Genomic DNA, 55,354 nt, shown 5'->3' on the forward strand with positions numbered 1-55,354 from the left:
GGGCATGGCCGCTCCTGTCCGCGTTCACTCGGGTGGCGGGAGAGGTGTTGGGGCGGGGTGCCGTGCGTGTACGCGGGGAGCCCTGCCCACTCTCACCCCGCTCAATCAGGTCCCCCGGTTAACTACTCGTACGTAGTCGCGCGGCCCGGACCAAGGTCTTGGCCGACATCTGCCGAGGCTCAGTCAAGTCGGTTGGGACTAACGGATGTACGTCCTGACACGCCCGTCGCAGTGGCACCACGAGTCCCGTTGGTGACCGGGGATTTGGGGCGGTGAGGGCGGAATATCCGGAGTGACAGGGCTGCCCGGACGGGGGATCATGAGGCCCGTCTCAGTGGGTTCCGCGGGTGTTTCCGGCTGCCGGAATGTCCTGAATTCACTTCACCTTTTTCGAAGGAACGTTTCTGTTGCGTCCCACTCGTACGGTGGTCCTGCTCACCGCGGGGCTCGTCACCCTTCTCGGTGTACCGGCCGCCGCGGCCGCCGATGCGCCGGCCCCGCTCTACGTCGACAACGGCCACGCCCACTGCTCCGACAGCGGCGCCGGTGCGCAGGCGGCCCCGTTCTGCACGATCTCGGCGGCTGCCAGGATCGTGAAGCCGGGCCAGACGGTGCGGATCGAACCGGGCGATGCGTACGACGAGGCCGTCACCGTCGACCGCTCCGGCGAGCCGGGCAAGCCGATCGCCTTCGTGTCCGGTGCGGCCGACGGCTACGGCCGGGTGACGCTCGGCAAGGGCCTGAGCATCACGGGCGCGGGCCACGTGGTGGTGCGCGGGATGTACATAGGCGACGGCGTCCGCGTCGCCCGGTCCACCGACGTCGAGCTGGACCGGATCCAGAGCGGCGGGGGTGAGGCCGACGGCCTCGTCGTCGGGGAGGGAAGCGCGGACGTGCGCTTCACCCGCGGCTCGGTGTGGGGGGTCCGGATCGAGGGCGGCGCACGCGGCACCGTCCTCGGCCGCAACGAGCTCAACGGAACCCTGGGGTCGAGCAACGTGGCGGTGGTGGACGCGCCCGGCACGGTCATCACCAACAACGACTTCTCCGCAGTCTGCGGGACGACCGTGTCGTTCAGCGGCGCCTCGACCGGCTCCGCACTGTTCAACAACGTGATCTTCAGCGAGCCCACGCACCGCAGTTGCCGGCCGTCGGATCCGCGGGGCGGCGTCGACGTGTCGCAGAGCGCGGCCGAGGGCACGCGCGTCGACTACAACGTGGTCAGCGGTCACGGAACGCCGGCGGTGAACCCGTACACCTGGGCCGGCAAGGCCTACCCGAGCCCGGCCGCCTTCCAGGCCGCCACCGGCCAGGGCGCCCACGATCTGCTGGCCCCCGACGGCTACAAGGTCGGCGCGATGGACGGCTCGCCCACCGTCGACTCGGCCGACGCGACCGCTCCGGGCGTCCTGCCCACCGACCTGTACGGCAAGCCCGCCGCCGACGACCCCCGCGTCCCGAACACCGGCAAGGACGGCGGGTACCTGGACCGCGGGGCCCGCGAGACCCAGGACCAGCTGAAGGGCGTCCGGCTCGACCTCGACCCCTCCTGGGCGCCGGCGGGCACCACGGTGAAGGCGACGGCCGTCGCGGACAACCGGTGGCCGGGCGCGCTGACCTTCCACTACGACTTCGGCGACGGCACGGCCCCCACCGTGACCAGGGCGACCACGGCCGAGCACGTCTATGGCGCGCCCTGCGCGTGGTGCGCGGTCAAGGTGACGGCCGTCTCCGACGCCGGGGAGACGGTGTCCGACACGAAGTCGACGAACGTGACCGCGGCCGCTCCGCTCACCGCCGCCCTGGCCGTGGATCCGGTCCTGCCGACCTCGGACAACCCGATCGGCCGCACCCCTCCGCTGAGCGTGGACGTCAAGACCGGGGCCTCCACCACGCCCTGGCCGGTGGAGAGCGTGGACTTCGACTTCGGTGACGGCGCCACCGCGCACCAGACCGTTCTGTCCGGCACGGGTCACACCTACGCCCGGCCCGGCGAGTACAAGGTCACGCTCACGGTCCGCGACACGAAGGGGGCCGTGTCCACGGCCACGCGGAACGTGAAGGTGGACTACGCGCGCTCCGGTTACGTCGCCACGGAGCCGTTCCGCCTGCTGGACACCCGTACCGCCGGCACCACCCTCCAGGGTGGAAGCCCCATGGGCGTGACCCTGCCGGTCGGGATCAGCGTGCCGGACCACGTCCTGTCCGGCAGCATGGCCGCGGCCGTCCTCAACGTGACCGTCACCGGCGCGACCGAGGACACCCACCTGAGCGTGTGGCCCTCCGGCCAGCCACGCCCGGCCACCTCGAACGTCAACGTCAAGGCGGGCGGCACCTCCTCCAACACCGTCACCGTGCCCGTGGGCGCCGACGGCAAGGTCTCGGCCCAGCTCAACTCCGGCAAGGCCGCGCTCGTCGTCGATTTCGTCGGCTACTACCAGCCCGGCATCGGCCAGAGGTTCAGCCCCATCGCTCCGACCCGCCTCGCCGACACCCGTACGAGCGGCGGCGCGCTCGGCGGCGGGCAGACCCGGACCGTCAAGGTCGCGGGCGTGAACGGCATCCCCGCCGACGCCACCGCCGTCGCCTTCAACCTGACCGGCACCGGCTCCACCGAGAACGCCCACGTCATCGCCTACCCCGACCCGGCGAAGCGGCCCGCGACCTCGAACCTCAACCTGGAGCCCGGCAAGGACAAGTCCAACCAGGCCATCGTCCCCGTCGGACCGAACGGCACCATCACCCTCTACACCAACACCGGCTCCACCCACCTCGTCCTCGACGCGGTGGGCTGGTACGGCAAGGACGCCAAGGCCCTTTTCACCCCGACCGTCCCGCGCCGCCTCGCCGACACCCGCACCACCGGCAAGCTCGCCCCCGGCGCCACCACCACCGTGGCCGGCCTGCCCGAAGGCGCCGTCGGCGCCGCGCTGAACGTGACCGCGACCGACTCCACCGGCCCCGGCTTCCTCACCGCGTACGGCTACGGCACCACCCGCCCCGACGCCAGCAGCCTCAACACCCGCCCCGGCGACACCGTCCCCAACCACGTCACCACCCCGGTCGCCGACGGCCGCGTCTCCGTCTGGAACAGCCACGGCGGCAGCACCCACGTGATCACCGACCTGCTCGGCTGGTTCACGCAGGGCTGACGCCCGCCGACCGATCCGCAACACCCGCCGCCCCGGCCGCCCGTGCACCGCACGTGGTGTCCGGGGCGGCGGCGTTCGAGGAGGGCGTCCGGCGCCCGAGGCACCGTGGCAGGCGGGGCCCCGGTGAGGCTAGCCTTCCCGGGGTGATGCGCGGACGCACAGCGTGGTGCGGCCGCTTCGATCCGCAATCGCCTGCGAAGGTAGAACGTGTGAAGGCTATCCGTCGATTCACCGTGCGCCCCGTCCTCCCGGAACCATTGCTTCCGCTTGCCGATCTTGCGCGCAATCTGCGCTGGTCGTGGCATACAGAGACCCGTGAACTCTTCCAATCCGTCGACCCCGAGGGCTGGCAGGCCGCCGGCGGCGATCCCGTCCGGCTGCTCGGCGCGGTCTCCGCACCCCGGCTCGAGGAACTGGCCGGCGACCGCCGGTTCCTGCGCCGGCTCGCCGTCGTCGCCGCCGACCTCGACGACTACGTCCACGGCGGGAGGTGGTACCAGAGCCACGAGGACCATGCCGAGCTGCCCGCCGGGATCGCCTACTTCTCGCCCGAGTTCGGGATCACCGCCGCCCTGCCGCAGTACTCCGGCGGGCTCGGCATCCTCGCCGGGGACCACCTCAAGGCCGCCAGCGACCTCGGCGTCCCGCTCATCGGAGTGGGACTGCTCTACCGGCACGGCTACTTCCGCCAGTCGCTCTCCCGCGACGGCTGGCAGCAGGAGCACTATCCCGTCCTCGACCCCAACGAGCTCCCCGTCTCCCTCCTGCGCGACGGCGAGGGGACACCGGCCCGGGTGACCCTGAGCCTGCCGGGCGGCCGCGCCCTGCACGCGCACATCTGGCAGGCCCGCGTCGGCCGCGTCCCGCTGCTGCTCCTCGACTCCGACGTCGAGGACAACGACTCCGGCGCCCGCGAGGTGACCGACCGGCTCTACGGAGGCGGCAGCGACCACCGCCTCCTCCAGGAGATGCTGCTCGGCATCGGAGGCGTGCGCGCGGTGCGCGCGTACTGCGCGATCACCGGGCACCCCGACCCCGAGGTGTTCCACACGAACGAGGGACACGCCGGCTTCCTCGGGCTCGAACGCATAAGGGAACTGGAAGGGGAGCAGGGGCTCGGCTTCGAGGCCGCCGTCGAGGCGGTGCGCGCCGGGACCGTGTTCACGACGCACACGCCGGTGCCCGCCGGCATCGACCGCTTCGAGCGGGCCCTCGTCGCCCGGCACTTCGGGCCCGGAGCGGAGCTGGCCGCCCTGCCGGTCGACCGGATCCTGGAACTGGGTGCCGAGTCCTATCCCGGCGGCGACCCCGGGGTCTTCAACATGGCGGTGATGGGGCTGCGGCTGGCCCAGCGGGCCAACGGGGTCTCCACCCTGCACGGGGCGGTCAGCCGCGGCATGTTCGCCGGGCTGTGGCCGGGCTTCGACCCGGCGGACGTGCCGATCACCTCCGTGACCAACGGCGTGCACGCCCCGACCTGGGTGGCCCCCGAGGTGGTCCGCCTCGGCGTCCGCCAGATCGGCGCCGGGCGCACCGAGGACGCGCTCTCGGTGGGCGGCTCCCAGCGCTGGGACGCGGTCGCCGACATCGGTGACCAGGACATCTGGGACCTGCGGCGCGTACTGCGCGAGCAGCTGGTGCAGGAGGTGCGCGACAGGCTGCGGGCCTCGTGGCTCCAGCGCGGGGCCGCGGAGGCCGAACTCGGCTGGGTGGACTCCGTGCTCGACCCGGACGTGCTCACCATCGGGTTCGCCCGGCGCGTGCCCTCGTACAAGCGGCTGACGCTGATGCTGCGGGACCCCGAGCGGCTGCGCGCGCTGCTGCTCGACCCGGACCGGCCCGTGCAGATCGTCGTGGCGGGCAAGGCGCACCCCGCCGACGACGGGGGAAAGCGGCTCGTCCAGGAGCTGGTGCGGTTCTCCGACGATCCGCGGGTGCGGCACCGGATCGTCTTCCTGCCCGACTACGGCATGGCCATGGCGCAGAAGCTCTACCCGGGCTGCGACGTCTGGCTGAACAACCCGCTGCGGCCGCTGGAGGCCTGCGGGACCAGCGGGATGAAAGCGGCGCTCAACGGCTGTCTCAACCTGTCCGTGCTGGACGGCTGGTGGGACGAATGGTTCGAACCGGACTTCGGCTGGGCCATCCCGACGGCCGACGGGCTCGGGACGGACGAGGACCGGCGCGACGACCTGGAGGCGGGTGCCCTCTACGAGTTGATCGAGGACCGGGTCGCACCGCGGTTCTACGACCGGGCCGGCCGCAGCGGACTGCCGGTGCGGTGGATCGAGATGGTCCGGCGCACCCTCGTCTCGCTGGGGCCCAAGGTGCTCGCGGGCCGCATGGTGCGGGAGTACGTGGAGCGGCTGTACGCGCCGGCCGCGCGCTCCCACCGGGCCCTGGACGCGGACGCGGCACGGGACCTGGCCTGGTGGAAGGGACGGGTCCGGGCCGCCTGGCCGCGGGTCGTCGTCGAGCACGTGGAGGCGCTGGCCGCGGCCCCGGTGAACGGCACCGCCGAACTCGGGGCCACCCTCACGCTGCGGGTGCGGGTGGCGCTGGACGCGCTCACCCCCGAGGACGTCGAGGTGCAGGCCGTCGCCGGGCGGGTGGATCCGCAGGACGTGATCCGCGACGGGCGGTCCTTCCCGCTCAAGCCCACCGCCGGGCCGGACCTGGAGGGGCGCTGGATGTACGAGGGCCCGCTCGCCCTCGACCGTACGGGGCCCTACGGGTACACCGTACGGATCCTGCCCGCGCACCCGATGCTGGCGACGCCGGCCGAACTGGGGCTGGTCGCGGCCCCGGTGGAGACCGAAGCGGGCGGTGACGCGGGCACGGGGGGCGGCGTGCTCCTGCGCTAGGGCTCCGGAGCCCGGGGGGCGGGCGGCGGATCGACCAGCCGCCCGCCCTCCACCAGCATCCCGGCCCGCTTGATGTTGCGCAGGGTCGGGATCACCTCGACGTGCTGGATGCCGGGCACCGCGCCGATCCGCTCGGTCATGTAGGTGTACAGCTCGTCGGTGTCCCGGCACACCACCGCGGCCATCAGGTTGGCCGTGCCCGTCACCGCGGCCGCGAACGGCACCTCCGGATGGCCGGCCAGCGCGGCGCCCGCCTCCGCCAGCCGCGCCGGCGCCGCGGTCAGCAACAGCGTGGCCTCCGCGTCGAAGCCCAGGGTCGAGGGGACGAGCTCCAGGTCGAAGTAGAGCGCCCGCAGTTCCCGCAGCCGGTCCAGCCGCCGGCGCGCGGTGGACTCCGACAGGCCGGAGGCCCGGGCCAGCTCCGGATAGCCGGCCCGGCCGTCGTGGGCCAGCACCGCGAGCAGCGCGTGCTCGGCCTCGTCCAGGGCGTAGCGCTCCTGCTCCCGCCCGTGCACCACGGGCGGCCTGGCCGGGGCCCGCCCCAGCGCCGCGATCTGCTCGGGCCGCAGCACGTCCAGGCCGCACCATCCCGACGGGCCGCCGATGTACACCCGCAGGATGGTGTGGGCGCTGACCCCGGTCACCCGGCGGGTGCGCGGGAGCTTGTCCAGGAGCAGGCCGTCGCGGTCCTGGCGGGTGCGGGCCTTGGTCAGGCAGTTGATCTCGGTGCCGCCGGAGCCGAGCTTCACCCAGGAGATGTCCGGACGCCGGGCCAGCGCCTCGGCCACCGCGAGCGCGGCGTCCGGCGCGCACTGCACCCGCAGCCAGGATTCGAAGAGCCCGACGCGGTTGCCCAGCGGCAGACCGATCACCCGGAGCAGGCCCGAGGTCCGCAGCCGGCGGTAGCGGCGCACCACCGTCTGGTCGGAGACCTCCAGGACCTCGGCGATCCTGCTGAACGCGGCCCGCCCGTCGATCATCAGGGCCTGCATCAGACCCCGGTCGAGGTCATCGAGCTGTACGGGCGTCGTCATGGTTTCCATCATGACAGGGGCCGGGACGGGTGAAATCCGGCAACCGGAAGGGTCCGGGTGGGGGATCGGCCGCCCGGGTGGGAGTTTGGAGCCACCGCCAACCCGAACCGATCACCTGCCGGGCCTCCGGGTCCCGAGGAGTTTTCCCATGCGTAAATGGCTCCCGCTCACCGCGGTGTGCCTCGGGGCGTTCATGCTCCTGGTCGACGTCACGATCGTGATGGTCGCCCTGCCCGACATGGCCGCCGACATGCACACGTCCTTCTCCGGCCTCCAGTGGGTCGTCGACGGCTACGCCCTCGCCCTCGCCGCCCTGCTGCTCGGCGCCGGCTCCCTCGCCGACCGGATCGGCCGCCGCCGCGTCTACCTCGGCGGGCTCGGCCTCTTCGCCGCCGCCTCCCTCGCCTGCGGGCTGGCCGGCGGCCCCGCCGCGCTGATCGCCTTCCGCGCCGTCCAGGGCATCGGCGGCGCCGCGATGTTCGCCACCACCATGGCCCTGCTCAGCAGCGCCTACCAGGGACGCGACCGCGGGGTCGCCTTCGGGGTCTGGGGCGCGGTCAACGGGGCCGCCGCCGCGGCCGGCCCGATCATCGGCGGGCTGCTCACCCAGCACTTCGGCTGGCGCTGGATCTTCTTCGTCAACCTCCCCGTCTGCGCCCTGGCCGTGTACGTGACGCTGAAGTCGGTCGCCGAGTCCCGCGACCCCCGAGCCAAGGGCCTCGACCTGCCCGGCATGGCCGCTTTCACCACCGGGGCCGCGGCCGTCACGTACGCGCTGATCCGGGTCGGCGAGGACGGCTGGACCGGCGCCGCCACCCTCGGCCTCTTCGGTCTCGGCGCGGCCGCCTTCGCCGCGTTCGTCCTCGTCGAGCTGCGCAGCCCCCATCCGATGCTGGACCTCTCGCTGTTCCGCAGCCGCACCTTCGTCGGCGTCATGGCCGGGGCGCTGCTGCTGTCGGGCGCGGCGTTCTCGTACCTGATGTACGTCTCCCTGTGGCTGCAGTCCGCGGAGGGGATGGGCCCGGTCTCCGCCGGCCTGGTGCTGGTCCCGCTGAGCATCTCCGCGTTCGCCGTCTCCGCGGTGGCCGGGCGGCTGCTGCACGGGGCTCCGGCGCGGCTGACCATCGGCGGCGGGATGCTGCTGATCGGGGCGGGCGCGCTGCTCCAGGCCTGGATGACGGACGCGGGCGACGGCTGGCCGGTCCTGGTGCCGGGGCTGGTGGTGACCGGGCTCGGAGTGGGCATGGCGACCCCGGCCCTGGCCGCCGCCGCGATGGGGGCCGTGGCCCCGGCCCGGGCGGGCATGGCCGGCGGGGCCCTGAACACCGCGCGGCAGCTGGGCATGGCCCTCGGCGTCGCGGTGCTCGGCGCGGTCTTCCAGGCCGGGCTGCGGGACGGGCTCGCCGGCTCCGGCCAGGGCCACGGCACGGCCGAGGCGCTGGCCTCCGGGCGGGCCGGGCAGCTGCTGGCGACGGGTCCGGCCGCACGGGTCTGGGTCGAGGAGGCCTTCGCGAGCGGGCTGCGCGGGACGTTCCTGACCTCGGGGCTGATGGGGCTGGCGGGAGCGCTGCTGGTGCTGGTGCTGGTCCGTACGACGGCCGGAGCCCAGACCCGCGGCCAGGTCCAGGCCCCGGCCGCGGCCGCCGTTCCGGCTCCGGCCGCCGGGGGCTCCCCGGAATCCGAACGCGCATCCGTGTAGCGGGCGGCGGGTGGGGCCGTACGGGTGGAGATGGCCGGGCCGGGAGGGTGAACCTTCGAACGCATTGCGCATGGCGCAGTGCTTCGGCGTGGAATACCGCTCTCGCCCCTGCTCGCCGGGTGCCACCGGAGCGGCACCCCGTGCCCACAGAAACGGACTGCCCCCCATGCGTCTTCGCCAGACCGCCGCAGCCCTGCTCGGCGCCCTCGCCCTGGTCCTGCCGACCGCCGGCCCCTCGCTGGCCGGTGGCCACGACGACCTCGGCCGGCTGCAGTACATCATCGACAACGACGAGCGGGCGCAGATCCGCCCGGCGGACAACGACACCTGCTACGAGCTGACGGACACCTCGCGGGGCCGCCCCGCTACGGCGGTGCACAACGGCACCGAGTCGCGGGCCCTGCTCTACCCGAACCGCGCGTGCGGCGGCCGGGTGGAGCGCGAGCTGCAGCCCGGGGACACGGTGTACAACGTCGAGGTCCTCTCGGTGAGTTTCGTGCCGGTCCGCGTCCACCATGACGACTGCCGCGACGACTTCCGCCGGGGCGGCTGCGGCGATTCGCGCTGGGACGACGACGACGACTTCCGCTCCGCCTTCCGGAACAACGGCTGACCTCCCGGTCCGCCGGACACGGGCGCGAGGGTCCGGCCCCCGAGGGGGCACGGACCCTCGCGCCCGTCAGCGCACCCCCGCCGCCAGCCAGCGCACCACGTCCGCCGCCGTGTAGGGGGACGCGTCCGGGGAGAGCCGCGGCAGGAACGAAAGGTCCTTGCCGATCGTCACCAGCGGGGGTTCCGACCGGCCGTCCGGACGCCGCTGCGCCAGGCCGATCGTGGCCAGCAGGCCGTTGCACAGGCACCGCCGCCCCCGCGTGTCCGCCGGGTCGCCGCCCTTGCGGACGTACGCCGCCACCGGCTCCGCCGCACACCGGTAGACCAGACCGCGCGGGCCCCGTACGGGGGAGCGCAGGAAGCCCAGGTCGCAGACCCGCTGCCGGGCCGCCGCGGTCTCCGGCTCGGAGAGCGTGCCGGGCAGCTCCGCCACCTTGAAGGGGAACGCGGTCGGAGAGGCCACGGGGTCGTTGCGCACCCTCAAGGTGCCGGCACGCGCCCGCTCCAGCAGCTCCTCGCGCAGCCGGCGGGCCATCCCCGACTCCTCGCACAGCGCGAAGGCGCTGCCGATCTGGACGCCGGCGGCCCCCGCGGCCCGGGCGGCGGACACCGCCTCCGGGCTCGCCTGGCCGCCGGCGAGCCAGAACGGCACTCCCAGCGCCGCCATTTCGGCGAGGTCCGGATCGTCGCGCGGCCCGTACACCGGCTCCCCGGACCCGTCGAGCCGCACCGGCCCGCGGGGCGGGGCGCTGTGCCCGCCCGCCCCGCCGGTCTCGATGACGAACCCGTCGGGCCGGGTGGCCTCGTCCCGGGCCAGGTAGGCGGCCAGCACCGGGAGGGAGACGATCGCGATCACCTCCGGGCGGCGCAGCGGCCCCGGAACGTGCCCGGCCAGCAGCGCGACGGGGTCGAAGACGTGGTCCAGGGGCTCGTCCCCGTACGGTCCCGCCTCCACCGCGACCCGCGTCACGCAGGGTTCGCAGCGCGCCAGCCGGTCGGCGAGGGCAGGGATCCGACCGGGGACTCCCGCGCCCACGAGCACGTGGTCGACGCCTGCCAGGATCGCGCCGAACATGGCAGGGGCGGTGGCGAGCTGGACCTTCTCCAGGTAGTTGACTCCGATGACACCGTCGTGTCCCTCCTTGGCGAGCCAGACCTCGACGAAGTTGCCGAGGACGGTGAGGAGTTCCGCCGGGGACCCGCCGGCGGCGCGCAGCCGCGGGGTGGTCCGCATCCGGGCGGCGGCGTCCTGGCCGAGGCCGTCCGGGCGGAAGTAGCAGTCGAGCGCGGTCCGCGCGAGCTCGGGGAGCGGGAAGGCGGCCAGTGCGCGGCGCGCGTGCCCGCCGGGGTCGCCGCTCTGCAGGACCCGGGCCAGTACGACGTCCAGCGCGGTCCCCGAGACCACGCCCAGCTGGCCCTCCCGGGACACGGCCCGGGCCAGCCGCCAGCCGGAGACGCCGACGCCCATGCCGCCCTGGATCAGCCAGGGCCGCCGCACGGTGGCGGGGAGGGCCGCGGCGCTCTGCGCGGCAGGGACGGTCGTGGGGGTCTGCGGCATGGGGCACGTCCTCGGGTCGCCCGGACCTACGGTCGCGTAGGTTCGCTTCCGTTTCAGTGTCGGGCGCGCGGCGGCCGCGGACGGCCGGCGAAGGTCCCGGCTCGGCGGGGCGCAGGTCCCGTACGGCGGGGGCACATGGAACAGGGCCGCCCGGGAGGGTCTCTCCCGGACGGCCCCGCGTTTTCAGTGGGTCAGCCGTGTGGCTTCACCTGCCCCGGAGGGTCAGAAGGTGAGCTTCCAGCTGTCGATCTTGCCGGTGTCCAGGCTCGCGTTGTCGCTGACCCGGAGCTTCCAGACGCCCTGGGCCACCTCGGACGAGGCGTTGACCGTGTAGCTCTTGACGATGTTGTCCGCGCTGCCGCCGGAGCGGTTGTGCAGGTTGTAGACGCTGCCGTCAGGGGCGACCAGGTCGACCTTCAGGTCGCCGATGTAGGTGTGGAGGATGTTGACGTCCACCTTGAGGGTGCTCGGCGCGTTGCCGGTGCGGGTCACCGTGATCGGGGACTCGACCGTCGCGTTGTCGGCGATCGCGTAGTCGTTCGTGTTCTCGAACACGTTCTGCTGGGACGTGCCGACGGTCCAGGTGAAGGACGTCGTGCCCGTCTTGCTCGCCGAGTCGGTCACCGTCACGGTCACGTTGGACGTGCCCGCGGTGGTGGCCGTGCCCGAGATCAGACCGGTCGAGGAGTTGATCGACAGGCCGGCCGGGAGGCCGGTGGCCGCGTAGCTGAGCGCACCCGGGTTGGTGCTGGTCGCCTGGACCTGAAGGCTCACAGCGGTGTTGATCTGGGTGGTCTGGTTCGGGATCGCGGTGACCGAGACGCCGGACTGCGGCGGCCGGGCGCCGACGGCGATGCCGGCCCAGGCGTTGGCCACGTTGTTGTACGTGACCGAGTTCGCCCCGTACAGGTCGGCGGCGGCCTGGAGGGTCGCCGTACGGGCGGCCGCGTAGTTGGTGTTCGACTTGAAGTAGCCCACCGTCAGCGCGCGGAACCAGATCTTCGCGGCGGCGTCACGGCCGATCGCGGTGACCGGGAGGCCGTCGGAGGTCGGCGAGTTGTAGCTCACGCCGTTGATGACCTTGGCGCCGGAGCCCTCGGACATCAGGTAGAAGACGTGGTTGGCCGGGCCCGAGGAGTAGTGGACGTCGATGCCGCCGATGCCCGAGTACCACGAGTCCTTGGAGCCGCCGTCCTTGCTCGGCTTGTCCATGTAGCGCAGCGGGGTGCCGTCGCCGTTGATGTCGATCTTCTCGCCGACCAGGTAGTCGCCGACGTCCTGCGGGTTGTTGGCGTAGAACTCGACGGCGGCCGCCATGATGTCCGAGGTCGCCTCGTTCAGACCGCCGGGCTCACCGCTGTAGGTCATGTTGCCGGTGACCGAGGTGAGGCCGTGGGTCATCTCGTGGGCGGCCACGTCGATGGACGTCAGCGGGTGGGTGTTGCTCGTACCGTCGCCGTACGTCATGCAGAAGCAGGAGTCGTCCCAGAACGCGTTCACGTACGCGTTGCCGTAGTGGACCCGGCTGTACGGGGCCACGCCGTCGTTGCGCAGGCCGTTGCGGCCGTGCACGTTCTTGTAGTAGTCCCACGTCAGCTGTGCGCCGTAGTGCGCGTCGGCGCCGGCGGTCGCGCGGTTGGACGCGGCGCCGTTGCCCCACACGTCGGTCGTGTTGGTGAACAGGCTGCCGGTGCCGGAGCTGCCGCCGTTGAGGTCGTACGTCTTGTGGTTGCCGCGCCCTGCGTCGGTCAGCGTGTAGTTGCTGCCCGACTGCGAGGTGCCCATCGTGACCTGGCCGCTGTACATGGTGTTGCCGGTGCCGGTCTCGATGGCCTGCCACTGGGTGATCTTCGCGCCGGTCTTGGCGTCCGTGACCACGTGCAGCTCGCTCGGGGTGCCGTCGTCCTGGAGGCCGCCGACGACGGTCTCGTAGGCCAGGACGGGGGCGCCCTCGGCGGCCCAGATCACCTTGCGGGCGTTCTTGGACGCCTTGGCGTTCTTGGAGCCCTCGGAGTTGGCCGCGGAGACGGCCTGGCCCTCGGCGGCGGCCGGGGTGACCGTGGCCGTGGTGTCGGCGACCTTGATCTCGTGGTTGGTCGCGCGGGTGATGCTCTTGGTGACGCCGGCCTTGGCGTGGACCGTCAGGTCGCCGCCGAGCACGGGGAGTCCGCCGTAGGTGCGCTCGTACGTGGTGTGGGTGGTGCCGTCGGCGTCCTTGACGACGTCGCGTACGACCAGCTTCTCCTGCTCGCCGAGGCCGAGGGCCTTGGCCGCCTGGACGGTGGTCGAGTTGGCGTCCGCTATGAGCGTCGCACGCTCGGAAGGACTGAGGTTGACGGCGGCCGCACCCGGGTTGGGCTGAGCGGCGTTGCGTGCCTGCGACGCGGTGGCGTCGGCGGAGGCGGTACCGGCCTGGATGCCGACGGCGAGCAGTGCGGCGGCGGCAACGAGAGCGCCGGCCGCGGTGGCACGCCTGTGGGGGGTGTGACTCAACGCAGACTCCTTCTGCAAGGGGGTGCCGGAGAGCTGGGTGGGCCTCCGGGCAGAGCAGGCTGGTGCGAAGAACGGATCGAAGAGTGCCAGCTGGCGGCATGGATGTCAGGGCCGCGTCAAAAGGTTGGCCGGAAACGGTTCGTTGACCGATGAGACGCATCCGGTATCCGGACCATTCACCTTCGCGTGCGAAAGGGGGGTCCGATATCTGGAACGGTTGGTACCGGTTGCTAACACTTGCGCAACAAGAGGTCCCGTTCGGGCAATCGGCATTTGTCGTACGGGCGTTTGTCGTACTGTTTCCCGGTGCGCCAATTGTTCGTAGCCAGGGGAAGCCGCGGGCACGCGCATCTGTCATAGACCACGTGCCAGGGGGGCCCATGAGGCATGTCCATTTTCCTGCGCAAAGACTGGCCGGAGCCGCGGCGGCGTCCGCGGGGCTCGCGGCCGCCCCGGTGAGGCGGATCGGCGACAAGGCCCGCTGGTACCTGCCGGCCGCCCTCACGGCCGACTTCCTCGGTGCCGCGGTCCCCGTAGGGCTGGTCTTCCAGGCGGCGCAGCAGGTCCGGCCGGTGTACTGCGCCCTCGGCGCGGCCCTCGCCTGGACCGGGGTGCAGGCGGTGCGCCGCCGCTACGCCTCCCGGGCGCTGGGAGAATCGCGCGGAGTGCTGCCCGTCCTGCATGACTGGCTGATTCTCATCGGTGTCCTGGCCGTGGCCCGCGTGGTGACCGGCGAGAGCACCCCGCGGCTGTCCGCGCTCGGCGCCCTGTTGCCCGCCCTCCTCGTCACCGTGGCCTGCCACAAGCTGACCTACCGCCACCTCTCGGCGGCGCGCCGCGAGGCGCACGCCGTCAGCCGGGTCCTGGTGGTCGGCGAACCCGGCGCGGCCGGGGCCGTCATCGAGCACCTGGCCGCGCGCACCGACCATCCGTACGTCGTCGTCGGTGTGGTGCCGGTCGGCGCCGGCCCGCTCGAAGGCGGGGTGCCCATCGCGGCCCGGCTCGAGGAGAGCGTGCCCGAGGCCCCGAACGCGGACTCGGCCGCCGTGCTCGGCGCGGTCCGCAGCCACCACGCCGACCTCGTCCTGGTCGCCCCGGGTGCGCGGATCGCGGGCGAGCGGCTGCGCAAGGTCGCCTGGGCGCTGCACGACGCGGGGCTGGAACTCGCCGTCTTCCCCGGACTGGTGGAGGTCTCCGTCAAGCGGCTGGAGACCGTCTCCGCGGGCGGGCTCGCCGTGCTGCGGGTGGCGCCGCCGGTGGGCCGGGGCGTGCAGACCCTGCTCAAGTCGGTCCTCGACCGCACCGGGGCCGGCGTCGGGCTGCTCCTGCTCTCGCCCGTCTTCCTCGGCATCGTCCTGGCGATCCGCCTCGGCTCACGCGGTCCGGCGTTCTACCGCCAGCGGCGCATCGGGCGCGACGGGGCTCCGTTCGTCATGTGGAAGTTCCGCACCATGGTCGTGGACGCGGACCGGCTCAAGAACGAGCTGTCCGGGGCCAACGAGAACGACGGCCTGATGTTCAAGATCCGCCGTGACCCCCGGGTGACCCGGGTGGGCCGGCTGCTGCGCCGTACCTCCATGGACGAACTGCCCCAGCTGTTCAACGTGCTCAGCGGGCACATGTCGCTGGTCGGCCCGCGCCCGCCGCTGCCGGAGGAGGTGGCCCAGTACGACGAGGTCGAACTGCGCCGGCTCACCGTGCGGCCGGGCATGACCGGGCTGTGGCAGATCAGCGGGCGCTCGGACCTCTCCTGGGACGAGACGATCCAGCTCGACCTGCAGTACGTCGACAACTGGTCCTTCACCAGTGACGTCGACGTCATGGGCCGTACCCTCCGCGCCGTCGTCGACGGCCGCGGAGCGTACTAGGAGGTCCCTTGGAGCCTCGGCACCCGCGCTCAGCCCTGCTCGCGCCACCACCGGTAGGTGGCGGCGATCCCGTCCCGCAGCCCGATCTCCGGCTTCCAGCCCAGCGAGGTCAGGCGGGTGACGTCGAGGAGCTTGCGCGGCGTGCCGTCCGGCTTGGACGTGTCCCAGGCGAGCCGGCCGCGGAAGCCGGTCACGTCGGCGACGGTCTCGGCGAGGGCCTTGATGGTGAGGTCGTCGCCACAGCCGATGTTGACCGGCTCGTCCCCGTCGTAGCCGTTCAGCAGCACCGCGCAGGCGGCCGCCAGGTCGTCCACGTGCAGGAACTCGCGGCGCGGGGTGCCGCTGCCCCACAGCGTGACCTCCTCGCGCCCCTCGGCGGCCGCCTCGTGGAAGCGCCGGATCAGGGCGGGCAGCACGTGCGAGGTCTCCAGGTCGAAGTTGTCGCCCGGGCCGTAGAGGTTCGTCGGCATCGCCGAGATGTACGAGGCCCCGTACTGCTTGCGGTACGACTGCACCTGGACGATGCCGGCGATCTTCGCCAGGGCGTACGCCTCGTTGGTCGGCTCCAGCGGGCCCGTCAGCAGCGCGTCCTCGCTGATGGGCTGCGGGGCCAGCTTCGGGTAGATGCAGGAGGAGCCCAGGAACAGCAGGCGGCCGACGCCGGCGGCGTGCGCGCCGCCGATGACGCTGAGCTGGATCTTGAGGTTGTCCTCCAGGAACTGCACCGGGTAGGTGCTGTTGGCCATGATCCCGCCGACCTTGGCGGCGGCCAGCACGACGGCGTCGGGGCGGACGTCCCTCAGGTACGCCTCCGTGGCGGCGGCGTCGCGCAGGTCGAGGTCGGCGCGGCCCCGGGTGAGCGCCTCGTGCCCGTCGGCGGTGAGCCGGCGGGCGACCGCGGAGCCCACGAGGCCGCGGTGGCCCGCGACGAAGACGCGGGCGTTCGGGGGCAGGAGCGGCAGCGAACTTGTCATACCGCCGATGATGCCAGTCCGCCGCCGCGGGCCGCCGACGAGGTCCGGCCCCCGGACGGGGTGCGGACGCCGGACGGGAGCCGGCCGCCGGAGCGGGGCCGCCCGCCCGCCGCGAGCGGAATCCGGGCGAAGGGGGCGGGCGCGGGCCGTGTACGGTACGCATCCAGCCTCGTAAGGGTGGGGCGGCTGGGGCGGGGCCCCGCTCACCAGAACAGACCGACACGATCCCCAGGGGGACCCCAGATGGGCAAGACCGCACTCATAACCGGCGTCACCGGGCAGGACGGCTCGTACCTCTCCGAGCTGCTGCTCTCCAAGGGCTACACGGTGCACGGCCTGGTGCGGCGTTCCTCCAGCTTCAACACCGAGCGGATCGACCACATCTACCAGGACCCGCAGACCGCCAACCGGTCCTTCGTCCTGCACCACGCCGACCTCTCCGACGGCGTCGCGCTGGTGAACCTGCTCCGCGAGATCCGGCCCGACGAGGTCTACAACCTGGGCGCCCAGTCCCACGTGCGGGTCTCCTTCGACGCCCCCCTGTACACGGGCGACGTGACCGGCCTCGGCGCCCTGCGCCTCCTGGAGGCGATCCGCGCCAGCGGTGTGGACACCCGGATCTACCAGGCCTCGTCCTCGGAGATGTTCGGGGCCACCCCGCCCCCGCAGAACGAGCAGACCCCGTTCCACCCGCGCAGCCCGTACGGCGCCGCGAAGGTGTTCGCGTACTGGACCACGGTGAACTACCGCGAGGCGTACGACATGTTCGCCGTCAACGGGATCCTGTTCAACCACGAGTCCCCGCGCCGCGGCGAGACCTTCGTGACCCGCAAGATCACCCGCGCGGTGGCCCGCATCAAGGCCGGCCTCCAGGACCACCTCTACCTGGGCAACCTCGACGCGGTCCGCGACTGGGGCTACGCCCCCGAGTACGTGGACGCCATGTGGCGGATGCTCCAGCAGGACGAGCCGACCGACTACGTCGTCGCCACGGGCGTGGCCGCCACGGTCCGCGAGTTCGTGGAGTCCTCCTTCACCCACGCGGGCCTCGACTGGGCCGAGCACGTGCGCTACGACCCGAAGTACGAGCGCCCGAGCGAGGTGGACGCCCTCATCGGCGACGCCTCCAAGGCCAACGAACTGCTTGGCTGGAAGCCGACGGTGCTCGTGGCCGAGCTGGCGCAGATCATGGTCGACGCCGACATCCGGCAGGTCGAGGACCAGCTGGCGGGCGCGACGGTCCGCATCGACCGCTGAAGGCCTTATATTTCCCCTACGATTTGCCGTGTCCCGGTCATCTCCACTGGTATCGGTGGGTGTGGCCGGGGCAAACCTGTCGTATGTCCGTTGTGCGCCCTCCAACCTGAACCGTTCATTCCAAGTTGGTATGCAATGGGTCAAGGGAGGTGACCAGGTCCTCGCAGAAGCCCTAGTCTGCGCCAGTACATATGGCTGTTCGGATAGTTCCAGCCATCAAACCGGGCGATTGCCCTGGGGGGCTCATGCGTAGATCCAGAGGGCTGACTGCTGCCCTCGTCCTGTCACTGGCCGGCGCCGGCACCGGCATAGGTCTGGTGCTGATGCCCGAGGCGTCCGCCATCACGCCTCCCGTGGCATTCACCGCCGACGAGCTGCCCACCTGGCAGCCCAACGGCATCGTCTTCGCGATGGCCGAGGCGAACGGCACGGTCTTCGCGGGCGGCACCTTCTCCGCCGTCCGCCCGCCGGACGGCACCAGCGGTGCCGAGCAGGAAGCGGTCAACTTCGTGGCGCTCGACGCCGCGACGGGCAACCCGACCTCGTGCAAGCTCGCCTTCACCATCGGCGACGGCAGCGCGACCGTGCGCACCCTCGAGGTCTCGAAGGACAAGAAGACCCTGTACGCGGGCGGCTACTTCGGCGCCGTCAACGGCACCCCGGTCTCCAGCCTGGCCGCGATCGACATCGCGACCTGCACCCCCAAGGCCGCCTTCCACCCGGGCTTCCCCGCCACCGTGCGCGCACTCGCCGTCACCGGCGACACCGTGTACGCGGCCGGCGACTTCGGCACCGTCGAGGGCCAGACGCGCGAGCGGTTCGCCGCCGTCGACGCCGGCTCCGGCGCCCTGAAGCCCTTCACGGCCAACGCCGACGAGCCCGGCCGCGCGGTCGAGGTCACCCCGGACGGCAAGAACGTGCTGCTGGGCGGTGACTTCTTCGACATCAACGGCAAGAGCACGCACGCCCTGGCCGTCGTCAACGCCACCACCGGCGCGGTCACCAAGACGTACAGCAACATCCCGTCGAACTCCGTGGTCAAGGACATCGCCACCGACTCGACCGGCTTCTACACCGGCAACGAGGGCTCCGGCGGCGGCGTCTTCGACGGCCGCATCGGCCTGAACCTCAGCGACTTCAGCGAGAAGTGGCGCGACCGCTGCCTCGGCGCGACCCAGGCCGTCCTGCCCTACGACGGCGTGCTCTACAGCGCCTCGCACGCGCACGACTGCTCGCTCGAGGGCCAGTTCCCCGACGGCAAGCGCAACTTCTTCAACGCGCAGCTGACCAACTACGAAGGCGCGGCCCCCGCGCCCGTGGACGGTTTCGTGCGCAGCCCGCGCAAGCTCGGCTGGCACCCCACCGCCAACGACGGCATCGGCGAGGGCATCGGCCCGCGCACCCTGACGATCGCCGAGAAGAACGACGTCAAGTACCTCTGGTCCGGCGGCGAGTTCACCGCGATCAACGGCAAGGCGCAGCAGGGTCTGACCCGCTTCGCCTCCACCGGCGACGTCGGCGCCCCGACCACCCCGGTCGCGAGCGCCGGCAGCGTCAAGCCCGGTGAGGTCCAGGTCCGCTGGCGCACCAGCTACGACGCCGACGACAGCAAGCTGACGTACCGGATCTACCGCAACGGCTCGTCCACCCCCATCGCCACCGTCGCCGCCGAGTCCCTCGAGTGGCAGCGTCCGCAGGCCTCCTGGACCGACACCACGGTCAAGGACGGCCAGTCGTACACCTACCGCGTGACGGCGACCGACGCCGCGGGCAACACCAGCGCCCTGTCGGCCAACGCCGCGGTCACGGTCCCGAGCTCGGTCCAGGCGTACCCGAACCAGGTCCGCACCGACGGCGCCTCCCTGTACTGGCGCTACGACGACACCGTCAGCCCGTACGTCGCCGACTCCTCGGTCGCCGGCAACACCAGCGGTGTCCAGCTCAACGCCCCGGCCCTGCGCCAGACGCCCGGCGCGATCAGCGGCGCGAGCACGGCCATGGGCTTCAACGGCACCAGCCAGCAGGTGTACAGCGACCACCGCCAGACGGTGGGCAACGCGTTCTCGGTCGAGACCTGGTTCAAGACCAACACCACGCGCGGCGGCAAGCTGATCGGCTTCGGCAGCAACACGGACCGCAGCAGCGGCTCGTACGACAAGCAGATCTACATGACCAACACCGGTCGTCTGGTCTTCGGCGTCAGCAACGGCTCCGCCCGCACCATCACCACCGGCCTGTTCGACACGTACAACGACAACAAGTGGCACCACGTCGTCGGCGCCATGGGCGCGAGCGGCATGGAGCTGATCGTCGACGGCCAGAGCAAGGGCACGCTGAACGTCACCAGCTCGGTCGCGTACGAGGGCTTCTGGCACGTCGGCGGCGACAACCTCAGCGGCTGGCCGTCGAAGCCGACGAGCAACTTCTTCGCCGGCCAGATCGACGAGACGGCCGTCTACCCGAAGGCGCTCACCGCGGCCCAGGCCAAGAACCACTACGACCTGGCCAAGGCGCCGTCCGACACGGTCTCCAAGGTCTCCGCGACCGAGGACACCTACGTCAACCAGGGCGCCCCGAGCGCCGCCAACGGCGCCAGCACCTCGCTGGCCGTCCGCGGCACGTCGGCGTACCAGACGTACCTGCGCTTCAACCTGCCGGCCGCGCCGGCCGGGCAGGTCCTGAAGTCCGCCTCGCTGCAGATCAAGACGTCGACCCAGGCGAACGCCGGTACGGCCGACAAGATCTCCGTGGTCCCGGTCACCGGCACCTGGAGCGGCGCGAGCACGACGTTCAACACCAAGCCCGCCCTCGGCGCCACCGAGCTCGGCTCGTTCGCGAGCGTGCCGGACGGCTCGGCGATCCAGAGCACCGCGCTGGACACCGCCGCGCTCACCCCGGTGCTGGGCACCGGCTACAGCCTGGCCCTGACGAGCACGGGCACCGACCCGCTGTGGATCTGGTCCATGGAGTCGACCGCCGCGGACGCCGCTCCGCAGCTCGTCCTCACCTTCGGCCCGAAGTAACCGCGTAGACGGATGCGGGGCCCGGCGTGAACCACAGCCGGGCCCCGCACCCCTATCCCACGTAACAACAGGAGCCACACGATGTACCGACGCTCCGCTGCGGCTGCTGTTCTGCTGGCCGCGGCTCTGACCCTGACCGCCTGCAGCTCGGGCGGCGACGGCAAGGCCGACGCCGAGGCGGCGAAGCCCAAGCCGCCGGCCGCGTCCTCGGTCCCGGACCCGGCGGACGCCTCGGCGCCCCCGGTCTCGCCCGACGCGAAGCCGACCGGCCCGGTCCTGCCGGACGCGAAGCTCACCCCGAAGACGGGCAGCTTCAAGGCCAACGAGAAGCAGTACCTGAGCGGACGGGTCCCCGAGAAGATGGACCCCGCGGCGGTCCTCCAGACCGGCCAGGAGTCCTGCCAGCGGGTGGAGCGCACCGCGAAGCGCGACAAGGACGCGGCGACCGGGGCCGTCATCGCCGGGGAGATCCCGGGGGCGAAGGACGCGATCACGTACCTGTGCCCGGAGCAGAAGCCGATCCTGGATGCGGCCTCCAAGGGCTTCGCGGACGGCACCCGCCAGTCGCCCGCGGCGGGCACCTACCGGGCGCTGACCCAGGCCACGACGTGCACCTGGGAGGCGAAGGGCAAGGACGGCGCGGTACTGGCCTCCGGCCCCGAGTCCCCCCTGAAGGCCGGCGACAAGATCACGGCCGCGATCCCCGCGGGCACGGCGACCTTCACCTCGGCGGGCTGCTACGCCTGGATCCCGGCGTAACCCCTCCCGCACGGACGCGAACGCCGCCCCCGCCCGAACTCCGGTCCGGGGGCGGCGTTTTCGCATCCGGTTCCCGGGTAGCCGCGCGGTCAGACGACAACGACTGCGGAGGCGAATCACATGGGAGGCATCGGCGGCTGCATCGCGCTGATCGTGGTGGGGGCCATCCTCACCTTCGCGACGGACTGGAAGATGGAGAGCGTCAACCTCGACGTCGTCGGGCTGATCATGATGGCGGCGGGCGCCATCGGCCTCGCCGTCTACGCGAGCGTCTTCAAGCGCCGCCGCGCGGCGGCCCTCCCGGTGGTCGACGAGACCCACCGCGAGCTGTAGCCGTCAGCGCAGGGCCTTCTCGTAGACCGGGAGGAGGGTGTCGATGACGGCGTCCATCGAGAAGGAGTCCGCGGCCAGCCTGCGGGCCGACGCCCCGGCCCTGGCGTTCTCGGCGGGGTCCAGGAGGGACAGGACGGCTTCCGCCGCGTCCGCCGGGCCCGGGGGGACCGCCCGGCCGGCGCCCGCCGCGGCGATGTCGCGGGCCAGGCCGTTCGAGTGGGTGACCACCGTCGGGACGCCCACCGACAGGGCTTCCAGGACCGACATCGGGAACGGCTCGTCCACCGACGGCAGTACGTAGACGTGCGCCCGCCGCAGCTCCGTCAGGACCTCGGCGGTCGACAGCGCTCCCGGGACCGTGAAGCACCCCTCCAGGCCCAGCTCCGCGATGCGCGCCCGCACCGCCGCCAGCTCGCCCTCGTCCGGGCCGGCCACCACGAACTCCGCGTCCGGGTGCGCCGCCAGGATCGCCGGGGCCGCGTCCACGAAGTCCACCGGGCGCTTGCGGGCCTGCAGGCGCGCCGAGTACAGGATGCGCGGGGGGCCGGCCGGGGCCGGCCGCTCCTCCTGCGCGGGCGTGCCGTTCACCAGCCGGACGGCCCCCGGCAGCGCGCCGCCCACCACCGCGTCGAGGCCCTCCCGTTCGTGCGGGGTCAGGTACAGCACCGCGTCCGCGCCGCGCAGCAGCCTCCGTACGGCCACCGCGTCCAGCACCTTGGCCAGCAGCTTCTCGCTCGGGTCCACCATCCCGTGCGTCTGCAGCACCAGCGGCTTGCCGGCCCGCAGCGCGGCGAGGGCCACCGGCAGGGTCACCAGGTCCCGCGCCAGGTGGACGTGGACCACGTCCGCGTCCCGGACCAGCCGGCCCGCCGAGGCCAGCAGGGCCGGCGAGGTCATCCCGCTGAAGCCCAGGGGGAGGAGGCGCCGGGCCGGGAACAGCTTCGCCGGGACGCCCTCCACCGAGGTCGGCCACGGTTCCGGGAAGCCCTCGCCCAGCGCCAGCAGCCGCGCCTCGTGGCCGCGGCCCCGCAGGCCCTTGGCCAGGTTCAGCGCGACCCGGACGGGCCCGCCGAAGGCGTGCGAGGGGGAGTGGAGCGTGACGGCGTGCAGGACTCTCACTTGGGCTCCTCGACCGGGCGGCGCTGCCCGTCCATCGTCTGCAGGGTCAGTGCAGGAAGGTTTCTGTGGACCACGGAACCGGCACCCGCCACCGCGCAGCGGCCCACCGTGACCCCGGCCAGCACGGTCGCCCGCACGGCCACCCACGCGCCGTCCTCGACCACGATCGGCCCGTTGCGGTAGCGGAAGTCGGCGGCCCGGTGGTCGTGCGAGCCGGTGCAGAGCATGGCCTCCTGCGAGATGCAGACGTTCGCCCCGATGGTCACCGGCTCCAGGTTCAGCAGCCAGGCGCCCTCGCCGATCCACGTGTGGTCGCCGACGGTGAGCTTCCACGGCCACAGCACCCGTACCCGGTGCCGGATCAGCACGCCCTCGCCGATGCACGCGCCGAACGCCCGCAGCAGTGCCACCCGCAGCCGGGCCGGACAGAACCACGCCATGAACAGCGTGTTCATCACCGCGAACCAGAGCGCCTGCGTCAGCAGCCCGCGCCCCTTGTCGTATCCGGCCAGCGTGAAGGCAGGAAGATCACGCAACTGTCGCCCCTCATCGTGCGCTGCGGGCCCGTCGCGCTCCGCAGGAGCGCCTCCCCGGACGCCGCCCGCTCAGACTAGACTGCGCGCGGACCAGGCACATCGGGCGGGGGCGGCAGTGGCAACGGACATACGCAAGCCCTCGGTGACCCCGCCGCTGCCGTCCGTCCCCGAGCCGCAGGACGCGCACAAGTGGGGCCGGGTCACCACCCCGCGGACCCTGCTCTCCCGCGCGCTGTCCGTGCCGCTCATCCTCGGCTTCACCGTCTTCCTGCCGCTGATCGTCGCCGTCCAGCCGGGCGACGGCCAGCGCGACGCCGCCTTCTGGCTCCAGCTCCTGCTCACGATGTACGCGGGCGCCCGGCTCTCGGCGATGGTCCTGACCAGCCGGCGCAAGCTGCTCCAGGGCTCCTTCTGGCTCTTCGTCTACATGGCGATGGGCGTGGCCCCGCTCGCGCAGGCCGTCCTCGGCCGGGTCCCGACCCCCGTGGTCGGACCCCGCTCCGACCTCACCGTCGCCATCGGCCTGGTCCTGCTCGGCTGCACGGCGTTCGACGTCGGCGTCCTGCTGGCCCGCCACCGGCCGGCCGGGCGGGCCGGCGGCTCCCAGAAGGAGCCGCGGCCGGTCATGGCCCACCGGCGCCGCCTCCAACTGCTGACCGGGCTCGCTTTCCTGTGCAGCGCCGCGTTCATCATGAAGCTCGGCGGCCCGGCGGTGTTCTTCTCCAGCCGCCAGGAGATCATCGCGGGCATCGAGGAGGCGGGCGTCTCCAACGGCGACGGCCAGGCCGGCCAGGCCCTGCTGCGCGGCTTCGGCACCGTCCCGGCGCTGCTCGCCCTGCTGCTCTACACGCGCTGGCTGATCACCTCGACCTACGCCCGCCGCAAGGTGTCGATCATCGTCACCTGGGGGGCGCTGGCCCTGCTCAACCTGGTGGTCAACAACCCGATCTCGAACCCGCGGTACTGGTTCCTCACGGTCATGTTCGCGCTGCTGTTCACGGTCTTCCCGGTGAGCGCCGCGATGTACCGGGTGGCGCTGTCGATGGCCGTGGTGATCGCCCTGCTCGTGTTCCCGTTCGCGGACCGCTTCCGCTACGACGAGAAGAACTACAAGCCGGTCGAGACGACGTCGTTCCTGGAGCCGATGGCGCTGAAGGACTACGACCAGATCGGCATGTTCGCCAACACCATCACGTACTCGAACTCCGGTCCCGGGCACCTGTACGGGAGCCAGCTCGCCGGGTCCGTCTTCTTCGCGGTGCCGCGCTCGGTCTGGCCGGGCAAGCCGAAGGACACGGGCGTGATGGTCGGCGAGTGGATGGGGACCGTCAACACCAACCTGTCGTCCCCGATCTGGGCCGAGCTGTGGCTGGACTTCGGCCCGCTGGGCATGGGCGCCGGGCTCCTGGCCACGGGGTACGCGGCGGCCCGGGTGGACCGCCGCTACGCGAAGCGCGCCACGCGGCGCTCGCCTCCGGGCAGCCTGATCTCGGTGGTGGTCCCGCTGGTCGCCGGATACTCGTTCATCCTGCTGCGGGGCCCCCTGCTCCAGGCCTCCGGCCGCGTGGCGATCGCGGCCCTCTGCCTGGCGCTGGTCGCGACGTACCGCCAGGACAAGTCCACCAGGCTGCGCTGACAACAGGCCGGCAGCCCGGGCGCCCGTCGGCTCAGGCGGCCGTCGTGACCGGCTGCCCGGGCGCGCGCGCCGGGACGCGGGAGACGCGGAGCCAGGCCGCCGCGGCCTTGAGCGCCGAGCCCGCCGCCAGTCCCCAGGCGGCGCCGGTCACGCCGGCCACCGCGTACCCGCCGAGCAGCAGCGCCACCGACAGCAGCGAGAAGACGACCTGCAACGAGAGCGTCGCCTTCGGGTTGAGGACGCGCAGGGTCAGCAGGGCGCAAGTGCCCAGGCCCATCACCGCGTACTGGGCTCCCGTGGCCGGGAGCAGGGCGGAGGCCGCCGCCCACGTGTCGCCGAGCAGCCGGCGGCCCACGCCTTCGGGCAGCGCGTACAGGACCGCGGCCCAGCCGGCGCCGAGAGCCGCCAGCACGCCGCCCATCGCCGCCGTCAGCCGGACCACGCCCCGCTTGCCGGACGCCCGGCCCACCACCGGCGGGCCGAAGGCGTTCGCCGAGTTGAACAGCACGTTCAGCGGGCCGAACAAGGTCGTCGCGCCCCGCAGCGCACCCACCGCCAGCGGGGTCGCGAACAGGCCGAGCCCCAGTACCGCCAGCTGGCTGGACCCGTTGCCCACCGCGAACTCGACCACGAACCGCTGCCCCAGGTGGCCCCGCCGCAGGTACGGCCGCAGATCGGCCGCCGCGCCCCGGACGTACGGACGCAGCAGCCACAGCCCCAGCGCGAGCGCCGGGAGCGCCGAGACCCCCCACACCAGTACCAGCCGCCCGGCGGAAGCCCCTTCGGGCTGGAGCAGCAGCGCGGCCACGACGCACACCAGCCGCAGCGCGTCCGCGGCCAGCGCCCGCTCGGGGGTGCGCAGCGCGGAGAAGCAGTACCGCAGCCCGTCCTGGACGAGCACCAGCGGCAGTACGAGGCCCAGCGCGAGGAACGCCCGGCCGCCGGCCCCGGTCACGGCGAGGCCGACGAAGGCCAGCGCCGCGCCCGCCGCCGCCGAGGCGGCCCCGGTGAACGCGAGGCCCGAGCGGCACACCGCGCCCAGCCGGTCCTCGTCCTTCTCCAGCACCACCGTCTGGCCGACGTACGCCATGTTCAGCCCGAGGAGCACGCTGAACGTCACGTACACCATCGAGAAGTCGGCGAAACCGGATGCCGAGGACAGCCGGGCGGCCAGCACCAGCACCAGGATGTTCGTGGCGCTGGACGCGGCCTGGTCCAGGACCGAGGAGACGGCGGCGAGGCCGCGCCGGCTCATCTGCGGCCCATGCGCACCGTGCGCAGGGCCACCGTGTCCGTGCCGTCACCCGGGATGTGCTGTTCGGGTTCGGCCTGCCGGTGCGCCTGCTGACCCTGTCCCTGAGCCTGGTTCGGCTGCCGCGTGAGCGGCTGAGCCTGCGGCGCGGACGGCCGGGAGGCCTGCGCCGGGGCGGCGGACGCGCCCTTCGCCTTGCCGCCGCGGCCGCGCTTCTCGCCCGGCAGCGGGGCGTGCAGCACCGCGCCGAGCACCGTGCCGCCGGCGCCGCTGATCAGCTCGCGGATCCGGGACAGGTCGGTGCGGTGGACGGCGCGCGGGTCGCAGACGACCAGGACGCCGTCGACGCGGTCGACGAGCGCGAGGGCGTCGGCGTACGAGAGCACGGGCGGCGCGAGCACGACCACCGTGGAGTTGGGGGAGTCGGCCTCGGAGATCAGCCGGGTGGCGCGCGGGGAGGTCAGCGCGCGGGGCACGTTGCGCACCGGCTCGCCCGGGATCAGGTCGAAGGTGCCCGACTCCCCGGCGTCGACGACGAGCTGGCGTCCGTCGGGCCACTCGGAGTCGCCGTGGGCCGCCGGGCCGCCGGAGGCGCCGCCCGGAGTCTGGCTCCACCGCGGCCGCCCGGCGCCGGTCGGCAGCTGGCTGGCCAGGACCGGAGTGCGCAGGTCGGCTTCGATGAGCAGGACGTCCTTGCCGGTCTCCGCGAAGGAGGCGGCCAGGTTCACGGCCGCCGCGGCGGCGGTCTCGCTGCTGCCGCGCGGGGCGACGACCAGCAGCCGGCGCCGGTCGGCGAAGCGGGAGTCGTACGCGAGCCGGAACGCCACGGAGCGGAACTCCTCGGCGAGCCGGGGGTCCTCCTCGCCGGCCGCGAGCAGTGGTCCGCCGCCGGTCTTGGCCCGCGGCAGGTAGCCGAGCACGGGGGCGCGCAGGGCCCGCGCGACATCGCCCTCGGAGCGCGGCGCCGGGTCGAACACGAGCCGGACCCACGCGGCGAGCAGGCCCAGGGCGAGGCCCACGGCCGCGCCGAGCGCCAGCGACATCACGAGGCCCGGGCCGTCGGTGTCGGACGGCGGGGTCGCGGGGCTGGTGACCCGGCCCGGGCTCATGTCCAGGGCCTGGAGCTTGGCGATGTTGCTGTTGAGGGTGTTGACCTTGCTCTGCAGATCGGTCTTCGAGGCGTACGCGGCGTCGCGGCCCGTGCCGGCCGGCATGGTGTTGATCTGCTTGACGAGCTCGTCGAGGTTCTTGGCGACCGGGTCGCGCTGGTCCTGGTAGCCCTTGACCATCTTGTCGCGCGTGACGTCGAGGGAGTCCTGCCGCTTGAGCAGGTACGCCTCGGTCATCGCGTTGGCGCGGGTGGCGGCCTCCTTGGCGGAGGACGCGGTGTAGGTGAACCGCAGCACCATCGTCTGGGGCGGGTTGGTCACCTGGAGGCCGCTGCGCAGACCGGCGAAGTCCTTCGAGGTCACGCCGAGCTTCTTCGCGGCCTCGTTGGCTATGGAGGAGCTGAGCGCGACCTGGCGCTCCGAGCCGATGTTGATCGCCTTGTCGGGCGCGAGGCTCGGGTTGAACGGGTCGTCGGTGGGCGCGCGCAGCACGACGTCCGCGGTGGCGACGTAGGTGTCGGACGTGGAGATGCCGAGGTAGACGCCGCCCAGCAGGCCGATGCCGACACCCGCCCCGAGGAGGCGGCGGTAGCGCAGGAGCTGTTTGAACTGGTCCCTGAGGAGGTCCGGTTCGTCCTCCGCCGGGACGGACGCAGGGCGGTTCGTCTCGATCACGACTGCGGACCCCCAAGTGCTTCGTCTATCAGTGCGTCGATGCGGGCCAGGCCCGCGTCACGGCTCAGGTGGGCCGCCACGTGCCGGGGCCCGGCCGCCCCGAGCGCATCCGCGCCCTCGGGGTCCTCGGCGAGGGCCCGTACGGCCTTCAGCAGGGCGTGGGGGTCCTCCGGTGGTACGAGCACCCCCGCACCCGAGCGTTCCACTTCCTGGGCCGTGCCGCCCTCCGCCGCGACGGACGCGATGACGGGCCTGCCCGCCTGGAAGTAGGAGGTCAGTTTGGACGGCACGCTCATGTCGAGCACGGCCGCGTGCTGCGTGACGGCGAGTACGTCCGCCGCCGCGAGGATATCCGGGAACTCTCCGTCGGCGGCAGGGGGGATGATGTCCAGATTCGGCACGTCTGCCGCGAGGTCGGCCAGGGCCGAGCGCTGGCTGCCGTCGCCCATGAGGACGAAACGGACACCGGGATCCAGGCGGGCGGCGCCCACGAGCACTTCGAGGCCCTGCTTGAGGCCCATGTTCCCGGAGTGCAGGACGACCGGCTCGCCGGGTGCCCAGCCGAGGTGGCGCCGGGTCTGGCCGCGCGGCCGGGTGGGCTGCGGGACGTGGGACCAGTTGGGCACGAGGCGGATCTTCGCCGGGTCCACGCCCATGCCGACGACCCGGTCCACGAAGGTCTCGTGGATCACGCCGACCAGGGTGGCCCGCTTCAGGGCGTACGCCTCCGCGCGCCCGGCGACGGCGGCCGCCTTGTCGCCGCCGCTGATCCCGCTCTGCGCGGCGGCCGCGCCCATCAGGTCCTGGACGACCGGGATGAACGGGACCTTCCAGCGGGCGGCGAGCCGGGCGGCGAGGACCCCGCCGGCCAGGCTGGGCATCTGGGCCATGACGGCGTCCGGGCGCGGCATCCGGGGCGGGGCCACGGCGCCGTGCAGCAGAATCGATCCTTCAAAAAGGGCCCGCTTGACGGCGGTCTGGCGGGGCGGCACGGTGTGTGCGCGCCGGTGCACCGTGACCCCCGCGCGCTGTTCCGTGCGCCGGAGCGCCCCCTTGTACTCCGGCTCCAGCGACCACGACGGGTAGTGCGGCATGCCGGCGAGCACGTGGGTGTCATGGCCGAGATCCGCCCAGTGCTCCGCGATCTGGGTGGCGTACGGCCCAATCCCCGCGTGCTCGGGAGCGTAGTTGGTGGAAACCAGCAGTAGGCGCCGGTGACCGGATCTCGACACTGAACGTCCCCTTCTCCCCAGGATGATGCGCACGTCACCCTATTCGTTCACCGACAGCACGGGGAACGTGCACGCTATTGTCTGCTAATCCGCCACACCGGGGGGTGTGGTCGCTGGGGGGTAACTCATGACGGAGCGCGACATGTCCGACCTTGGTGCACCTGCGCACAGACCGTACCGAGTCGGGTACGCCCCAGGTGCGTACGATCTGTTCCATATCGGGCATCTCAATATCCTTCGGCACGCCCGGAGTCAGTGCGACTACCTGGTCGCCGGGGTGGTCTCCGACGAGATGGCGGAACTGGCCAAGGGCCGCCGCCCGATGATCCCGCTCGTGGAGCGGCTGGAAATTGTCCGAAGCGTCCGGTATGTGGATGCCGCGTTCGTCGAGACGGTTCCGGACAAGGTGGAGACCTGGAAGCAGGTCCGCTTCGACGTGATCTTCAAGGGCGACGACTGGCGGGGCACTCCCAAGGGCGACAAGCTGGAGAAGGACTTCGCCGCCGTCGGCGTCGACGTCGTCTACTTCCCCTACACGGTGCACACGTCCAGCACCCAGCTGCGCCGGGCCCTGGACGCGCTGTCCGAGCCGCTCAGCGCGGAACGGCGCTGAGCTCCCGGAACCACTTCGCGAGGAACGCCACCAGGAACAGCACGGCGACCGCGCCGAGCCCGGCGTAGGCCCAGCGGAACAGCGCCCCGCCCCCGAGCGCGAGGAAGACCAGGCAGAACACGCCGTAGTCCACGGGCAGCAGCGCCACCGCGCGCACGGTCGAGGGCGCGGCGGCGGGGCTCCCGGGCGCCGGCTTCGGCTTGAGCTTCTCGGTCAGCAGGCCGCCGAAGAAGGTGACGACCGAGGCGAACTGGAAGCCCAGCGGGACCAGCAGCCAGCCCTGCCCGCCCGTCCCGTACGCCTCGGGGAAGCGGTAGAACGCGATCAGCACGCAGGTGTGCAGCGCGGTCAGCTTGGCGCAGTCCACGACGTGGTCCAGCCATTCGCCCGCCGCGCTGCCGCCGCCGCGCAGCCGGGCCAGCTGCCCGTCGGCCGAGTCGAAGGCGAACCCGACGGCGAGCGCGGCCCACACGGCCGCGCCCAGCCCCCACGAGGGCGCGCAGAGCGCGACCGCGGCCACGGCGGCGAAGCTGAAGGCGGCGCTGACCAGCGTCACCTGGTTCGGGGTCAACCCGAGCGCATGCGACACGGCGGCCAGGTACCGCCCCGCGGGCCGGTTGACGAACCGCGAATAGAGCGACACCCCCTTCGCCGACTTCTGCGCCCCGCGCAGCTCCCGCAGCGCGGTCCCGACTCTCGCCATGCCCACCCCTGATCCCTGCCGATGTGGCACACGTGTACGGGTGCACGTGTGTACGAGGCCACATCATCGCAGGACGAACGAGGGTTCCCGCTCCGGCTCGGCCGTCCTCCCGCCTCACCCGGCCATCCGCCCTCCCCGGCCGGACACCCGCAGCAGCAGCACCGACCGGGCCGGCACCGTCAGCGTCTCCCCGCCCCGGTGCCGGGTGCCGGGAGGTGCGGCCTGGTCCTCCCGCGCGGTGTCCAGCACCAGCTCGTACCCCGCCGCCCACGGAGCGCCCGGCAGCACCCACGCCACCGGCCGGTCCCCGGCGTGCAGCAGCGCCAGGAAGCTGTCGTCGGCCACCTGCCGCCCCCGCTCGTCGCGGCCAGGGATGTCCCGCCCGGACAGGTACATCCCGAGCGAGGCGGCCGGGGCGTACCAGTCCCGCTCGGTCATCTCCTTGCCCGCCGGGGTGAACCAGGCCAGGTCCCGCAGCCCGTCCGCGCCCTGCGGACGCCCCGAGAAGAAGGCCCGCCGGCGCAGCACCGGATGCTCCTGGCGCAGCGCCACCAGCCGCGCGGCCAGTGCGAACAGATCCCGCCAGGCCGGATCCTCCAGCAGCGACCAGTCCACCCAGCCCGTCTCGTTGTCCTGGCAGTACGCGTTGTTGTTGCCGCCCTGGGTGCGCCCGAACTCGTCCCCGGCCACCAGCATCGGCACCCCGGTCGACAGCAGCAGGGTGGTCAGCAGGTTGCGCAGCTGCCGCCGGCGCAGCACCCCGATCCGGGCGTCGTCCGTGTCCCCCTCCGCCCCGCAGTTCCAGGAGCGGTTGTCGTTCGTCCCGTCGCGGCCCGCCTCCCCGTTGGCGTCGTTGTGCTTGCGCTCGTACGACACCAGGTCGCGCAGCGTGAACCCGTCGTGCGCCGTCACGAAGTTCACCGAGGCGTACGGCCGCCGCCCGCCCCACGCGTACAGGTCGCTGGAGCCCGACAGCCGGTACCCGAGGTCCCGCACGTCGGGCAGCGCGCCCCGCCAGAAGTCCCGCACGGCGTCCCGGTAGCGGTCGTTCCACTCCGTCCACAGCGGCGGGAACGCCCCCACCTGGTAGCCGCCCGAGCCCACGTCCCAGGGCTCGGCGATCAGCTTCACCCGCCGCAGCACCGGATCCTGCGCGATCACCGCGAGGAACGGCGACAGCATGTCCACGTCGTGCATCGAGCGGGCCAGCGCCGCCGCCAGATCGAAGCGGAACCCGTCCACTCCCATCTCCGTCACCCAGTAGCGCAGCGAGTCCGTGATCAGCCGCAGCACGTGCGGACGCCCCGCGTGCAGGGTGTTCCCGCAGCCCGTGTAGTCGGAATACCGGCGCTGGTCGGACTGGAGCCGGTAGTAGCCCCGGTTGTCGATCCCGCGCAGCGACAGCGTCGGGCCCAGCTCTCCCGCCTCCGCCGTGTGGTTGTAGACCACGTCGAGGATCACCTCGATCCCGGCCGCGTGCAGGGCCCGCACCATCCGCTTGAACTCCCCGACCTGCTGCCCGGCCGTACCGCTCGACGAGTACCCCGCGTGCGGGGCGAAGTAGCCGACCGAGTTGTAGCCCCAGTAGTTGCGCAGGCCCCGGCGCAGCAGGTGGTCCTCGTGCGCGAACTGGTGCACCGGCAGCAGTTCGACCGCCGTCACGCCCAGCTTCACCAGGTGCTCGAGGGCCGCCGGATGGGCCAGCCCCGCGTACGTGCCGCGCAGCTCCTCGGGAACACCCGGATGGCGCATCGTGAACCCGCGCACGTGCAGCTCGTAGATCACCGAATCGGCCCACGGGGTCTTCGGCCGGACGTCGTCCGCCCAGTCGTCGTCATCGTGGACGACCACCCCCTTGGGGACGAACGGCGCCGAGTCCCGGTCGTCGCGCACCGTGTCCGCGATGTACTGCTGCGGCCAGTCGCGGACGTGCCCGTACACCTCCGGCGGCAGCGTGAAGTCCCCGTCGACGGCCCGGGCGTACGGGTCCAGCAGCAGCTTGGCCGGATTGAAGCGGGCCCCCGTCCAGGGGTCCCAGCGGCCGTGCACCCGGAACCCGTACCGCTGCCCCGGGCGCACCCCCGGCAGGAAGCCGTGCCAGATCTCGTGCGTCAGCTCGGTCAGCGCACACCGGGTCTCGGCGCCCTCCGCGTCGAACAGGCACACCTCCACCGACTCCGCGCCCTGCGCCCACAACGCGAAGTTGGTGCCGGCCGTCCCGTCCGGGCCGGTGCGGAAGCGCGCCCCCAGGGGGTGCGAGGACCCGGGCCACACCGGGGGCCCCGGGCGCGTGACGGCCCGTAAGGCCGGCTCCCGACCCTGTGGCACCGGCCCGCTCCACTGGCCGTTGACGTGCGGGGCGGGCGACTCCACTGAGGTCACTGACTCCATGGCGGCGGTATCCACCGCCTCTTGCTCGGCTGCGCTCGACACTGCCCGCCTCCACGGCTCCTGGGTACCGGCAGGGGAAGGCACGTGCGGCCCCGGCGTCCCTGCCGGAGCCAGCCCCCGTCTGGTCCTTCCCACTGTTCTGCCCGGAGAGATCTGCCCGGAACGTGGCCCGCGCTCACGTTTCCCCCGGAGGGCCCCGGTCGTTGGAGGGATCGTGACACTTCTGACGAGGCGGGCGGCGGCTGGCTTGGCCGCCGTGGCGGTATGGGCGGGCCTGCTGGGCGGCCTGGCCGGATGCACCGCGAGCGGCGGTTCCCCCGTCGAGATCCAGCTTCCCGGCAAGCCCCGGTCGCCCGACGAGGCCATCCGCATCACCCCCGAGGACAACGCCAAGGGGGTCCCGGCCGAGGGCCCGCTGACCGTCAGAGTGCCCGAGGGCCGCCTCGAGCGGGTCGTGGTGACCAAGGTCGAGGACGCCCAGGAGGAGCGCGTGCCAGGCTCCATCGCCCCCGACGGCCTCAGCTGGAGCCCCGACACCGAGGGCGGCCGGCTCGCGCTCGCCGCCAAGTACACCGTGGACGCGGTCGCCCTCGACGGCCACAACCGCCGCCAGGCCCGGCACACCACCTTCACCACCTACGTCCCCGAGGAACGGTTCATCGGCTACTTCAAACCCGAGAACCGCTCCACCGTGGGCACCGGCATGATCGTCTCCTTCAACTTCAACCGCTCGATTGCGAACCGCGCCGACGTCGAGCGGGCCATCACCGTCACCTCCAAGCCCGCGGTGCAGATCGTCGGCCACTGGTTCGGCAAGGAGCGCCTCGACTTCCGGCCCAAGACGTACTGGAAGCCCGGCACCGAGGTCACCGTCACCATGAACCTGCGGGACGTGCAGGGCGCGCCCGGCTCGTACGGCATCCAGGACAAGTCCGTCACCTTCACGGTCGGCCGCTCCCAGGTCTCCCTCGTGGACGCGGAGGCGCACACGATGGAGGTCCGCCGCGACGGGAAGCTGGTCCAGACTCTCCCGATCAGCGCCGGAGCCCCCAAGAACACCACCTACAACGGCAAGATGGTGGTGCTGGAGATGTTCGACGTGACCCGGATGAACGGCCAGACCGTCGGGTTCGGCGGCGAGTACGACATCCCCGACGTGCCGCACGCCATGCGGCTCACCACCTCCGGGACCTTCCTGCACGGGAACTACTGGGCCAGCCCCGACACCTTCGGCTCCTCCAACACCAGCCACGGCTGCGTGGGACTGCGCGACGACAAGGGCGGCGGCTCGGACACCCCGGCCGGCTGGTTCTTCGACCGGACCCTGGTCGGAGACGTGGTGGAGGTCGTGAACTCGCAGGACAAGACGGTCGCCCCGAACAACGGGCTGGGCGGCTGGAACATGTCCTGGGCGGACTGGGTCGCGGGCTCCGCCATCACCTGACGGCGCACGCCGGGCGCCGGCGGGACAAGCTCCGCAGGCGCCCCGGACGCACACCAGTCGAGTGATTGTCACACCGCAATGTCGCGGCCCGCGTGTGTCCTTCCGTCCGACACCCCTGATCCTGCGCTCAGCTTGCCCCAGCCGAGCGGCGCGGCAGCGCCAGGAGACGGACGGAGCGTCATGTCAGCAAGGAACTGGACCCTCGGGCTCGCGGTCGGAGCCGTTCTGGCCGCCGGGTCCTCCACGGCCCTCGCGGCGGCCCCGGCGGCCGACCGGCCGGTGCGGGAACACGCGGCACCGGTACGGGCCGCCCTGCGCGCCCCGCTGCCGGACGGCCTCGGTCCCTGCGTCCCGGGCCGGTGCCCCGACCCGTTCCCCCCGGTCGACGTCGGCACCACGGCCAAGGGGTACGACGACGCCGTGAACGTCTTCGTCGGCGGGGACTTCCGGGTCCGCGCACGCGCCGCCGAGGCCGAGGGCAAGGTCGTCGTCCTCGGCAGCTTCGACCAGGACAAGGACGCCCAGGCCGGCCAGGCCTACAACATCGGCATCGTCGGCGCGGGCTCCCTGGTGCAGCCCCCGCCCGGCTCGGACTTCCTCGCGACCGGTGCGAACGTCCGGATCGCCGCAGGCGAGCGGCTGATCTCCGACGGCGGCGTGGTCCGGTACGCAGGCACCGCACCCGGCCCCGGCCGGGTCACCGGCCCGCTGGTCCAGGACACGACCGCCGTGTCCAAGTACGAGGGCCTGCGCGACCGGCTCACCGCCGCCAGCAAGTGCTACGCGCGGGTCGGCGGGCAGCTCCGCACGGCCACCGGCACGGCCGTCAACGCCTCCGGGACCACGGTCTTCACCGGGGACGGCGTCTCCGGGCTCCAGATCTTCAACGTCGACTTCGACATGGTGTCCGGCGGAGGCGGCGGCGGAGCGGGCGGGGCCGTCGGGATCCGCTTCGACCGCATTCCGGCGGACGCCACCGTCCTCGTCAACGTCCTCGGCACCGACCGCACCATCAGCACCTACAGCGGCGCCATCGACGACGCCCACAGTCCCTGGAACGCGCTGCGGACCCGGCTGCTGTGGAACTTCCCGGACGCGACGACCCTGCACCTCCGGGGCAGCGGCCAGTTCCAGGGCGCCGTCCTGGTCGGCGAGCAGGCCTCGCAGACCACGGTCACCCTGCCCGGCATGAACGGCCGCTTCTTCACCACCGGCACGCTCACGCACACCAGCGTCGACGGCCTCGGCGGGGGCCAGGAGTTCCACGCGTACCCCTTCGACGGCGATCTGCCCGACTGCGCCGTGACCCCGCCCGTACCCGTCACCGGATCGGTCTCCGTCCTCAAGCGGGACGAGACGGGCAAGCCGCTGGCCGGCGCGCACTTCGAGCTGTGGCGCGAGACCAACGGTGTGCGCGGCGCCCAGTTCACGGGCGAGGCCGACACCAAGGTCGCCGACTGCGTCACCCCCGCCGACGGCATCTGCGCGCGGGAGTCGGAACTCGGCACGTACTACTGGCGCGAGACGGCGGCCCCCGACGGGTACGTGCTGCCCGAGCAGCGCGTCTTCCCGCTGACGCTGACCGCCGAGAACGCCACGGCCGGCACGCGGTACGTGGTGGACAACGTGAAGGTGCCGCCGCCGGCGCCCACCGGCAAGGTCGCCGTCCACAAGGTCGACGCCAACGGCACCACCCCGCTCGCGCGGGCCACGTTCCAGCTGTGGCGCGAGACCAACGGCCGTACGGGCCTCCAGACGGACGGCGCCGGCGGCTCCCCGGACACGCTCGTCGAGAACACCTGCGTCACCGGGGCCGACGGCCGGTGCGAGCGCGTGGTCGAGCCCGGTACCTACCACTGGCGCGAGACCGTCGCCCCCGAGGGCTACGAGCTGCCCGCGCAGCCGGTGACCACCGTGGTCCTCACCGAGGCGGACGTCACCGCCGGGGTCACGGCGACCGTCGTCAACGGCAAGGAGTACCGCGGGGTGCTGGAGGTCCTGAAGAAGGACGCCAAGACCAAGCGGCCGCTGCGCGGCGCCGTGTTCGAGGTCTGGAAGGAGGCCAACGGGACCGCGGGCCTGCAGACGGCGGGCATCAACGCCGACGTCCTGGCCAAGGCGGGCTGCGCCACGGACGGAGCGGGCGTCTGCACCTTCGGGGACCTGGAGGCGGGCGCGTACTACCTGCGCGAGACGGACGTGCCCGAGGGCTACGTGCTGCCGGACGACCGGGTGACCGGTCCGCTGCGGCTCGACGGGGGGACCCCCGGCCACAAGCTGGTGGTGACGGTGGACAACCGGCGCGACGACCACGGCAAGGGCAAGGACGACGGCGGCAAGGGCAAGGGCGGCGGCAAGGGCGCCGGCCGCGGCTGATCCGCCCCCGCCCGTGCGCCGGTGAGGTGACGCGCTCACCCCACCGGCGCACCCGCGCGGGCCCCCCGGCTCCGGTCCGGGTTAGCTGGGCCCCGGCGGCCCGGCCGGCGGGCCGGAGGAGGCCCGTATGACCGCAGGCGCAGCACTGCGCGTACCCGCGGCACGAGGCGCGGCCGCGGCCGTCCTGGCCCTCGCCGTACTCGCCCTCACCGCGCCGGTCCCGGCGGCCGCCCGCGGGGCGGGGGCGGGGGCCCCCGAGCCCGCCTGTACGGCCGGCACCGGGCCCTACCAGCGCGAGCTCGAGGCCCACCTCGGGCGCCCCGTCGACGGGACGCAGTCCCCGGCCGACTGCGCGGCCGTCCGCGCCTTCCAGAGCGCCAACGGCATCACCCCCGCCGACGGTTACCCCGGGCTCGCCACCTACCGCACGATGGTCGCCGTGGCCGCCCGGGCCCACCCCAACGCCGACGGCGCCTGCCCCGTCAGCACGGGCCGGGTGACCTGCGTGGACCTCGACCGGCAGCTGCTGTGGGTGCAGCGGGGCAGCGGCGTGGTCTTCCCGCCCGTGCCCATCCGCACCGGCCGCGACGACCAGGAGACCCGCCGGGGCCGGCACGAGATCTACTGGCGCAGCAAGGACCACAAGTCCACCCTGTACGACAACGCCCCCATGCCGTACGCCCAGTTCTTCGACGGGGGCCAGGCCCTGCACGGCCGCCCCGGCGACCTCTACGCGCACGGCGGCTCGGCCGGCTGCGTCAACCTCTCCGTGCCGGACGCCGAGCGGCTGTGGAACCTGCTGGACGAGGGCGACACCGTCTACGTCTGGGGCACCAAACCCGGTACGGAGGACTGACGCCCCCGTTCCCCGCCCCGCTTGGGACGGAACGGTGACAAGACCGTTTCTCTTCGTGATCCCCCCGTGTGATTTCCTGTCGACATGCGCGCGACAGTCCGCGCGCGGGGGACATGGGGAGAAGAAGAGTGAACCTGCAGCCGATACGCGGCCGCGCCCGCCGCACCGGCCTGCCGGCCCTCCTGCTCGGAGCGGCACTGCTGCTCACCAGCGCGTGCAGCGGAGGCGGCAACTCGGGTGGGGGAGGCGGCGACGACAGCGGCGCCGGCGGAGGTGGCAAGACCGGCACCGAGGCGTCCAAGGCGGTCGTCAGCGTCAAGCCGGACGACGGCGCCAAGGAGGTCGCCACCAGCGGCATCCTGAAGATATCCACCACCGGCGGCAAGCTCACCACGGTGACCGTCGCCGACACCAAGGGCAACGCCGTCGAGGGCAAGCTCGCCGCGGACGCCGCGAGCTGGGAGCCCGCCCGCAACCTGGCCGCCGCCACCGAGTACAAGGTGCACGCCGTCGCCAAGGACGAGGCCGGCCGCGAGTCCGCCAAGGACACCACCTTCACGACCCTGACCCCGACGAACACCTTCGTCGGCCACTACACGCCCGAGGACGGCGAGACCGTCGGCGTGGGCATGCCGGTGTCGTTCAACTTCACCCGCGGCATCACCAACACCGAGGCCGTCGAGAAGGCCATCACCGTGACGGCCGAGCCGTCCGTCCCGGTCGAGGGCCACTGGTTCGGCAACGACCGCCTCGACTTCCGCCCCGAGAAGTACTGGGCCGCCGGTACCAAGGTCACCGTGAAGATCGCCCTCGACGGGGTCGAAGGCCGCCCCGGCGTCTACGGCAAGCAGACCCGTACGGTCACCTTCACCATCGGCCGCTCGCAGGTCTCCACGGTCGACGCGAGCGAGCACACGATGCAGGTCGTCCGTGACGGCCAGGTGCTCAAGGACCTCCCGATCACCGCGGGCGCCCCGTCGACGACCACCTACAACGGGCAGATGGTCATCAGCGAGAAGTACAAGGTGACCCGGATGAACGGCGCGACCGTCGGATTCGGCGGCGAGTACGACATCTCGGACGTTCCGCACGCCATGCGCCTGTCGCAGTCGGGCACCTTCGTCCACGGCAACTACTGGGCGTCCGCGAGCACGTTCGGCTCCGAGAACGTCAGCCACGGCTGCGTGGGCCTCAAGGACGTCCGCGGTGCGGGCGACGGCAAGCAGCCCGCCGCGTGGTTCTTCGACGAGTCCCTGATCGGCGACGTCGTCATCGTGAAGAACTCCAAGGACAAGCAGATCGCCCCGGACAACGGCCTCAACGGCTGGAACATGGACTGGGCGGAGTGGATCAAGTAGTCCTCCCCCGCGCGTAGTCGAGTGGCCCGGTGCTGTGACCCACGGCACCGGGCCACTTGTCGTTAACCGCCGCTAACCTTTCGCGTATGACCCTCTCTCTCGAAGTCTCCGAAGGCGTCGGCACCCTCCGCCTGGACCGCCCGCCCATGAACGCCCTGGACATCGCCACCCAGGACCGGCTGCGCGAGCTCGCGGTGGAGGCCACCGACCGGGCCGACGTGCGCGCGGTGATCATCTACGGCGGCGAGAAGGTGTTCGCGGCCGGCGCGGACATCAAGGAGATGCAGACGATGGACCACGCGGCGATGGTCGCCCGGTCCCGCGCGCTCCAGGACGCGTTCACCGCCGTCGCGCGGATCCCCAAGCCGGTCGTGGCCGCCGTCACCGGCTACGCCCTCGGCGGCGGTTGCGAGCTCGCGCTCTGCGCCGACTACCGGATCGCCGCCGACAACGCGAAGCTCGGCCAGCCCGAGATCCTGCTGGGCCTGATCCCGGGGGCCGGAGGCACCCAGCGGCTCTCCCGGCTGATCGGCCCGTCCAAGGCCAAGGACCTCATCTTCACCGGCCGCATGGTCAAGGCCGACGAGGCGCTCGCCCTCGGCCTCGTGGACCGGGTCGTGCCCGCCGCCGAGGTGTACGAGCAGGCCCACGCCTGGGCCGCCAAGCTGGCCCAGGGCCCGGCGATCGCGCTGCGCGCCGCGAAGGAGTGCGTGGACGCGGGCCTGGAGGCGGACATCGACACGGGTCTGACCATCGAACGCAACTGGTTCGCGGGCCTGTTCGCCACGGAGGACCGCGAGCGCGGCATGCGCAGCTTCGTCGAGGAAGGCCCGGGCAAGGCGAAGTTCGTCTAGCCGGAAAGCCGTTGGTCCTCCCTAGGGGTGGATTAGCCAGGCCTTAAGGCAGCCTTAAGGGGTCGGGGAGATCCACTCCCGGTGATCTTCCGGGAGCAGCGGGTCACCGCAGATCAGGGTGGTCCCACAGCTCTCCGGTTGCCCCGCGCATATGACGGAACGCCCCCTTGGAATCCATGATTCCGGGGGGTGTTTTCCTGCGGAACGGCCCGGGCGGGCACATCGGCCGTCCATGATGGGTTCATGGCGGGCCTGGAGGGTGTGGAACAGCCGCGGCAGCGCAGCAGCGCTTCCGCCGTACGGCTCACGGCGGCTCTTGAGGACGAACAGGGCCTCAAGGCACTGGAGTTGTACGGTAATCCTGCTGAGGCGGAAGTGAACCTGCCGTCCATGCCGGAGTCGGCGCGTGAGGCCCGCCGGCTCGCCCAGTACGTGGTGATCCGCTTCTGGGGGTTCTCCCCGCAGGTGGCCGAGCACACCGTCCTGCTGGTCTCCGAGCTCGTCGGCAACGCGGTGCGGCACACCGGTGCCCGGTCGTTCGGCTTACGGATGCACCGCAGGCGCGGCTGGATCCGGGTCGAGGTGCGCGACCCCTCGCGCGGGCTGCCCTGCCTGATGCCGGTGCACGAGCTGGACACCACCGGGCGGGGGCTCTTCCTCGTCGACAAGCTCTCCGACCGCTGGGGCGCCGACCTGCTGCCGCGCGGCAAGATCACCTGGTTCGAGATGAGGGTCGCGGACCGCTGACGGCGGACCGATCCGTGTGGGGCGTCATCCGCGGCCGTCCGCCCCGCCCCGGAATGCCTGAAGCCCCCGGTCGCCGTGATGGGGCTTCGTGGGGGCTTCATGGGTGCGCCGAGGATCGAATGGGGTGTGATCCTCGGCGTGGCGACTTCGCTCGGGTCAATGGGGAAGCCGTGATTCCGACTATGGCAGACGGGCGACCAAACGCCAAAAGTCCCAACCTGGACATAAGTGTGCAAATAATCAGAGTTTCGGGATAAATCCTAGGTGAGGTGGGCCACTCACCTCGCAATCGATGAATAACTATCCACCGCTCCGTGTGATTCATTGATCAAATACCGGACACTCCCTCGTCCGGGTGCACCCCGACGAAGGTCCCGAAATGGGTCAATCGTTATCTTCTGCGGCATCCACCCCTTAAATGGGCAGGTGCTCTGCTACCCGGACCGCCGATCCGCCCTCCGCGCCGGGGCCGCGGCCGCCGTCGGCGCCCTCACCGCCGCCTGCGGCACGGACGCCCGTACGCCCGACGGCCCGCCGGCCGAGGCGGCCTCGGCGAAACCCGCCCCCGTCCGGGCCGCGGCCGCGCCGCGCCGGTTCCCCGGCCAGCCCGTCGAGATCGCGCACGGTCCGCGGGACCGCCCCCGGGTCGCCCTCACCTTCCACGGCAACGGCGATCCCTCCATCGCCCGGGCCGTGCTGGCCGAGGCCGAAAGGGCGGGCGCGCGGGTCACCGTACTGGCGATCGGCAGCTGGCTCGACGCCCACCCGGACATGGCCCGCCGGATCCTTGACGGCGGCCACGAGCTCGGCAACCACACCCAGCGCCACCTCGCGATCAACGACATGCCCGAGGCGGAGGCCTACGCCGAGATCACCGGCTGCGCCCAGCGGCTGAAGCGGCTCACCGGCTCCATCGGCACCTGGTTCCGGCCCTCCCAGACCCAGTACGCCACCCCGCTCGTCAAGGAGCTGGCCCGGCGGGCGGGCTACCCGCACGTCCTCTCGTACGACGTGGACTCACTCGACTTCACCTCGCCCGGCGCCGCGGCCGTCATCCGCACCGTCACCGGGACGATCCACGGCGGATCGGTGGTGAGCCTGCACTTCGGCTACGCGGACACGGTCGACGCGATGCCGCCCCTCCTCGAAGAACTCGCGCGCCGCAAGCTGCGCGCGGTGACCACCACGGAGCTGCTGACCTCATGACGACCACCCGCCTTCCCCGGAAGGCCACCGTGCTGCTGGCCGGTCTGGTCCTCGCCGCCCTGGCCGGCTGCGGATCGGCAGACAAGGAGCCCGCCGGGGCGCTCGGCTCCGCGGCCCCGGCCCGGCAGCCCGCGCCCGTCAAGGCCGTCCCGGCCGTACCGCCCGGCCTGGCCGGCATGCCGCCGCTCCTCGACCCGAAGGACGTGTACGCGGCCGACCGGCCGAACAACCTCTCGCCGCTGGTCAAGGACTTCCCGTCGCGGGTCTACGTACCGAACACCACCTCCAACACGGTGTCCGTCATCGACCCGAAGACCTACAAGGTCATCGACACCATCCCGGTCGGGATCCAGCCCCAGCACGTGGTCCCCTCCTGGGACATGAAGACCCTGTGGGTCAACAACAACCGCGGCCACACGCTCACCCCGATCAACCCGGCCACGGGCGAGGCGGGCGAGCCGGTCGAGGTGCACGACCCGTACAACCTGTACTTCACGCCGAACGGCAAGTACGCCATCGTGATGGCCTCCATGGACCGCGAGCTGGTCTTCCGTGATCCGCACACGATGAACCGGGTGAAGACGGTCCCGGTGACCTGCTTCGGGGTCAACCACGCCGACTTCTCCTCCGACGGCCGGTACTTCATCGTGAGCTGCGAGTTCTCCGGCGAGCTGCTCAAGGTCGACACCGAGAGGATGGAGGTCGTCGGCCAGCAGAAGCTGCCCTTCGAGGGCGCGATGCCGCAGGACGTCAAGGTCTCCCCGGACGGGAAGACCTTCTACGTCGCCGACATGATGGCGGACGGCATGTGGGTGCTCAGCGGGGACAAGTTCGACATCCCCAAGCTGCTGCCCACCGGCAAGGGCACGCACGGTCTCTACGTGAGCCGCGACTCCAGGGAGATGTACGTCTCCAACCGGGGCGAGGGCAGCATCTCCGTCTTCGACTTCAAGCAGAACAAGCTCACGAAGAAGTGGGAGCTCCCGGACGGCGGCAGCCCCGACATGGGCGGCGTCTCCGCGGACGGCAAGGTGCTGTGGCTGTCGGGACGCTACAACTCCGAGGTCTACGCGATCGACACCACGACCGGGCAGCAGCTCGCCAAGATCCCGGTGGGCGGCGGCCCCCACGGCCTGGCCGTCTACCCCCAGCCGGGCCGCTACTCGCTCGGCCACACGGGGATCTTCCGCTAGCCGCGGCCCCCGGACGGAGCAGGGCGGGAGTGCAGCTACCCTTGGCCGGTCAACAAGCACCGAGAAGGGGTGGATCCCAGTGGCTGACATCGAGAGCGCGCGGGCGACGTTCGGCAAGTTCGACGCGGACGGTGACGGCTTCGTCACGGCGGACGAGTACAGCGCGGCCATGAAGGCGATGGGCGACGCGTTCGTCACCGGCTCCGTCGCGGACGCCGTGATCGCCGCCAAGGACGCGAACGGCGACGGCCGCATGAGCTTCGACGAGTTCTGGGCCGCCCTGAACAAGTAGAGCCAGCCCTTGCGAGCCCCCGCACCGCCCCCTGCCGGGCGGCGCGGGGGCTTCGCACTGCCCGCGCGGCCCCGGCGGATCAGGTCATGTCCTCGACCTCGGCCAGGGCCTCCTCCAGCCAGCGCAGCCAGAACGTCTCCAGGCCGGTGCCGCCGTGCAGCACGAGCCGGCGCAGCCGGTCCTCGTCGGAGTCCCGCCCCGGCGGGAAGTCCCGCTCCTCGATCGCCTCGTAGACCGCCAGCTGGCGCCGGTGCAGCTCCAGATGGCGCCGCAGCTCGGCGGCCAGCCCGTGCGGCCCGACCACGGCCGCGGCCCGGATCCGCAGCAGCAGCGGATCCCGGATGGCCTTCGGGTCCTGGCTCTCGCCGACCCACCGTGCGAGCTCCGCGCTGCCCGCGTCCAGCACCTCGTACTGCTTCTTCCGGCCCCGTACGGGCACCTCGCCGGGCAGCGCCCGGATCAGCCCGGCCTCCTCCAGCCGGCCGAGCTCGCGGTAGATCTGCTGGTGCGTCGCCGACCAGAAGTACCCGATCGACCGGTCGAACCGCCGCGTCAGCTCCAGCCCCGACGAGGGCTTCTCCATCAGGGCGGTGAGGATGGCGTGCGGCAGCGACATGCCGCCATCCTAGGGATGCGCGCGCCCGCGGACCGCGATCGCGTTCCCTACTGCCAGGCGGCCAGGGCCTGCGGGGTCTTCGGACCCGGGGCGTGCGGGTCCAGGAGCGCGTGGGCCCGCAGGAAGGACGTCACCGCCGGGGACCAGGCCTGGCGCAGGCCCGCCGTGGCCAGGAGCCGCGGATCCGAGAGGAGGGTCTGCGCCGGGCCCGTACGGATGCCCGACGGGGTCAGCACCGCCGCGTCGTCGGCCCAGCGGACCGCCAGGTCCACGTCGTGCGTGGCCATCACCACCGTGGTGCCGGCCGCCCGCAGCCGGGCCAGGACGTCCAGCAGGCGCTCCTGTCCGTCCGGGTCCAGGCCCGCCGTCGGCTCGTCCAGGATCAGCACCCGCGGAGCCATGGCCACCGCCCCCGCGATCGCCGCGCGCTTGCGCTGGCCGTACGAGAGCAGGTGCGTGGGGCGGTCCCGCAGGGCCGTGATGTCCAGCGCGGCGAGCGCCGAGTCCACCCGGGCGCGCACCTCGGCCGCAGCCAGCCCCAGGTTCAGCGGCCCGAAGGACACGTCCTGCTCCACCGAGGCCGCGAACAGCTGGTCGTCCGGGTCCTGGACCACCAGCTGCACGGCCGTGCGCAGCCGGGTCAGCCCGGCCCGGTCGTACGACACCGCCGCGCCGTCGAGGCGCAGCGCGCCCGTGCCGGGCCGCAGGCCCCCGCTCAGCAGCCGCATCAGCGTGGTCTTCCCGCTGCCGTTGCGGCCGAGCAGGACCAGCGCCCGGCCCTCCGCGATGGCGAAGTCCACGCCGGACAGGACCGCGGGGCCGTCCTCGTACGCGTAGCCGGCGCCGGCCAGTTCCACCAACGGGTTCACAGGTACAGCCCCTTCAGGGTGAGGGTCAGGGTGATCAGGGCCGCCAGCAGGGCCCCGGACGCGGCCAGGAACCGCCAGGACAGGGCCGCCTCCGGTACGAGGACCCGCAGCGCGCCGTCGTAGCCGCGCCCGGCCAGCCCCTCCTGGAGCCGCGCCGCGCGGTCGAAGGCCCGTACGAAGGAGGTGGCGGCGAGCCCGGCCAGCGAACGCCACGCCGCGGCCCGCCCGGACGTGCCCAGGCGGGCCGCCTGGGCGCGCCGGACCCGGGCCGTGGAGTCGAGCAGCAGGAAGCCGATGCGGTACATGACCAGGGCCACGTCCACCACCGGCGCCGGGACCCCGGCCCGGACCAGCCGGGGCAGGACGTCCGAGACGGGCGTGGTGAAGGCGAACAGCAGCACGCCGAGGGAGGCCGCGGAGGTCCGCAGGAGCAGCTCCGCGGCGTGCCGGGGGCCGTCGGGCGCGAGCGAGACGAACCCGGCCGGGCCGCCGACGGCGACCAGCAGCGGCAGCGCGCCGGTGAAGCAGAAGCCCAGCGGGATCCGGAAGGCCCGCCACAGCTGCCGCCCGGCCACGCCGGCCGGACCGAGCAGCACGGCGAGGGTGGCGGCGGCGACCAGCGGCCCGCCGGGCCAGGGCGGCAGGCACACGGCGGTGACCGTCAGCCCGAGCCCCAGCAGGGCCTTCTCCAGCGGATGCCGGCGCCGCCACCGGCTGCCGTGCGCCGCCACGTCGATCGGCAGCACCGCCTACGACTCCGCGGCGGCCGTGCCGGGCGCCCCGGAGCCGTCCGGAGCACCCGCGGCGGCGGCGAGGGCGGCGCCCTGGCGGCGGCCCTTGCGGACGCCGAAGTAGTACGCGAGCACGCCCGCGCCCAAGGCCGCCTGGAGGGCGAACAGGGCCGACTCCACCTCCCCGGAGGGGGGTTCGTACAGCGGCGAGAACCAGGGCTCGTAGTCCGGCTTCAGCTCGGTGATGGCCGTCTCCGCCTGCGCGTCGGCGCCCGTGAACGGCTCCTCCTTGCCCTCGCCCATCCCGAGCGCGATCGGCAGCACGGCCAGCGCCGCCACCAGGAGCAGCAGCAGGCCGTTGATCTTCGTGTTCCGGCTCATGCCCATCAGACCGCCGCCTTCCGCTCGCCCTGCACGCCGCGCCCGCTCAGCTTCGCCACGCCCAGCCGGACCAGGTCCGACCTGCTCGACTGCATCAGCAGCCGCATCACGAGCACCGTCAGCAGCCCCTCGCTCACCGCGAGCGGGATCTGGGTCACGGCGAAGATGCCCCCGAACTTCGCGAGCGCGCCGAGGAACCCGGTTCCCGGGTCCGGGAAGGCCAGCGCCAGCTGTACGGAGGTCACGCAGTAGGTGACCAGGTCGGCGAAGAAGGCGCCGAAGAAGACGGTCACCATCAGCGGGACGCCGAAGCGCTTGAGCAGCAGGTAGACCCCGTACCCCGCCCACGGCCCGGCGATCGCCATCGAGAAGACGTTCGCGCCGAGGGTGGTCAGGCCGCCGTGCGCCAGCAGCAGCGCCTGGAAGAGCAGGGTGATCGTGCCGAGCACCGCCATGATCGGCGGCCGGAACAGGATCGCCCCGAGTCCGGTCCCCGTGGGGTGCGAGCAACTGCCCGTCACGGACGGGATCTTCAGCGCGGACAGGACGAAGGTGAATGCTCCGGACGCCCCGAGCAGCAGCGTGCTCTCCGGGTTCGCCTTCACCTCGCGGGTGAGGGCGCGGACGCCGTGGACGACGAACGGAGCGGACGCGGCGCCCCAGGCGACCGCGTGCAATGGGGGCAGGAACCCCTCGGCTATGTGCATGTGTGGGGAGACCTCTCCAGCACCTCGTGGATGGACAACGCGCCCCGGCCGGTCTCCTGGCTCACGGGTGCTGATGCCCTGGCCCCGCCTTCCCGGGCGGTGCGGAACATCCCGCGCCGCCCAGTGGCCTCCCGAAGGAATGGAGCCGGACTTCCCGTTCACAGTGGCGAGGGCCGCACCGGTTTCCCACCGGTTTCCCGAACACCAAGGCCAGCTGACCCTAGTCGGAGGGACGGACCTGTACCAACCCGGCCCGAACGCCCGGACGCCCGAACGGCTGCGGTCCGCTGGCGGCCCCGGCCGCCGCCGCGCAGGCTGGCGGCGTGCCCGCCGACTTCGACTACTCCGACCTGACCGCCGTCTACGTCAACTGCACCCTCAAGCGCTCGCCCGAGACCAGCAACACCGAGGGCCTGATCGACCGCAGCCGCGCCGTCATGGCGGCGGCCGGCGCCCGGACCTCGCTCATCCGCGCCGTCGACCACGACATCGCCACCGGTGTCTGGCCCGACATGACCGAGCACGGCTGGGAAAGCGACCAGTGGCCCGTCCTCTACAGCCAGATCATGGACGCCGACATCCTCGTACTGTGCGGCCCGATCTGGCTCGGCGACAACAGCTCCGTGATGAAGCAGGTCATCGAGCGGCTCTACGCCTGCTCCTCGATCCTGAACGAGCGGGGCCAGTACGCCTATTACGGCCGCGTCGGCGGAGCGCTCATCACCGGCAACGAGGACGGCGTGAAGCACTGCGCGATGAACGTCCTCTACAGCCTCCAGCACCTCGGCTACGCGATCCCGCCGCAGGCCGACGCCGGCTGGATCGGCGAGGCCGGGCCGGGTCCCTCGTACCTCGACCCCGGCTCGGGCGGCCCCGAGAACGACTTCACCAACCGGAACACCACCTTCATGTCCTGGAACCTCATGCACCTGGCCGCCCTGCTCAAGCGCGGGGGCGGCATCCCGGCGCACGGCAACCAGCGCTCGGAGTGGGACGCCGGCTGCCGCTTCGACTTCCCGAACCCCGACTACCGCTGAGCGGTGTCCGGCCGGGCCGGGGGGGGGGGGGGCCCGCGGGCCCCCCCCCCCCCCCCCCCCCCAAACCCCCCCCCCCGGGGGGGCCGCCGGCCCCCACACCCGCCCCGGGCCCGGGCCCCGGGCGGGTGGGGGGGCCGCGGGGGGCGGGGCCCGCCCCCCCCCCCCCCGGCCCGGCGGGGGGGGGGGGGGGGGGGGGGGGGGGGGGGGGCCCGGGCGCCCCCCCCCCCCCCGCCGCTCCTCAACGGCACACGTTGCGGTGCACGACGTCCAGCACGAAGCGCTCGGGCCCGTGCAGCGTGAAGGAGCGGAAGGAGGGCTTGCCGTCGAAGGCGGCGCCGAAGGTCACGTACCCCTCGAAGTCGCCGGTCAGGGCGAGCCCCTTCAGCCGCGGCAGACGGATCTTGACCAGCTCCGGTCCGCGGTACGTGCCGTTGCCCGCGCGGTCGTGCGCCGCGGCGGGATGCAGCCGGATCTGGAGGAAGTGCTTCCCGGCCAGCGGAACGGGTGCGCCGGACCCGTCGTGGACCAGTCGCGGGACGCGGGTGACGGTGGCCTGGGGGACGTGTCCCCGCAGGTCGATGACGATGCGGTCGTACGTGCAGTGCCCGCCCCAGCGGGCGTTCACGACGAGCGGCGCGGGCCGGACGGCGGCCGAGGCCGGCGCGGCGAGGGTGATCCCGGCGGTGAGCAGCGCACCCGTGGCGAGGGCCAAGAGCCGCCGGCGGCGGAGATGGTTCATGACGTCCCCCTGATTCTTCAGAGGCGGGGACCGGTGTCACTGCTGAGGACACTCCCCGGCGGGCTCATGGTTGCACCCAGACCGCATCAAAACAAAAGAAACAATCCCAAAAAGGACCCTATCGGGGCAGGAGGGTGCTCAGCTCGGCGTCGAGGTCGTAGTGCCGGCGCTCCTCGCCCCGCGGCACCAGGGTGACCAGCCGCCTGCACAGCACCCGTACGTCCTTCGCACGGGCGGACACTACGCAGCTCTGCGCGCCGTTGGTGAAGGCGAGGAAGACCCGCGGCTCACCGCCCCGCCACCGCGGCCACACCCGGATGTCCCCCTCGCCCGTCGCGCAGGTCTCCCCGTCGAGCAGCAGGTCGCGGGAGAACACCCAGCGCGCCAGGTGCATCCCGGCGCCCCGGAAGTCGAGCGCCAGCTCGTAGGGCCGGTCCCGGCGGTACGTGAAGGCCCCGAACACCGGCACGGGCTCGGGCGAAGCCTCCAGCCGGAGCGGGAGGACGCGGTGCTCGATGCCGTCCATGCGCTGGCCTCTCTGTCGTGTCCCGGCCGGGGCGCTCGCGGCCCCTTCGGGCAAGCTAGCCCACCGCCCGGCCGCCCCCGCGGGCCGAAGGTCCCGACCCCGGGGGCCGCTGGGCCCCTCTTCTCACAGGAAAGGCGGCGGGAACGCGAAGGGCCCGCCCTCCGGGGGAAGGGCGGGCCGCCGCGTCACCGGTCCGTCACGGGACGGGGTGGAAGACGAGCGAGCCGTTGGACTGCCCGATCGCGGTGGAGCCGGCGCCGTTGGCCTGGGCGCCGTTGCCCTGGTTGGACGCCCCGGAGCCCGTGGCGACCTGCTGGGTGGTGGAGGAGTTGCCGAGGTTGGCGCCGGCCACCCCGCTGCCGAGGATCTCGCCGACGGCGGCGTTGGACGAGACGCCCGCACCGGCCCCGTTGTCGGCCCGGGCCGTGCCCGCGAAGAGCGCGACGGCGAAGGGGAGCGCTGCGACGGCCGCCAGGGCGCGGATGCTGCGGTTGCTTGCCATGAAGAAGTCCTCCCGAACACGAAAGGCCGCGGTCGAAGGCGGCCGGCCGGCCGCCGGGGGTGTGGCCGCGACGTCACGTGATCACCATGGCGCATGTGATCACCGGGAAACCAGGGCGGAGCGGAGGGTTCGCCCTCACGCGTGATCAACTCGACCCAAACCTCAATTGGCCTGCGGATTCACCGTGTTGTGGAACGCGGAGGGGCCCGGCGCACCGCGCCGGGCCCCTCCTTCGTCACGCGCTGCGGATCAGCATTCGATGACGTTGACCGCCAGGCCGCCGCGGGCGGTCTCCTTGTACTTGATCTTCATGTCGGCGCCCGTCTCCTTCATGGTCTTGATGACCTTGTCGAGGGAGACCTTGTGGGTGCCGTCGCCGCGCATGGCCATCTTGGCCGCGGTGACGGCCTTGACCGCCGCCATGCCGTTGCGCTCGATGCACGGGATCTGGACCAGGCCGCCCACCGGGTCGCAGGTCAGGCCCAGGTTGTGCTCCATGCCGATCTCGGCCGCGTTCTCCACCTGCTCCGGGGTGCCGCCCAGCACCTCGGCGAGGGCGCCCGCCGCCATCGAGCAGGCCGAGCCGACCTCGCCCTGGCAGCCGACCTCGGCGCCGGAGATCGAGGCGTTCTCCTTGAACAGCAGGCCGATCGCGCCGGCCGCCAGCAGGAAGCGGACCACGCCCTCCTCGTCGGCGCCGGGCACGAAGTTCACGTAGTAGTGCAGGACCGCGGGGATGATGCCCGCGGCGCCGTTCGTCGGGGCGGTGACCACCCGGCCGCCGGCCGCGTTCTCCTCGTTCACGGCCATCGCGTAGAGGGTGATCCACTCCATCGACAGCGCCAGCGGGTCGCCCTCGGTGCGCAGCTTGCGGGCGGTGTTCGCGGCCCGGCGCCGGACCTTCAGGCCGCCCGGCAGGATGCCCTCGCGGGACATGCCGCGCGCGACGCACGCCTGCATGACCCGCCAGATCTCCAGCAGGCCCTCGCGGATCTCCTCCTCGGTGCGCCAGGCCTTCTCGTTCTCCAGCATCATCGCGGAGATCGACAGACCGCTTTCGCGGGCCATGCGCAGCAGCTCGTCGCCGCTGCGGAACGGGTACTTCAGCACCGTGTCGTCGAGCTTGATCCGGTCCTCGCCGACCGCGTCCTCGTCGACCACGAAACCGCCGCCGACCGAGTAGTACGTCTTCTCCAGCAGCGGCGCGCCCGCGGCGTCGTACGCGAAGAGCGTCATGCCGTTCGCGTGGTACGGCAGGGACCGGCGGCGGTGCAGGATCAGCTGGCTCGGCTCGTCGAAGGCGATCTCGTGCGCCTCCCCTATCTCGGTGCCGAGCAGCCGCAGGCGGCCCGTCCTGCGGATGCGCTCCACCTCGTCGTCGGCGGTCTCCACGTTCACCGAGCGGGGGGAGTGCCCCTCGAGGCCCAGCAGCACCGCCTTGGGCGTGCCGTGGCCGTGGCCGGTGGCGCCGAGGGACCCGTACAGCTCCGCCCGGACCGCCGCGGTCTGGGCGAGCACGCCGTCCTTCTTCAGCCGGGTCACGAACATGCGGGCCGCCCGCATCGGGCCGACCGTGTGGGAGGAGGAGGGGCCGATGCCGATGGAGAAGAGGTCGAACACGGAGATGGCCACGGTGGCGGACTCCCTTGTCTGCTCGTGGGTGGAGGGGCAGGCGGGGTGGATCGTATGAGGGGGGATTGTTCGGATTTTGTCCGACAGTCGAGCTTAACGTGGCGAGGTGAACGTTTCGTCTGCCCGCGATGGTCGCCGGACGGCGCTCGGGTATGGCTCGTGTCACACAGGAAGGGCCCGGCCCTGTGTGACACCAGGCCGGGCCCTCCCAAGCCGTCGCTAGAGCGTCGGGTACAGCGGGAACTTCGCGGCGAGCGCGGAGACGCGCGCCTTGAGGTCCTCGGCGTCGTACGCCGGCTTCAGCGCCTGCGCGATGATCTCGGCGACCTCGGTGAACGCCTCGGCGTCGAAACCGCGGGTGGCCAGCGCCGGCGTGCCGATCCGCAGGCCCGAGGTGACCATCGGAGGCCGCGGGTCGTTCGGGATCGCGTTCCGGTTGACCGTGATGCCGACCTCGTGGAGGCGGTCCTCGGCCTGCTGGCCGTCCAGCTCGGAGTTGCGCAGGTCGACGAGGACCAGGTGCACGTCGGTGCCGCCGGTGAGGACGTCCACGCCCACGGCCTTGACGTCGTCCTGGACCAGGCGGGCGGCGAGGATCTTCGCGCCCTCCAGGGTGCGCTCCTGGCGCTCCTTGAACTCGGGCGAGGCCGCCACCTTGAAGGAGACCGCCTTGGCCGCGATCACGTGCTCCAGCGGGCCGCCCTGCTGACCGGGGAAGACCGCGGAGTTGATCTTCTTGGCCAGTTCCTGCGTCGACAGGATGACACCGCCGCGCGGACCGCCGAGGGTCTTGTGCGTGGTGGTGGTGACGACGTGGGCGTGCGGCACCGGGTTCGGGTGCAGGCCCGCGGCCACCAGGCCGGCGAAGTGCGCCATGTCGACCATCAGGTACGCGCCGACCTCGTCCGCGATGCGGCGGAAGGCGGCGAAGTCCAGCTGGCGCGGGTACGCGGACCAGCCGGCGACGATCAGCTGCGGCTTGGACTCCTTGGCGAGGCGCTCGACCTCGGCCATGTCCACCTCGCCGGTCTCGTCGACGTGGTACGGGACCACGTTGTAGAGCTTGCCGGAAAAGTTGATCTTCATGCCGTGGGTCAGGTGACCGCCGTGGGCCAGGTTCAGGCCCATGATCGTGTCGCCCGGCTTCAGCAGCGCGAACATCGCGGCGGCGTTCGCCTGCGCACCGGAGTGCGGCTGGACGTTCGCGGCCTCGGCGCCGAAGAGCGCCTTGATGCGGTCGATCGCGATCTGCTCGACCACGTCGACGTGCTCGCAGCCGCCGTAGTAGCGGCGGCCCGGGTAACCCTCGGCGTACTTGTTGGTCAGGACCGAACCCTGGGCCTCCATGACGGCGACCGGAGCGAAGTTCTCCGACGCGATCATTTCCAGGGTGGACTGCTGGCGGGCGAGCTCGGCGTCGACGGCGGCGGCGACGTCGGGGTCGAGCTCGTGGAGGGGGGTGTTCAGAACAGACATCAGGATCCCCTGGGGTCGTTACTTACCGGCGGTGAGCTGCGCGTACTCCTCGGCGGAGAGCAGGTCGTCCTGCTCGTCCGTGATACGCACCTTGAACAGCCAGCCGCCCTCGAACGGAGCGGTGTTCACGAGCGCCGGGTCGTCCACGACGTCCTGGTTGGCGGCGACGACCTCACCGGTGACGGGGGAGTACAGGTCGCTGACGGACTTGGTCGACTCCAGCTCGCCGCAGGTCTCGCCCGCGGTCACCGTGTCGCCGACCTCGGGGAGCTGGGCGTAGACGACGTCACCGAGCGCGTTGGCCGCGAACTCCGTGATGCCGACCGTCGCGACGCCGTCCTCGGCGGTCGACAGCCACTCGTGCTCCTTGCTGTAACGCAGCTGCTGGGGGTTGCTCATGACCTGATTCTCCTGGATGCGGGGGAGTACGAACGAACGGTGGTCTTGCGTACTGAGACGGAGGGGAGTTACTTCTGCCGCTTGTAGAACGGCAGGGCCACGACCTCGTACGGCTCATGCGTACCGCGAATGTCCACGCCGACGCCGGAGGTGCCGGGCGCGGCGTGCGCCGCGTCCACGTACGCCATCGCGATCGGCTTGCCGAGCGTCGGGGACGGGGCGCCCGAGGTGACCTCGCCGATCACCTGGCCGTCGGCCACGACCGGGAACCCGGCGCGCGGGACGCGGCGGCCCTCGGCGATCAGGCCTACCAGCTTGCGCGGCGGGTTGGTGGCGGCGCGCTCGGCGGCGGCCTCCAGCGCGGCGCGGCCGACGAAGTCACCCTCCTTCTCGAACTTCACGACCCGGCCCAGCCCCGCGTCGAACGGGGTCAGGGAGGTGGTCAGCTCGTGCCCGTACAGCGGCATGCCCGCCTCCAGGCGCAGCGTGTCGCGGCAGGACAGGCCCGCCGGGACCAGGCCCGCGCCCTCGCCGGCCTTGGTCAGCGCCTGCCACAGCTCGACGGCGTGCCCGGGGGAGACGAACAGCTCGAAGCCGTCCTCGCCCGTGTAGCCCGTACGTGCGATCAGGGCGGGCACGCCCGCGACGGTGCCCGGCAGGCCGGCGTAGTACTTCAGCCCGTCCAGGTCGGCGTCGGTGAGGGAGGCGAGGATGCCGGGGGACTCCGGTCCCTGGACGGCGATCAGCGCGTAGGCGTCGCGGTCGTCGCGGACCACGGTGTCGAAGCCGGCGGCGCGCTCGGTCAGGGCGTCCAGGACGACCTGGGCGTTGGAGGCGTTCGCGACGACCATGTACTCGCTCTCGCCCAGGCGGTAGACGATCAGGTCGTCGACGATCCCGCCGTCCTCCTGGCAGATGTGCGTGTAGCGGGCGCGGCCGACGCCGACGGTGGAGATGTTGCCGACCAGCGCGTAGTCCAGGGCCTTGACGGCCTCCGGGCCGGTCAGCGTGATCTCGCCCATGTGGGACAGGTCGAAGAGGCCGGCCTTGGTCCGTACGGCGTTGTGCTCGTCGCGCTCACTGCCGTACCGCAGGGGCATGTCCCAGCCCGCGAAATCGGTCATGGTCGCACCGAGCGAACGGTGCAGCGCATCGAGGGCGGTCAGGCGGGGGGCAGTGCTCATGGGTGTGGCTCCCGGGTCCCAGGGCATGACATGACGAGGACGATCCTCCCCATCTGTCATCGGAACCTGAGAGGTTCGCCGAGAGTTCCCGGTCGGACCCGGGGAACGTCGACTTGCACCTTGGGTGGAGCGCACGCGGATGCCGTCGCGGGGGACGGTGGCGCGGCTCGCTTTTCAGATCTGCCTCATCCACGCGGTACGGGGCCTGAGAGATTCAAGGGAGGTACTTGCTCCTTCGGCGCCCGGGCACCGCCTCGCGGCGTGCCGGGACTCTCCCGCGCGGATTCAAGCGGCCGGTATGCAGTTGGTCCAGATGGCGCACATCATTGCACGCCGTCCGGGCGATCGGGGGTGCGGGCCCGGAAGAACGTGCGAAGCAACGGACGGAAGGGGCGCGAACCGGTGACGGCGGGACCGGTACGACGGACCGGTGCGTCGGACCCGCGGCGCATCCGCCACGGCCGGGATCGGCCGGGATCGGCCGGGATGGGCCGGGATGGGCCGACCGGAACCGGGCGTGCCGTATTACCGTCTCTTTACACTCAGTGGGCATGGGGCCCCCGCAGGGCCCGATTGGGGGAGGCGATCACTGTGCGGCGATTCGGAGTGCTGGCGTTGACCGGGACGGGGTCCGTGGACGGGGTGCCGGCGGCGCGCCGGGCGCGCGCCGAGGACGCCCTCGTACGCGACCTGCGCGGCCGGGGCGCGCACGGACCGCAGTGGCTCGGCTTCGCGGAAGGGGACATCGTCGTCGTGTCCGGCCTCCCGGGCGGCGGCAAGAGCACGCTGATCAAGCGGGCCGCGCAGGACGGCGGCATCGACTCCCAGGACGTGCGGGAGCGCTGGGAGCGCCGGATGCCGAGCGCGCTGCCGTACGCCGCGTACCGGCCGCTGGTCCGCTTCGCGCACTACTGGGGGCTCTGGCGGACCCTGCGCTCCGGCGCCTCGGCGGTGGTCCACGACTGCGGAACGCAGTCGTGGGTGCGCGGCCTGCTGGCCGCCTCCGCGCGGCGGCGGGGCCGGGCGCTGCACCTGCTGCTGCTGGACACCAGCCCGGAGGAGGCACTGGCCGGGCAGGCGGCGCGCGGCCGCGGGGTGTCGGCGTACGCCTTCGCCCGCCACCGGGGAGCGGTGGCCCGGCTGCTGCGCGAGGCCGAATCGGGCCGCCTTCCGGCCGGCTGCGCCTCGGCGGTCCTCCTGGACCGCGGCTCGGCGGCCCGCGTGACCCGCATAGCCTTCCGGACCCCCTAAAGGGTGTTGCAGAAGGCTCAGCCTTGGGCATTTTGCCTGTATGGGTGGGGTGTTGCGGGCTGAGCCGGTGTGGGTGGAGACGTTCA

At 72.4% G+C, this 55,354-nt stretch carries 45 protein-coding genes and 2 riboswitches; of the genes, 22 read left to right on the forward strand and 23 right to left on the reverse strand.

The window, feature by feature from the left end; all coding sequences use genetic code 11:
- Positions 1-407: 407 nt before the first annotated feature.
- Positions 408-3,152 (forward strand): PKD domain-containing protein, encoded by a 2,745-nt coding sequence (locus ACFY1T_RS32905; RefSeq protein ID WP_390791437.1) that lies wholly within the window; start codon positions 408-410, stop codon positions 3,150-3,152.
- Positions 3,153-3,361: 209 nt separating this feature from the next.
- Positions 3,362-6,016: an alpha-glucan family phosphorylase gene (glgP, locus tag ACFY1T_RS32910; RefSeq protein WP_390791438.1), complete on the forward strand. Its 2,655-nt coding sequence runs from the start codon at positions 3,362-3,364 to the stop codon at positions 6,014-6,016.
- On the opposite strand, the gene ACFY1T_RS32915 is transcribed toward glgP, so the two are convergent.
- The gene (locus ACFY1T_RS32915; protein ID WP_390791439.1) at positions 6,013-7,050 is read right to left on the reverse strand and encodes an Lrp/AsnC family transcriptional regulator; all 1,038 of its coding nucleotides are present in this window, start codon (positions 7,048-7,050) and stop codon (positions 6,013-6,015) included. The genes glgP and ACFY1T_RS32915 overlap by 4 nt on opposite strands.
- A 148-nt stretch (positions 7,051-7,198) precedes the next feature.
- On the opposite strand from ACFY1T_RS32915, the gene ACFY1T_RS32920 reads away from it, so the two are divergent.
- Positions 7,199-8,749, forward strand: a complete 1,551-nt coding sequence (locus ACFY1T_RS32920) for an MFS transporter (RefSeq protein WP_390791440.1) — start codon at positions 7,199-7,201, stop codon at positions 8,747-8,749.
- Between the two features lie 166 nt (positions 8,750-8,915).
- Complete coding sequence (locus ACFY1T_RS32925; RefSeq protein WP_390791441.1) at positions 8,916-9,362, forward strand: hypothetical protein; 447 nt, start codon at positions 8,916-8,918, stop codon at positions 9,360-9,362.
- A gap of 66 nt (positions 9,363-9,428) precedes the next feature.
- Here the strand turns inward: ACFY1T_RS32925 and ACFY1T_RS32930 are convergent, their stop codons facing one another.
- Positions 9,429-10,919 carry a nitronate monooxygenase gene (locus ACFY1T_RS32930; protein WP_390791442.1) on the reverse strand — a complete coding sequence of 497 codons (1,491 nt, stop codon included), beginning with the start codon at positions 10,917-10,919 and terminating at the stop codon, positions 9,429-9,431.
- Between the two features lie 222 nt (positions 10,920-11,141).
- Complete coding sequence (locus ACFY1T_RS32935; RefSeq protein WP_390791443.1) at positions 11,142-13,412, reverse strand: M4 family metallopeptidase; 2,271 nt, start codon at positions 13,410-13,412, stop codon at positions 11,142-11,144.
- A 380-nt stretch (positions 13,413-13,792) separates the two neighbouring features.
- On the opposite strand from ACFY1T_RS32935, the gene ACFY1T_RS32940 reads away from it, so the two are divergent.
- Positions 13,793-15,280, forward strand: a complete 1,488-nt coding sequence (locus ACFY1T_RS32940) for a sugar transferase (RefSeq protein WP_390791444.1) — start codon at positions 13,793-13,795, stop codon at positions 15,278-15,280.
- 29 nt (positions 15,281-15,309) lie between these two features.
- Here the strand turns inward: ACFY1T_RS32940 and ACFY1T_RS32945 are convergent, their stop codons facing one another.
- Positions 15,310-16,254, reverse strand: coding sequence for a GDP-L-fucose synthase family protein (locus ACFY1T_RS32945; protein WP_390791445.1), 945 nt, complete (start codon positions 16,252-16,254; stop codon positions 15,310-15,312).
- 243 nt (positions 16,255-16,497) lie between these two features.
- On the opposite strand from ACFY1T_RS32945, the gene gmd reads away from it, so the two are divergent.
- The 4 genes from gmd (at position 16,498) to ACFY1T_RS32965 (ending at position 21,626) form a co-directional block, all read left to right on the forward strand.
- Positions 16,498-17,511 carry a GDP-mannose 4,6-dehydratase gene (gene gmd, locus ACFY1T_RS32950; RefSeq protein ID WP_390791446.1) on the forward strand — a complete coding sequence of 338 codons (1,014 nt, stop codon included), beginning with the start codon at positions 16,498-16,500 and terminating at the stop codon, positions 17,509-17,511.
- Between the two features lie 245 nt (positions 17,512-17,756).
- Positions 17,757-20,534 carry a LamG-like jellyroll fold domain-containing protein gene (locus ACFY1T_RS32955; protein WP_390791447.1) on the forward strand — a complete coding sequence of 926 codons (2,778 nt, stop codon included), beginning with the start codon at positions 17,757-17,759 and terminating at the stop codon, positions 20,532-20,534.
- A gap of 81 nt (positions 20,535-20,615) precedes the next feature.
- Entirely contained in the window at positions 20,616-21,293 is a 678-nt protein-coding gene (locus ACFY1T_RS32960) for a hypothetical protein (RefSeq protein ID WP_390791448.1), read from the forward strand.
- 120 nt (positions 21,294-21,413) lie between these two features.
- Positions 21,414-21,626 (forward strand): DUF6458 family protein, encoded by a 213-nt coding sequence (locus tag ACFY1T_RS32965; protein WP_030857282.1) that lies wholly within the window; start codon positions 21,414-21,416, stop codon positions 21,624-21,626.
- 3 nt (positions 21,627-21,629) lie between these two features.
- On the opposite strand, the gene ACFY1T_RS32970 is transcribed toward ACFY1T_RS32965, so the two are convergent.
- Both ACFY1T_RS32970 and ACFY1T_RS32975 read right to left on the reverse strand, forming a co-directional pair.
- Positions 21,630-22,745 carry a glycosyltransferase gene (locus ACFY1T_RS32970; RefSeq protein WP_390791449.1) on the reverse strand — a complete coding sequence of 372 codons (1,116 nt, stop codon included), beginning with the start codon at positions 22,743-22,745 and terminating at the stop codon, positions 21,630-21,632.
- Positions 22,742-23,281 (reverse strand): WcaF family extracellular polysaccharide biosynthesis acetyltransferase, encoded by a 540-nt coding sequence (locus ACFY1T_RS32975; RefSeq protein ID WP_390791450.1) that lies wholly within the window; start codon positions 23,279-23,281, stop codon positions 22,742-22,744. The genes ACFY1T_RS32970 and ACFY1T_RS32975 overlap by 4 nt, the downstream gene beginning before the upstream one ends.
- Before the next feature lie 115 nt (positions 23,282-23,396).
- On the opposite strand from ACFY1T_RS32975, the gene ACFY1T_RS32980 reads away from it, so the two are divergent.
- Complete coding sequence (locus ACFY1T_RS32980) at positions 23,397-24,917, forward strand: hypothetical protein (RefSeq protein WP_390791451.1); 1,521 nt, start codon at positions 23,397-23,399, stop codon at positions 24,915-24,917.
- A 31-nt stretch (positions 24,918-24,948) separates the two neighbouring features.
- Here ACFY1T_RS32980 and ACFY1T_RS32985 read toward each other — a convergent pair whose 3' ends face one another.
- From ACFY1T_RS32985 to ACFY1T_RS32995, 3 genes are read right to left on the reverse strand one after another with little or no spacing between them, the layout of a single operon-like run.
- Positions 24,949-26,172 (reverse strand): hypothetical protein, encoded by a 1,224-nt coding sequence (locus tag ACFY1T_RS32985; RefSeq protein ID WP_390791452.1) that lies wholly within the window; start codon positions 26,170-26,172, stop codon positions 24,949-24,951.
- Complete coding sequence (locus tag ACFY1T_RS32990; protein WP_390791453.1) at positions 26,169-27,953, reverse strand: lipopolysaccharide biosynthesis protein; 1,785 nt, start codon at positions 27,951-27,953, stop codon at positions 26,169-26,171. Before ACFY1T_RS32990 ends, ACFY1T_RS32985 begins: the two co-directional genes overlap by 4 nt.
- Complete coding sequence (locus ACFY1T_RS32995) at positions 27,950-29,155, reverse strand: glycosyltransferase family 4 protein (RefSeq protein WP_030857294.1); 1,206 nt, start codon at positions 29,153-29,155, stop codon at positions 27,950-27,952. Before ACFY1T_RS32995 ends, ACFY1T_RS32990 begins: the two co-directional genes overlap by 4 nt.
- Positions 29,156-29,327: 172 nt before the next feature.
- Between ACFY1T_RS32995 and ACFY1T_RS33000 the strand changes: the two genes are divergently transcribed.
- Positions 29,328-29,798 carry an adenylyltransferase/cytidyltransferase family protein gene (locus ACFY1T_RS33000; protein WP_030857296.1) on the forward strand — a complete coding sequence of 157 codons (471 nt, stop codon included), beginning with the start codon at positions 29,328-29,330 and terminating at the stop codon, positions 29,796-29,798.
- Here ACFY1T_RS33000 and ACFY1T_RS33005 read toward each other — a convergent pair.
- Complete coding sequence (locus tag ACFY1T_RS33005) at positions 29,779-30,501, reverse strand: CDP-alcohol phosphatidyltransferase family protein (RefSeq protein WP_390791454.1); 723 nt, start codon at positions 30,499-30,501, stop codon at positions 29,779-29,781. The two genes, ACFY1T_RS33000 and ACFY1T_RS33005, sit on opposite strands and share 20 nt — an antisense overlap.
- A 114-nt stretch (positions 30,502-30,615) precedes the next feature.
- Positions 30,616-32,934: a glycogen debranching protein GlgX gene (gene glgX, locus ACFY1T_RS33010; RefSeq protein ID WP_390791455.1), complete on the reverse strand. Its 2,319-nt coding sequence runs from the start codon at positions 32,932-32,934 to the stop codon at positions 30,616-30,618.
- Between the two features lie 214 nt (positions 32,935-33,148).
- Here glgX and ACFY1T_RS33015 point away from each other — a divergent pair, with 214 nt between their 5' ends.
- The 9 genes from ACFY1T_RS33015 (at position 33,149) to ACFY1T_RS33055 (ending at position 43,218) form a co-directional block, all read left to right on the forward strand.
- Positions 33,149-34,336 (forward strand): Ig-like domain-containing protein, encoded by a 1,188-nt coding sequence (locus tag ACFY1T_RS33015; protein ID WP_390791456.1) that lies wholly within the window; start codon positions 33,149-33,151, stop codon positions 34,334-34,336.
- A gap of 180 nt (positions 34,337-34,516) precedes the next feature.
- Positions 34,517-36,712, forward strand: a complete 2,196-nt coding sequence (locus ACFY1T_RS33020) for a choice-of-anchor A family protein (RefSeq protein WP_390791457.1) — start codon at positions 34,517-34,519, stop codon at positions 36,710-36,712.
- 127 nt (positions 36,713-36,839) lie between these two features.
- Complete coding sequence (locus tag ACFY1T_RS33025) at positions 36,840-37,568, forward strand: L,D-transpeptidase family protein (protein WP_390791458.1); 729 nt, start codon at positions 36,840-36,842, stop codon at positions 37,566-37,568.
- Between the two features lie 113 nt (positions 37,569-37,681).
- Positions 37,682-38,926 (forward strand): Ig-like domain-containing protein, encoded by a 1,245-nt coding sequence (locus ACFY1T_RS33030; protein ID WP_390791459.1) that lies wholly within the window; start codon positions 37,682-37,684, stop codon positions 38,924-38,926.
- 86 nt (positions 38,927-39,012) lie between these two features.
- Positions 39,013-39,780, forward strand: coding sequence for an enoyl-CoA hydratase/isomerase family protein (locus tag ACFY1T_RS33035; RefSeq protein ID WP_030857311.1), 768 nt, complete (start codon positions 39,013-39,015; stop codon positions 39,778-39,780).
- A gap of 243 nt (positions 39,781-40,023) precedes the next feature.
- Positions 40,024-40,527, forward strand: a complete 504-nt coding sequence (locus ACFY1T_RS33040; RefSeq protein WP_030857313.1) for an anti-sigma regulatory factor — start codon at positions 40,024-40,026, stop codon at positions 40,525-40,527.
- A 426-nt stretch (positions 40,528-40,953) separates the two neighbouring features.
- Positions 40,954-41,733: a polysaccharide deacetylase family protein gene (locus tag ACFY1T_RS33045; RefSeq protein WP_390791460.1), complete on the forward strand. Its 780-nt coding sequence runs from the start codon at positions 40,954-40,956 to the stop codon at positions 41,731-41,733.
- Positions 41,730-42,926: a YncE family protein gene (locus ACFY1T_RS33050; protein WP_390791461.1), complete on the forward strand. Its 1,197-nt coding sequence runs from the start codon at positions 41,730-41,732 to the stop codon at positions 42,924-42,926. The genes ACFY1T_RS33045 and ACFY1T_RS33050 overlap by 4 nt, the downstream gene beginning before the upstream one ends.
- 79 nt (positions 42,927-43,005) lie before the next feature.
- A complete protein-coding gene (locus ACFY1T_RS33055; protein ID WP_030857319.1) occupies positions 43,006-43,218 on the forward strand; it encodes an EF-hand domain-containing protein in 213 nt (70 codons plus the stop codon).
- Between the two features lie 79 nt (positions 43,219-43,297).
- On the opposite strand, the gene ACFY1T_RS33060 is transcribed toward ACFY1T_RS33055, so the two are convergent.
- Genes ACFY1T_RS33060 through ACFY1T_RS33080 form a run of 5 tightly spaced genes read right to left on the reverse strand, consistent with a single transcriptional unit; the run spans position 43,298 to position 46,522 of the window.
- Positions 43,298-43,834 (reverse strand): PadR family transcriptional regulator, encoded by a 537-nt coding sequence (locus tag ACFY1T_RS33060; RefSeq protein WP_390791462.1) that lies wholly within the window; start codon positions 43,832-43,834, stop codon positions 43,298-43,300.
- A 47-nt stretch (positions 43,835-43,881) separates the two neighbouring features.
- Complete coding sequence (locus ACFY1T_RS33065) at positions 43,882-44,703, reverse strand: ATP-binding cassette domain-containing protein (RefSeq protein ID WP_390791463.1); 822 nt, start codon at positions 44,701-44,703, stop codon at positions 43,882-43,884.
- Positions 44,700-45,449, reverse strand: a complete 750-nt coding sequence (cbiQ, locus tag ACFY1T_RS33070; RefSeq protein ID WP_030857325.1) for a cobalt ECF transporter T component CbiQ — start codon at positions 45,447-45,449, stop codon at positions 44,700-44,702. Before cbiQ ends, ACFY1T_RS33065 begins: the two co-directional genes overlap by 4 nt.
- A 3-nt stretch (positions 45,450-45,452) precedes the next feature.
- Positions 45,453-45,815 (reverse strand): energy-coupling factor ABC transporter substrate-binding protein, encoded by a 363-nt coding sequence (locus ACFY1T_RS33075; protein ID WP_390791464.1) that lies wholly within the window; start codon positions 45,813-45,815, stop codon positions 45,453-45,455.
- Between the two features lie 5 nt (positions 45,816-45,820).
- A complete protein-coding gene (locus ACFY1T_RS33080) occupies positions 45,821-46,522 on the reverse strand; it encodes an energy-coupling factor ABC transporter permease (protein ID WP_390791465.1) in 702 nt (233 codons plus the stop codon).
- 28 nt (positions 46,523-46,550) lie between these two features.
- Positions 46,551-46,746: riboswitch (cobalamin riboswitch) on the reverse strand.
- Positions 46,747-46,845: 99 nt separating this feature from the next.
- On the opposite strand from ACFY1T_RS33080, the gene ACFY1T_RS33085 reads away from it, so the two are divergent.
- The gene (locus ACFY1T_RS33085; protein WP_390791466.1) at positions 46,846-47,559 is read left to right on the forward strand and encodes a flavodoxin family protein; all 714 of its coding nucleotides are present in this window, start codon (positions 46,846-46,848) and stop codon (positions 47,557-47,559) included.
- A gap of 238 nt (positions 47,560-47,797) precedes the next feature.
- Here ACFY1T_RS33085 and ACFY1T_RS33090 read toward each other — a convergent pair whose 3' ends face one another.
- The 7 genes from ACFY1T_RS33090 to gcvT all read right to left on the reverse strand — a co-directional run bounded on the left by ACFY1T_RS33090 (position 47,798) and on the right by gcvT (position 54,017).
- Complete coding sequence (locus ACFY1T_RS33090; protein ID WP_390791467.1) at positions 47,798-48,298, reverse strand: hypothetical protein; 501 nt, start codon at positions 48,296-48,298, stop codon at positions 47,798-47,800.
- A gap of 118 nt (positions 48,299-48,416) precedes the next feature.
- The gene (locus tag ACFY1T_RS33095) at positions 48,417-48,824 is read right to left on the reverse strand and encodes an SsgA family sporulation/cell division regulator (RefSeq protein ID WP_390791468.1); all 408 of its coding nucleotides are present in this window, start codon (positions 48,822-48,824) and stop codon (positions 48,417-48,419) included.
- Between the two features lie 196 nt (positions 48,825-49,020).
- Complete coding sequence (locus ACFY1T_RS33100) at positions 49,021-49,326, reverse strand: hypothetical protein (RefSeq protein WP_390791469.1); 306 nt, start codon at positions 49,324-49,326, stop codon at positions 49,021-49,023.
- 249 nt (positions 49,327-49,575) lie between these two features.
- Positions 49,576-50,958, reverse strand: coding sequence for an L-serine ammonia-lyase (locus ACFY1T_RS33105; protein ID WP_030857336.1), 1,383 nt, complete (start codon positions 50,956-50,958; stop codon positions 49,576-49,578).
- A gap of 219 nt (positions 50,959-51,177) precedes the next feature.
- Positions 51,178-52,434: a serine hydroxymethyltransferase gene (glyA, locus tag ACFY1T_RS33110; protein ID WP_030857337.1), complete on the reverse strand. Its 1,257-nt coding sequence runs from the start codon at positions 52,432-52,434 to the stop codon at positions 51,178-51,180.
- Between the two features lie 18 nt (positions 52,435-52,452).
- Positions 52,453-52,833 (reverse strand): glycine cleavage system protein GcvH, encoded by a 381-nt coding sequence (gene gcvH / locus ACFY1T_RS33115; protein WP_030857338.1) that lies wholly within the window; start codon positions 52,831-52,833, stop codon positions 52,453-52,455.
- 68 nt (positions 52,834-52,901) lie between these two features.
- Positions 52,902-54,017 carry a glycine cleavage system aminomethyltransferase GcvT gene (gcvT, locus tag ACFY1T_RS33120; protein ID WP_390791470.1) on the reverse strand — a complete coding sequence of 372 codons (1,116 nt, stop codon included), beginning with the start codon at positions 54,015-54,017 and terminating at the stop codon, positions 52,902-52,904.
- A 184-nt stretch (positions 54,018-54,201) separates the two neighbouring features.
- Positions 54,202-54,305, reverse strand: a riboswitch (glycine riboswitch).
- A 297-nt stretch (positions 54,306-54,602) separates the two neighbouring features.
- Between gcvT and ACFY1T_RS33125 the strand changes: the two genes are divergently transcribed.
- Positions 54,603-55,268, forward strand: coding sequence for an AAA family ATPase (locus ACFY1T_RS33125; RefSeq protein WP_390791471.1), 666 nt, complete (start codon positions 54,603-54,605; stop codon positions 55,266-55,268).
- Positions 55,269-55,354 lie beyond the last annotated feature (86 nt).

This window comes from Streptomyces sp. NPDC001194 (assembly GCF_042896985.1).
Taxonomy (GTDB): domain Bacteria; phylum Actinomycetota; class Actinomycetes; order Streptomycetales; family Streptomycetaceae; genus Streptomyces.

Bases quoted from the DNA above. Each gene is read 5' to 3' on its own strand.
- ACFY1T_RS32915 (WP_390791439.1), bottom strand. From the start codon at position 7,050: ATGACGACGCCCGTACAGCTCGATGACCTCGACCGGGGTCTGATGCAG.
- ACFY1T_RS32920 (WP_390791440.1), top strand. From the start codon at position 7,199: ATGCGTAAATGGCTCCCGCTCACCGCGGTGTGCCTCGGGGCGTTCATG.
- ACFY1T_RS32925 (WP_390791441.1), top strand. From the start codon at position 8,916: ATGCGTCTTCGCCAGACCGCCGCAGCCCTGCTCGGCGCCCTCGCCCTG.
- ACFY1T_RS32930 (WP_390791442.1), bottom strand. From the start codon at position 10,919: ATGCCGCAGACCCCCACGACCGTCCCTGCCGCGCAGAGCGCCGCGGCC.
- ACFY1T_RS32940 (WP_390791444.1), top strand. From the start codon at position 13,793: ATGAGGCATGTCCATTTTCCTGCGCAAAGACTGGCCGGAGCCGCGGCG.
- ACFY1T_RS32945 (WP_390791445.1), bottom strand. From the start codon at position 16,254: ATGACAAGTTCGCTGCCGCTCCTGCCCCCGAACGCCCGCGTCTTCGTC.
- gmd (WP_390791446.1), top strand. From the start codon at position 16,498: ATGGGCAAGACCGCACTCATAACCGGCGTCACCGGGCAGGACGGCTCG.
- ACFY1T_RS32955 (WP_390791447.1), top strand. From the start codon at position 17,757: ATGCGTAGATCCAGAGGGCTGACTGCTGCCCTCGTCCTGTCACTGGCC.
- ACFY1T_RS32960 (WP_390791448.1), top strand. From the start codon at position 20,616: ATGTACCGACGCTCCGCTGCGGCTGCTGTTCTGCTGGCCGCGGCTCTG.
- ACFY1T_RS32965 (WP_030857282.1), top strand. From the start codon at position 21,414: ATGGGAGGCATCGGCGGCTGCATCGCGCTGATCGTGGTGGGGGCCATC.
- ACFY1T_RS32985 (WP_390791452.1), bottom strand. From the start codon at position 26,172: ATGAGCCGGCGCGGCCTCGCCGCCGTCTCCTCGGTCCTGGACCAGGCC.
- ACFY1T_RS33000 (WP_030857296.1), top strand. From the start codon at position 29,328: ATGTCCGACCTTGGTGCACCTGCGCACAGACCGTACCGAGTCGGGTAC.
- ACFY1T_RS33005 (WP_390791454.1), bottom strand. From the start codon at position 30,501: ATGGCGAGAGTCGGGACCGCGCTGCGGGAGCTGCGCGGGGCGCAGAAG.
- ACFY1T_RS33020 (WP_390791457.1), top strand. From the start codon at position 34,517: ATGTCAGCAAGGAACTGGACCCTCGGGCTCGCGGTCGGAGCCGTTCTG.
- ACFY1T_RS33025 (WP_390791458.1), top strand. From the start codon at position 36,840: ATGACCGCAGGCGCAGCACTGCGCGTACCCGCGGCACGAGGCGCGGCC.
- ACFY1T_RS33030 (WP_390791459.1), top strand. From the start codon at position 37,682: ATGGGGAGAAGAAGAGTGAACCTGCAGCCGATACGCGGCCGCGCCCGC.
- ACFY1T_RS33035 (WP_030857311.1), top strand. From the start codon at position 39,013: ATGACCCTCTCTCTCGAAGTCTCCGAAGGCGTCGGCACCCTCCGCCTG.
- ACFY1T_RS33040 (WP_030857313.1), top strand. From the start codon at position 40,024: ATGGCGGGCCTGGAGGGTGTGGAACAGCCGCGGCAGCGCAGCAGCGCT.
- ACFY1T_RS33050 (WP_390791461.1), top strand. From the start codon at position 41,730: ATGACGACCACCCGCCTTCCCCGGAAGGCCACCGTGCTGCTGGCCGGT.
- ACFY1T_RS33060 (WP_390791462.1), bottom strand. From the start codon at position 43,834: ATGTCGCTGCCGCACGCCATCCTCACCGCCCTGATGGAGAAGCCCTCG.
- ACFY1T_RS33075 (WP_390791464.1), bottom strand. From the start codon at position 45,815: ATGAGCCGGAACACGAAGATCAACGGCCTGCTGCTGCTCCTGGTGGCG.
- ACFY1T_RS33080 (WP_390791465.1), bottom strand. From the start codon at position 46,522: ATGCACATAGCCGAGGGGTTCCTGCCCCCATTGCACGCGGTCGCCTGG.
- ACFY1T_RS33090 (WP_390791467.1), bottom strand. From the start codon at position 48,298: ATGAACCATCTCCGCCGCCGGCGGCTCTTGGCCCTCGCCACGGGTGCG.
- ACFY1T_RS33095 (WP_390791468.1), bottom strand. From the start codon at position 48,824: ATGGACGGCATCGAGCACCGCGTCCTCCCGCTCCGGCTGGAGGCTTCG.
- ACFY1T_RS33100 (WP_390791469.1), bottom strand. From the start codon at position 49,326: ATGGCAAGCAACCGCAGCATCCGCGCCCTGGCGGCCGTCGCAGCGCTC.
- glyA (WP_030857337.1), bottom strand. From the start codon at position 52,434: ATGTCTGTTCTGAACACCCCCCTCCACGAGCTCGACCCCGACGTCGCC.
- gcvH (WP_030857338.1), bottom strand. From the start codon at position 52,833: ATGAGCAACCCCCAGCAGCTGCGTTACAGCAAGGAGCACGAGTGGCTG.
- gcvT (WP_390791470.1), bottom strand. From the start codon at position 54,017: ATGAGCACTGCCCCCCGCCTGACCGCCCTCGATGCGCTGCACCGTTCG.